At 70.0% G+C, this 55,805-nt stretch carries 52 protein-coding genes (2 of these 52 only partly in view); 21 read left to right on the plus strand and 31 right to left on the minus strand.

Going from position 1 to position 55,805, the window contains the following annotated elements; all coding sequences use genetic code 11:
- On the minus strand, positions 1-1,363 hold the 5' portion of the coding sequence (gene scpA, locus LG388_RS12880) for a methylmalonyl-CoA mutase (RefSeq protein WP_225783129.1). 794 nt of this gene lie to the left of the window's left edge; the window shows 1,363 of its 2,157 coding nt (coding positions 1-1,363); its start codon is at positions 1,361-1,363; the stop codon falls past the left edge of the window.
- 152 nt (positions 1,364-1,515) lie between these two features.
- Here scpA and LG388_RS12885 point away from each other — a divergent pair, with 152 nt between their 5' ends.
- Entirely contained in the window at positions 1,516-2,166 is a 651-nt protein-coding gene (locus LG388_RS12885) for a GntR family transcriptional regulator (protein ID WP_225783130.1), read from the plus strand.
- 195 nt (positions 2,167-2,361) lie between these two features.
- On the opposite strand, the gene dusA is transcribed toward LG388_RS12885, so the two are convergent.
- The 3 genes from dusA to LG388_RS12900 form a co-directional block, all read right to left on the minus strand.
- Positions 2,362-3,369, minus strand: a complete 1,008-nt coding sequence (gene dusA, locus LG388_RS12890) for a tRNA dihydrouridine(20/20a) synthase DusA (RefSeq protein WP_225783131.1) — start codon at positions 3,367-3,369, stop codon at positions 2,362-2,364.
- Between the two features lie 90 nt (positions 3,370-3,459).
- Entirely contained in the window at positions 3,460-4,038 is a 579-nt protein-coding gene (locus LG388_RS12895; protein WP_225783132.1) for a hypothetical protein, read from the minus strand.
- A gap of 64 nt (positions 4,039-4,102) precedes the next feature.
- Complete coding sequence (locus LG388_RS12900) at positions 4,103-4,342, minus strand: hypothetical protein (RefSeq protein WP_225783133.1); 240 nt, start codon at positions 4,340-4,342, stop codon at positions 4,103-4,105.
- A gap of 274 nt (positions 4,343-4,616) precedes the next feature.
- Here LG388_RS12900 and LG388_RS12905 point away from each other — a divergent pair, with 274 nt between their 5' ends.
- On the plus strand, positions 4,617-5,024 hold the full coding sequence (locus LG388_RS12905; protein WP_225783134.1) for a hypothetical protein: 408 nt from the start codon (positions 4,617-4,619) through the stop codon (positions 5,022-5,024).
- A gap of 18 nt (positions 5,025-5,042) precedes the next feature.
- Here LG388_RS12905 and ybaL read toward each other — a convergent pair whose 3' ends face one another.
- Both ybaL and phbB read right to left on the minus strand, forming a co-directional pair.
- Positions 5,043-6,752, minus strand: coding sequence for a YbaL family putative K(+) efflux transporter (ybaL, locus tag LG388_RS12910; protein WP_225783135.1), 1,710 nt, complete (start codon positions 6,750-6,752; stop codon positions 5,043-5,045).
- Between the two features lie 142 nt (positions 6,753-6,894).
- On the minus strand, positions 6,895-7,632 hold the full coding sequence (gene phbB / locus LG388_RS12915; protein WP_225783136.1) for an acetoacetyl-CoA reductase: 738 nt from the start codon (positions 7,630-7,632) through the stop codon (positions 6,895-6,897).
- A 312-nt stretch (positions 7,633-7,944) separates the two neighbouring features.
- Between phbB and LG388_RS12920 the strand changes: the two genes are divergently transcribed.
- From LG388_RS12920 to LG388_RS12930, 3 genes are all read left to right on the plus strand, one after another.
- Positions 7,945-8,511 (plus strand): nucleoside 2-deoxyribosyltransferase, encoded by a 567-nt coding sequence (locus LG388_RS12920; protein WP_225783137.1) that lies wholly within the window; start codon positions 7,945-7,947, stop codon positions 8,509-8,511.
- A 213-nt stretch (positions 8,512-8,724) separates the two neighbouring features.
- Complete coding sequence (locus LG388_RS12925) at positions 8,725-9,993, plus strand: alpha/beta fold hydrolase (protein ID WP_225783138.1); 1,269 nt, start codon at positions 8,725-8,727, stop codon at positions 9,991-9,993.
- 36 nt (positions 9,994-10,029) lie between these two features.
- Positions 10,030-10,266 carry a hypothetical protein gene (locus tag LG388_RS12930; RefSeq protein WP_225783139.1) on the plus strand — a complete coding sequence of 79 codons (237 nt, stop codon included), beginning with the start codon at positions 10,030-10,032 and terminating at the stop codon, positions 10,264-10,266.
- Between the two features lie 54 nt (positions 10,267-10,320).
- Here the strand turns inward: LG388_RS12930 and LG388_RS12935 are convergent, their stop codons facing one another.
- Together LG388_RS12935 and phaC are read right to left on the minus strand one after the other, a co-directional pair.
- Entirely contained in the window at positions 10,321-11,499 is a 1,179-nt protein-coding gene (locus LG388_RS12935) for an acetyl-CoA C-acetyltransferase (protein ID WP_225783140.1), read from the minus strand.
- Positions 11,500-11,569: 70 nt separating this feature from the next.
- Positions 11,570-13,303, minus strand: coding sequence for a class I poly(R)-hydroxyalkanoic acid synthase (gene phaC / locus LG388_RS12940; protein WP_225783141.1), 1,734 nt, complete (start codon positions 13,301-13,303; stop codon positions 11,570-11,572).
- 114 nt (positions 13,304-13,417) lie between these two features.
- Between phaC and LG388_RS12945 the strand changes: the two genes are divergently transcribed.
- On the plus strand, positions 13,418-13,771 hold the full coding sequence (locus tag LG388_RS12945) for a hypothetical protein (protein WP_225783595.1): 354 nt from the start codon (positions 13,418-13,420) through the stop codon (positions 13,769-13,771).
- Here the strand turns inward: LG388_RS12945 and pgeF are convergent.
- Positions 13,700-14,503 (minus strand): peptidoglycan editing factor PgeF, encoded by an 804-nt coding sequence (gene pgeF, locus LG388_RS12950; protein ID WP_225783142.1) that lies wholly within the window; start codon positions 14,501-14,503, stop codon positions 13,700-13,702. The two genes, LG388_RS12945 and pgeF, sit on opposite strands and share 72 nt — an antisense overlap.
- Positions 14,490-15,131, minus strand: coding sequence for a maleylacetoacetate isomerase (maiA, locus tag LG388_RS12955; protein ID WP_225783143.1), 642 nt, complete (start codon positions 15,129-15,131; stop codon positions 14,490-14,492). The genes pgeF and maiA overlap by 14 nt, the downstream gene beginning before the upstream one ends.
- 138 nt (positions 15,132-15,269) lie before the next feature.
- On the opposite strand from maiA, the gene LG388_RS12960 reads away from it, so the two are divergent.
- From LG388_RS12960 to LG388_RS12980, 5 genes are all read left to right on the plus strand, one after another.
- Positions 15,270-15,971 (plus strand): fumarylacetoacetate hydrolase family protein, encoded by a 702-nt coding sequence (locus LG388_RS12960; protein ID WP_225783144.1) that lies wholly within the window; start codon positions 15,270-15,272, stop codon positions 15,969-15,971.
- 12 nt (positions 15,972-15,983) lie between these two features.
- Positions 15,984-16,532 (plus strand): NUDIX hydrolase, encoded by a 549-nt coding sequence (locus LG388_RS12965; RefSeq protein WP_225783145.1) that lies wholly within the window; start codon positions 15,984-15,986, stop codon positions 16,530-16,532.
- Between the two features lie 16 nt (positions 16,533-16,548).
- A complete protein-coding gene (locus tag LG388_RS12970; RefSeq protein WP_225783146.1) occupies positions 16,549-17,022 on the plus strand; it encodes a CreA family protein in 474 nt (157 codons plus the stop codon).
- 16 nt (positions 17,023-17,038) lie between these two features.
- Positions 17,039-18,802, plus strand: a complete 1,764-nt coding sequence (locus LG388_RS12975) for an ABC transporter ATP-binding protein (RefSeq protein WP_225783147.1) — start codon at positions 17,039-17,041, stop codon at positions 18,800-18,802.
- 212 nt (positions 18,803-19,014) lie between these two features.
- The gene (locus LG388_RS12980) at positions 19,015-19,548 is read left to right on the plus strand and encodes a murein hydrolase activator EnvC (protein WP_370630156.1); all 534 of its coding nucleotides are present in this window, start codon (positions 19,015-19,017) and stop codon (positions 19,546-19,548) included.
- Between the two features lie 82 nt (positions 19,549-19,630).
- Here the strand turns inward: LG388_RS12980 and LG388_RS12985 are convergent, their stop codons facing one another.
- Both LG388_RS12985 and purL read right to left on the minus strand, forming a co-directional pair.
- Positions 19,631-20,068, minus strand: coding sequence for a GreA/GreB family elongation factor (locus LG388_RS12985; protein WP_225783148.1), 438 nt, complete (start codon positions 20,066-20,068; stop codon positions 19,631-19,633).
- A gap of 469 nt (positions 20,069-20,537) precedes the next feature.
- Positions 20,538-24,596, minus strand: coding sequence for a phosphoribosylformylglycinamidine synthase (gene purL / locus LG388_RS12990; RefSeq protein WP_225783149.1), 4,059 nt, complete (start codon positions 24,594-24,596; stop codon positions 20,538-20,540).
- 169 nt (positions 24,597-24,765) lie between these two features.
- On the opposite strand from purL, the gene map reads away from it, so the two are divergent.
- The 3 genes from map to LG388_RS13005 all read left to right on the plus strand — a co-directional run bounded on the left by map (position 24,766) and on the right by LG388_RS13005 (position 28,740).
- On the plus strand, positions 24,766-25,590 hold the full coding sequence (map, locus tag LG388_RS12995) for a type I methionyl aminopeptidase (protein WP_225783150.1): 825 nt from the start codon (positions 24,766-24,768) through the stop codon (positions 25,588-25,590).
- 31 nt (positions 25,591-25,621) lie between these two features.
- Positions 25,622-28,237, plus strand: coding sequence for a [protein-PII] uridylyltransferase (locus LG388_RS13000; RefSeq protein WP_225783151.1), 2,616 nt, complete (start codon positions 25,622-25,624; stop codon positions 28,235-28,237).
- 107 nt (positions 28,238-28,344) lie between these two features.
- Positions 28,345-28,740 carry a DoxX family protein gene (locus LG388_RS13005; protein WP_225783152.1) on the plus strand — a complete coding sequence of 132 codons (396 nt, stop codon included), beginning with the start codon at positions 28,345-28,347 and terminating at the stop codon, positions 28,738-28,740.
- A 51-nt stretch (positions 28,741-28,791) separates the two neighbouring features.
- On the opposite strand, the gene def is transcribed toward LG388_RS13005, so the two are convergent.
- The 5 genes from def to smc form a co-directional block, all read right to left on the minus strand.
- Positions 28,792-29,334: a peptide deformylase gene (def, locus tag LG388_RS13010; RefSeq protein WP_225783153.1), complete on the minus strand. Its 543-nt coding sequence runs from the start codon at positions 29,332-29,334 to the stop codon at positions 28,792-28,794.
- Positions 29,335-29,405: 71 nt separating this feature from the next.
- Entirely contained in the window at positions 29,406-29,870 is a 465-nt protein-coding gene (locus tag LG388_RS13015) for a hypothetical protein (protein WP_225783617.1), read from the minus strand.
- Between the two features lie 197 nt (positions 29,871-30,067).
- A complete protein-coding gene (ligA, locus tag LG388_RS13020) occupies positions 30,068-32,221 on the minus strand; it encodes an NAD-dependent DNA ligase LigA (RefSeq protein ID WP_225783154.1) in 2,154 nt (717 codons plus the stop codon).
- Between the two features lie 66 nt (positions 32,222-32,287).
- The gene (locus LG388_RS13025; RefSeq protein ID WP_225783155.1) at positions 32,288-33,394 is read right to left on the minus strand and encodes a cell division protein ZipA C-terminal FtsZ-binding domain-containing protein; all 1,107 of its coding nucleotides are present in this window, start codon (positions 33,392-33,394) and stop codon (positions 32,288-32,290) included.
- 8 nt (positions 33,395-33,402) lie between these two features.
- On the minus strand, positions 33,403-36,924 hold the full coding sequence (smc, locus tag LG388_RS13030) for a chromosome segregation protein SMC (protein WP_225783156.1): 3,522 nt from the start codon (positions 36,922-36,924) through the stop codon (positions 33,403-33,405).
- A gap of 96 nt (positions 36,925-37,020) precedes the next feature.
- Here smc and LG388_RS13035 point away from each other — a divergent pair, with 96 nt between their 5' ends.
- From LG388_RS13035 to LG388_RS13045, 3 genes are all read left to right on the plus strand, one after another.
- Complete coding sequence (locus tag LG388_RS13035; protein ID WP_225783157.1) at positions 37,021-37,791, plus strand: hypothetical protein; 771 nt, start codon at positions 37,021-37,023, stop codon at positions 37,789-37,791.
- Positions 37,792-38,200: 409 nt separating this feature from the next.
- Entirely contained in the window at positions 38,201-39,529 is a 1,329-nt protein-coding gene (locus LG388_RS13040; protein WP_225783158.1) for a type II toxin-antitoxin system HipA family toxin, read from the plus strand.
- A gap of 95 nt (positions 39,530-39,624) precedes the next feature.
- Positions 39,625-40,317 carry a mobilization protein gene (locus LG388_RS13045; RefSeq protein ID WP_225783159.1) on the plus strand — a complete coding sequence of 231 codons (693 nt, stop codon included), beginning with the start codon at positions 39,625-39,627 and terminating at the stop codon, positions 40,315-40,317.
- A 151-nt stretch (positions 40,318-40,468) separates the two neighbouring features.
- Here LG388_RS13045 and LG388_RS13050 read toward each other — a convergent pair whose 3' ends face one another.
- From LG388_RS13050 to LG388_RS13090, 9 genes are all read right to left on the minus strand, one after another.
- Positions 40,469-41,701, minus strand: coding sequence for an MFS transporter (locus LG388_RS13050; protein WP_225783160.1), 1,233 nt, complete (start codon positions 41,699-41,701; stop codon positions 40,469-40,471).
- Positions 41,702-41,842: 141 nt separating this feature from the next.
- Positions 41,843-42,364, minus strand: a complete 522-nt coding sequence (locus LG388_RS13055) for a disulfide bond formation protein B (RefSeq protein WP_225783161.1) — start codon at positions 42,362-42,364, stop codon at positions 41,843-41,845.
- On the minus strand, positions 42,361-43,464 hold the full coding sequence (locus tag LG388_RS13060; protein ID WP_225783162.1) for a sulfate/molybdate ABC transporter ATP-binding protein: 1,104 nt from the start codon (positions 43,462-43,464) through the stop codon (positions 42,361-42,363). The genes LG388_RS13055 and LG388_RS13060 overlap by 4 nt, the downstream gene beginning before the upstream one ends.
- Before the next feature lie 24 nt (positions 43,465-43,488).
- Entirely contained in the window at positions 43,489-44,409 is a 921-nt protein-coding gene (gene cysW, locus LG388_RS13065) for a sulfate ABC transporter permease subunit CysW (RefSeq protein WP_225783163.1), read from the minus strand.
- Positions 44,406-45,293 carry a sulfate ABC transporter permease subunit CysT gene (cysT, locus tag LG388_RS13070; protein ID WP_225783164.1) on the minus strand — a complete coding sequence of 296 codons (888 nt, stop codon included), beginning with the start codon at positions 45,291-45,293 and terminating at the stop codon, positions 44,406-44,408. The genes cysW and cysT overlap by 4 nt, the downstream gene beginning before the upstream one ends.
- 99 nt (positions 45,294-45,392) lie before the next feature.
- A complete protein-coding gene (locus LG388_RS13075; protein WP_225783165.1) occupies positions 45,393-46,394 on the minus strand; it encodes a sulfate ABC transporter substrate-binding protein in 1,002 nt (333 codons plus the stop codon).
- Positions 46,391-46,972 (minus strand): alpha/beta hydrolase, encoded by a 582-nt coding sequence (locus LG388_RS13080; protein ID WP_225783166.1) that lies wholly within the window; start codon positions 46,970-46,972, stop codon positions 46,391-46,393. The genes LG388_RS13075 and LG388_RS13080 overlap by 4 nt, the downstream gene beginning before the upstream one ends.
- Before the next feature lie 11 nt (positions 46,973-46,983).
- On the minus strand, positions 46,984-47,625 hold the full coding sequence (locus LG388_RS13085) for a peroxiredoxin (RefSeq protein ID WP_225783167.1): 642 nt from the start codon (positions 47,623-47,625) through the stop codon (positions 46,984-46,986).
- A 152-nt stretch (positions 47,626-47,777) separates the two neighbouring features.
- Positions 47,778-48,698: a LysR family transcriptional regulator gene (locus LG388_RS13090; protein ID WP_225783168.1), complete on the minus strand. Its 921-nt coding sequence runs from the start codon at positions 48,696-48,698 to the stop codon at positions 47,778-47,780.
- Between the two features lie 142 nt (positions 48,699-48,840).
- Here LG388_RS13090 and LG388_RS13095 point away from each other — a divergent pair, with 142 nt between their 5' ends.
- Positions 48,841-49,488, plus strand: coding sequence for an FMN-dependent NADH-azoreductase (locus tag LG388_RS13095; protein WP_225783169.1), 648 nt, complete (start codon positions 48,841-48,843; stop codon positions 49,486-49,488).
- Between the two features lie 122 nt (positions 49,489-49,610).
- Here LG388_RS13095 and LG388_RS13100 read toward each other — a convergent pair whose 3' ends face one another.
- On the minus strand, positions 49,611-50,933 hold the full coding sequence (locus LG388_RS13100; protein WP_225783170.1) for an NAD(P)/FAD-dependent oxidoreductase: 1,323 nt from the start codon (positions 50,931-50,933) through the stop codon (positions 49,611-49,613).
- A gap of 185 nt (positions 50,934-51,118) precedes the next feature.
- On the minus strand, positions 51,119-51,679 hold the full coding sequence (locus LG388_RS13105) for an NADPH-dependent FMN reductase (RefSeq protein WP_225783171.1): 561 nt from the start codon (positions 51,677-51,679) through the stop codon (positions 51,119-51,121).
- Positions 51,680-51,941: 262 nt separating this feature from the next.
- On the opposite strand from LG388_RS13105, the gene LG388_RS13110 reads away from it, so the two are divergent.
- Genes LG388_RS13110 through LG388_RS13120 form a run of 3 tightly spaced genes read left to right on the plus strand, consistent with a single transcriptional unit; the run spans position 51,942 to position 53,955 of the window.
- Entirely contained in the window at positions 51,942-52,559 is a 618-nt protein-coding gene (locus LG388_RS13110) for a flavodoxin family protein (RefSeq protein WP_225783172.1), read from the plus strand.
- Positions 52,560-52,619: 60 nt separating this feature from the next.
- Positions 52,620-53,240, plus strand: a complete 621-nt coding sequence (locus tag LG388_RS13115) for a UdgX family uracil-DNA binding protein (protein ID WP_225783173.1) — start codon at positions 52,620-52,622, stop codon at positions 53,238-53,240.
- Positions 53,241-53,289: 49 nt separating this feature from the next.
- Positions 53,290-53,955 (plus strand): DUF938 domain-containing protein, encoded by a 666-nt coding sequence (locus LG388_RS13120; RefSeq protein WP_225783174.1) that lies wholly within the window; start codon positions 53,290-53,292, stop codon positions 53,953-53,955.
- Here the strand turns inward: LG388_RS13120 and LG388_RS13125 are convergent.
- The 3 genes from LG388_RS13125 to LG388_RS13135 all read right to left on the minus strand — a co-directional run.
- Positions 53,947-54,150, minus strand: coding sequence for a hypothetical protein (locus LG388_RS13125; RefSeq protein WP_225783175.1), 204 nt, complete (start codon positions 54,148-54,150; stop codon positions 53,947-53,949). The genes LG388_RS13120 and LG388_RS13125 overlap by 9 nt on opposite strands.
- Before the next feature lie 38 nt (positions 54,151-54,188).
- Entirely contained in the window at positions 54,189-55,115 is a 927-nt protein-coding gene (gene epsC, locus LG388_RS13130) for a serine O-acetyltransferase EpsC (RefSeq protein WP_225783176.1), read from the minus strand.
- Positions 55,116-55,217: 102 nt separating this feature from the next.
- On the minus strand, positions 55,218-55,805 hold the final stretch of the coding sequence (locus LG388_RS13135; RefSeq protein WP_225783177.1) for a YeeE/YedE family protein. The gene runs 612 nt beyond the window's last position; the window shows 588 of its 1,200 coding nt (coding positions 613-1,200); the start codon falls outside the window, past its right edge — the gene reads right to left on this strand; its stop codon occupies positions 55,218-55,220.

A 55,805-nucleotide genomic window follows, 5' to 3' on the forward strand; every position in this document is an offset into this window, starting at 1 on the left:
AATCGATGCGCGCCTGCTTCTCGGCGGCGGCCGCCTCGATCTTGAGCTTGGCCCAGCCCGAGTCCACGGCCGCCGTCATGCCGCCCATGGCCTCGACCTCCTCGATGATCTTCCAGGCCGCGTCGGCCATGTCCTGGGTCAGCTTCTCCATCATGTAGCTGCCGGCCCAGGGGTCGATCACGTTTGTGATGTGTGTCTCTTCCTGGATGATGAGCTGCGTGTTGCGCGCGATGCGCGCGCTGAACTCGGTGGGCAGCGCGATGGCTTCGTCCAGCGCGTTGGTGTGCAGCGACTGCGTGCCGCCGAACACCGCCGCCATGGCCTCGATGGTGGTGCGCACCACGTTGTTGTACGGGTCCTGCTCCGTGAGGCTCCAGCCGCTGGTCTGGCAGTGCGTGCGCAGCATCAGGCTCTTGGGGTTCTTGGCGTCGAAGCCCTTCATGATGCGGCACCACAGCAGCCGCGCGGCGCGCATCTTGGCCACTTCCAGGTAGAAGTTCATGCCGATGGCCCAGAAGAAGGACAGGCGGCCCGCGAAGGCGTCCACGTCCAGGCCCGAGGCGATGGCGGTCTTCACGTACTCCTTGCCGTCGGCCAGCGTGAAGGCCAGCTCCAGCGCCTGGTTGGCGCCCGCCTCCTGCATGTGGTAGCCGGAGATCGAGATGGAGTTGAACTTCGGCATGTGCCGCGCCGTGTAGCCGATGATGTCGCCGATGATGCGCATCGAGGGCTTGGGCGGGTAGATGTAGGTGTTGCGGACCATGAACTCCTTGAGGATGTCGTTCTGGATGGTTCCGCTCAGCTGGTCCTGGCGCACGCCCTGCTCTTCGGCCGCCACCACGTAGCCCGCCAGCACGGGCAGCACGGCGCCGTTCATGGTCATGGAGACGCTGACCTTGTCCAGCGGAATCTGGTCGAACAGGATCTTCATGTCCTCCACGCTGTCGATGGCCACGCCGGCCTTGCCCACGTCGCCGGTCACGCGCGGGTGGTCGCTGTCGTAGCCGCGGTGGGTGGCCAGGTCGAAGGCCACCGACACGCCCTGCCCGCCCGCGGCCAGCGCCTTGCGGTAGAAGGCATTGGATTCCTCGGCGGTGGAGAAGCCCGCGTACTGGCGGATGGTCCAAGGGCGCACCGCGTACATGGTGGCCTGCGGGCCGCGCAGGTAGGGCTCGAAGCCGGGCAGCGTGTCGGCGTACGGAAGGCCGGCCGTGTCGGCCGCCGTGTAGAGCGGCTTGACGGCGATGCCGTCGGGCGTGATCCAGTTCAGCGCGTTCACGTCGCCGCCCGGGGCGGACTTGGCGGCGGCCTTGTGCCAGTCGTCGAGGGTGGCTTTCTGGAAGCCGGGATCGGATGCGCTCATGGAAGGGGTGGCCCTCAAGGTAATGCCAGCCGCGCCGGCCGGCGCGGCGGGTCGATCTGCGAGGCCCTGCGGTGGGAGCCTCGCGGCTGCATGGGAGTCTACGCGATCCGTAATTATTAATTCAAACAACTTTCTGCAGTACAGTCGCGTCCATGTCCGCCCTCCCCCTGACGCCCCGCGCCCTCTACGAAGAAGTGGCCGAACTGCTGCGCCAGCGCATCTTCCGGCGCGAGCTGGAGCCGGGCAGCTGGATCGACGAGCTCAAGATCGCCGAGGAATTCGGCATCAGCCGCACGCCGCTGCGCGAGGCGCTGAAGGTGCTGGCCGCCGAGGGGCTGGTCACGATGAAGCTGCGCCGCGGCGCCTACGTGACCGAGGTGTCGGAGCGCGACCTGGCCGACGTGTACCACCTGCTGGCGCTGCTGGAAAGCGACGCAGTGGCCGTGGTGGCCGCGCGGGCGAGCGACGCGCAGATCGCCGAGCTGAAGGCGCTGCATGCCGAACTGGAAGCCGCCGCGCAGCCGGGCCAGGTGGACCGCGAACACTTCTTCGCCGTCAACGAGCGCTTCCACATGCGCGTGCTGGCCATCGCCGACAACCGCTGGCGCGACCAGATGGTGGCCGACCTGCGCAAGGTCATGAAGCTCAACCGCCACAACTCGCTGCTCAAGGCCGGGCGCATCGAGGAATCGCTGGCCGAGCATCGCGCCGTGATGGCCGCCATCGAGGCGCGCGACCCGCAGGCGGCGATGGCGCAGATGCAGGCGCATTTCAGCCACGGGCTGGAGGCGGCCGGCGGCTGAACGCCGGCGCCGCGTCAAGCGCCAGGCGCACATCGCTGCCGCCGGAGAGGGCTCAGGCAGCGCCAAGGCGCGCCGGGCACCGGACGACGCCCGCCCCCACGGGCCTGCCGGCACAACTGCGGTCGACGAGCACCGGGGCGTGCGCGCCCACGAAAACCCGCGGCCGGCGCGCCCGGGCAGGCCGGCGGCGCGGGATCAGTCCACCGGCGAAGGCGCGGGCTGGCTCGCCAGCCGCATCACTTCATGCGGCGGCCGCGCCTTCAGCCGGTGGTCGCTCCACACCTGCCGCCAGCGCCGCGCGCCGGGCAGGCCGTGGCGCAGGCCCAGCATGTGGCGCGCGATGTTCCACCAGGGCGTGCCATGCTCGGCCGCCTCGCGCGCCATGTACTCGCACATCTGCAGCTCAACCTCTTCGCGCGTCAGCGCACGCGGCGCCTCGCCGAAGAACGCGCTGTCCCAGCGCGCGAGCCACCAGGGGTTGTGGTAGGCCTCGCGGCCGATCATCACGCCGTCGAGCAGGCGCAGGTGCTCGTGCACCTGGGCGTCCTGCCGGATGCCGCCGTTGAGCGAGAAGCGCAGCGCCGGAAAGTCGTGCTTGAGCCGGTGCACGAGCGCGTAGCGCAGCGGCGGGATCTCGCGGTTTTCCTTGGGCGACAGGCCCTTGAGCCAGGCGTTGCGCGCATGCACGATGAAGGTGCGGCAGCCGGCCTCGCTCACGGTGCCCACGAAATCGCGCACGAAGTCGTAGCTCTCGACCTTGTCGATGCCGATGCGGTGCTTGACGGTGACGGGCACGCGCACCGCATCGACCATGGCCTTCACGCAGTCGGCGACCAGCCGCGGTTCGGCCATCAGGCAGGCGCCGAAGGCGCCGCGCTGCACGCGCTCGCTCGGGCAGCCGCAGTTGAGGTTGATCTCGTCGTAGCCCCAGGCTTCGCCCAGTTGCGCGCAGCGCGCCAGGTCCGCCGGCTCGCTGCCGCCCAGCTGCAGGGCCACCGGATGCTCTTCGGCATGGAAGCGCAGATGCCGCGACACGTCGCCATGCAGCAAGGCGCCCGTGGTCACCATCTCGGTGTAGAGCAGCGCGCGGCGCGTCAGCAGGCGGTGGAAGAAGCGGCAATGGGTGTCCGACCAGTCCAGCATGGGCGCCACGGACAGGCGGTCGGCGGCAAAGGCCGGAAGGGGGGAGGAATTCAGAACCATGGTCGTCGCGAGCCGCCGAGGCGCGGCCCGCCCGCGATTGTCGGCCACTCGCCGCAGTGCGGCGCCGGCACACAGCCGGCCGGTGGCTCGTCAGGGGTGCAGCCGGTCCAGCGGCCCCATCGAAGTGCGCAGCCCGTGGTAGTCGGTCGGGCCGCTGTGCTCGGGCGGATGGCCGGCCGTGGCCAGCCAGGCGGCGATGCTGGGGAGCCGTCGCTCGAAATGCGCCTGCAGCGCTGGCCAGTCCGCCTCGGGCCCGGCCGCGGCCATGACTTCCAGCGCTTCCACGGCCAGCGTGCGCAGGCTGGTCACCATGGCCAGGCCGCGGCCGTCCAGCTGCTGCAGGCTGGCTTCGCGGCCCTGCGCCAGGATTTCCTCGAGGATGCGCCGATGCACGCCGACATCGGCCCGGTTGCCATGTGCGCAGGCATCGGCCAGCTCACGGAACACCCAATGCATGTTGGACGCGAACAGTGCCGCGATGTGATCGGCCTGCCGGCCGCTGCGCAACGCCGCTTCGCGCTGCAGCTGGGCCCCCCACATCAGCGCCATCAGCACGCCGATGGCCTGGATCCAGGCCGCCCACTCGAAGGAGGTCTGCGGCTGCGCCACCCAGAGCACGGCGCCAAGACCCAGCAGGGCCGCACCCACCACGAGCGCCAGGCGGTTCATCGGGCACGGCTCCCGCGCGGGCGGCCCGCCATCCCCGCGTGCGCCGTGCATCGGCCGGGGCGCCTCATTCCAGGCGGGGCCCCACGCCCGCCACGGGACCCCGCGCGCCGAACAGCCGGCGCATGGCCGCCACGCCCATCACCAGAGCGTCGGCATAGCTGCCGAAGCCTTCGCAGGAGCTTTCCAGCAACTGGTACGGCAGGATGTCGTCCTTCAGGCCTTCCACGGCTTCCAGGAGCACCCAATGAAACTCCCCGGGCTCCAGTTCCTGAACGGTGAGGGCAATGTTCCGCAGTTGAGGCATGAAGCGACGCGTCGTGCGCGCAGCAAAAGTCGGGCACCCATGGTAGGGCGCGTGCTGGCTGAGGAGGGAGCAAGAAATTCACGTTCAGAAACATTATTTTCCAATTCGGACTCATTTGACACAAATTTCCCGGCTCCGGATGCGTGGCCTACAGGGGCCGACGGGCGTCCGGGCAAGCACGGCGGCGCCCTTCCTACGCGGCGGCGGCGGCGCAAGGCCTAGGCTGGCGGCAAAACCAGCACCGCGGCCGTGCCCGCCGAACAAGGAGCCTTCCATGAGAAATTTCGCGATCAGTTCCGACATGCTGGCGACCCTCGGCGGCGCCTTCTATCCCACGGGCCACGCCGTGCTGATGTTCGAAAGCCCCGAGCAGGCGCGCCGGGCGGCCGACCAGCTCGTGGACCGTGGGGCGCTCCAGGCCGACGCCATCCAGTACATTGCGCCCGAGACGCTGCTGAGCCAGATCGCGCCCACGGTGTCGGACGCCGACAATCCGCTGCCCTCCCCCGGCACGGATGCCGCCACGGTGCGCGCGTTCACGGCGCTCGCGCGCGAGGGGCACGCCGCCCTGCTGGTGCCCACGCCCGACGACGCGGCGCGCGACGCCGTCATGGCGGCGCTGGAGGGCCTCAAGCCCAGCATGGCCCAGCGCTACCGCGCGCTGGTGATCGAGGATCTCTGACCCCGCGGCCAGCGCCGGTCAGGCGGGCGCCGTGGGGGTTGCGCGCTGGAGCACATCGCGCACCATGGCCTGTGCCAGTTCGTGCTCGCCCAGGAACACCGTCGCCTGGCTTTCCTGCGCCAGCAGTTCCGCCTCGGCCTCGTTGTGGCTGCGCACGACGATCTGGATCTGCGGATTGAGGGTGCGCGCGGTCTCGATCATCTGCCGCACATTCATCGCGTCGGCGATGGCCACCACCAGCACGTGGGCGCGCGCGATGTGCGCCTGGATCAGCACCGCCGGCTCCGCTGCGTCGCCCCAGACTGCGGCGGCCCCCTTGTCGCGCAGCCGCTCGATCAGCTCGCGGTTCTGGTCGGCGATCACGAAGGGGATGTCGCGCGCCCGCAGTTCGCGCGCGATGCGCCGGCCCACGCGTCCGTAGCCCACCAGCACCACCTGCTTGGACAGGTACCTGGCCTCGGTGCTCATGGGCAGTTCGGCCAGCGGGTCCTCGCGCGCCTCCATGCGCCGGGCAAAGGCGGAGTGCTTCTGCAGCCAGGCCTGGATGGGCTGGATGCCGCGAAAACACAGCGGGTTGATGGCGATGGAGATCAGCGCGCCGGCCAGCACCAGGCTCTGCGCCTCGGGCGGCATCATCTGGTACTTGAGCCCCAGCGCGATCAGGATGAACGAGAACTCGCCGATCTGCGCCAGGCTGGCGCTTACCGTGAGCGCCGTCGCCAGCGGGTAGCGGAAGGCCAGCACCAGCGCGCAGGCCGCGAAGGACTTGCCCACCACGATCACGAGCACCACGGCCAGCACCTGCAGCGGGCGCTCCAGCAGCACGCTGGGGTTGAACAGCATGCCGACCGACACGAAGAACAACACGGCGAAGGCATCGCGCAGCGGCAGCGACTCCTCGGCCGCGCGATGGCTGAATTCCGATTCGCGCATCACCATGCCGGCGAAGAAGGCCCCGAGCGCGAAGGACACGCCGAACAGCGCCGAGGAGGCATAGGCGATGCTCACCGCCGCGGCCACCACGCACAGCGTGAACAGCTCGCGCGAGCCCGTGCGCGTGACCTGCCACAGCAGCCACGGAAAGACGCGCCGCCCCACCACGAGCATCAGCAGCACGAAGCCGCCCACCTGCAACAGCGTGATGCCCAGCGTGCGCCAGATGTCGGCCGCGTCCACCGCGTCACCGGCCTGCGCCTGGCCGCCCAGCAGCCCGGCCAGCGGCGGCAGCAGCACCAGCACCAGCACCATCGCCAGGTCTTCCACCACCAGCCAGCCGACGGCGATGCGGCCGGTGTGCGTGTCGAGGATGCCCAGGTTCTCCAGCGCCCGCAACAGCACCACCGTGCTCGCCACGGACAATGCGAGGCCGAAGACCAGCGCCGCACCCAGCGACCAGCCCCACCACATCGACAGGCCCACGCCCATCAGGGTGGCCGTGGCGATCTGCACGATGGCGCCGGGCAGCGCAATCTTGCGCACCGCCAGCAGGTCGTCCAGGGAGAAATGCAGCCCGACGCCGAACATCAGCAGCATGACGCCGATCTCGGCCAGCTGCGCGGCGATGTCGGGGTCGGCCACGAAACCCGGCGTATAGGGTCCGATGATCACGCCCGCCAGCAGGTAGCCGACCAGCGCCGGCAGCCGCAGGCGGGCGGCGAAGAAACCCAGCACCAGGGCCATGCCCAGGGCGGCTGCGATGGTGTAGATCAGTGAGGCGCCGTGGTGCATGCGAGGCATTGTGCAAGAAGCCCGCCCGCCGCGCGTTCGCAGGCTTTCCTGTGCGCGGCCCGCTGAAATGGAAACAGCCCGCGCGAGGCGGGCTGTCCGTCGGAACGATCGCGGCGCGCCCGGCAGCGGGCCGCGCCCGGCTTCAGTGCATGTGCAGGCCGCCGTTCACCGAGAAATCGGCGCCCGTCGAATAGCTGCCTTCGTCCGAGGCCAGCCAGGAGATGATGGACGCGATCTCGCTGGGCTCGCCCAGGCGCTTGACCGGAATGGTGCCCACGATCTTGTCCAGCACCTCCTGACGGATGGCCTTCACCATGTCGGTGCCGATGTAGCCCGGGCTCACGGTGTTGACCGTCACGCCCTTGCTCGCCAGCTCCTGCGCCAACGCCATCGTGAAGCCGTGCATGCCGGCCTTGGCCGCCGAGTAGTTGGTCTGGCCGGCCTGGCCCTTGGCGCCGTTGACCGAGCTGATGTTGATGATGCGGCCCCAGCCCTTTTCCACCATGTCGCCCACCACCTGCTTGGTGACGTTGAACATGCTGTTGAGGTTGGTCTCGATGACGGCTGTCCAGTCCTCGGGCGTCATCTTCACGAACATGCGGTCGCGCGTGATGCCTGCGTTGTTCACCAGCACGTCGATGCTGCCATGTTCGGCCTTGGCCTTGCCGAAGGCCTCGACGGTGGAATCCCAGTTGCCCACGTTGCCGACCGACGCATGAAAGATGAACCCCAGCTCCTTCTGCTCGGCCAGCCACTTCGCGTAGTCCCGCGTCGGACCGCAGCCCGCCACGACCGTGAAGCCGTCCTTGAACAGGCGCTGGCAGATAGCGGTACCAATGCCTCCCATGCCACCGGTGACGTATGCGACTTTCTTGCTCATCTGAAATTTCCTTGGTATTGCATGCCCCGATTAATGTGCCGGAGCGAAGCCACTTTAGCCACGTTTGTCCTTGCTCCTCGCTCAGGAAAACACTAGGCCTTGTCACGCCGTGCAACCAGCTTGCGAAGCCCATCCTGCGTCAACTTTGTGCCAGCGCCTTTCCGGCCCGAGAAGCCCTGGAAGGGTGCGTTTGGAAAAGCAGATCTAGCCGCGTTCGCTCTTTTGATCGCGCTCAAAACTTCACGCACTCACGCGCAACTTTTTGGCTGGCTGCACACACGACACACGGGCGTCACACGGACAATGGGGACGATGCCCAGCCCTTCCCTGCGTCCCCGCATCTACCTGGCCGGTCCCGACATTTTTCTGGCGGCCAGCGCCCAGCGCTTTCAGGCGCTCAAGGCTGCCTGCGCGCGCCATGGCCTGGAAGGCCTGGAACCGTCGGATGGCGGCATTCCCGCCGACTTTGCAGGCAGCGACGACGAGCGCGCGCAACGCATCTATCAAGCCAACCTCCTGCGCATCCAGCAGGCCGATGCGGTCCTCGCCCATCTGTGCGACTTCCGTGGCCTGGAGCCCGACTCGGGCACGGTGTTCGAGGTGGGCTATGCCGCGGCTCTGGGCAAACCCATCGCCGCTTACGGTGTGGCGGCGCAAAGTTATGCCACCCGCGTGGCAGCCGTGCGGCGCTGCGCGACCGACGCGGACGGCACGCTGCGGGAGTGCGACAGCGGCACCATCGTCGAAGGCCTGGGGCAGCGGCTGAACCTCATGCTGACCGGCGCCGCCACGCTCCACGCCAGCCCTGCCGAGGCACTGGCATGGCTGGCGCAGGCCCTGCGAGTCGGCGCCAGCGGCCCTGGCGGCAGAAACGGCTGATCCCGCCGCCCCTCAAAAAAATTGACGTCGACCCGCGAGGCCGGCCGCGCCAGCGGGTCCGTTCGACCTTTTGACGATTGATAACCGAATTCCCAGTTCTGTTACCTTCCATGCGGTGGGCGCCCGGCGCCTTATCCCCACAAGGTCTGCGATGCAGTGTGTCTTGCGCTTCGTCACTATGCCAACCCGGCCCGGGGCGACCTGGCCATCCGCGTGCTGCGTGTGGCGGCGACGGATGCAGCCCACCGCCAGGGGGCGCTGTTCTTCAACCCGGGAGGACCCGGCCAGGATGGCCTGGCGACCCCGGTAGAGTTTTTTCAGATCTTTGCCGGCAGCGATCCAGCGCACTCGCAAGGCGCCCTGCAACTTCGCCTGCTTGCCGAGTTCGACCTGATCGGATTTTCGCCGCGAGGCACGGGCGACAGCACAGCGCTGACCTGCGTGACGCCGCTGCGAGAACGCGCTGTGGACTACAGCCCGGCCGGCCTGGCCGCCCAGAATCTGGAGAGTGCTTTCTTCAACCTGGCCACGATCGCCGAAGCGTGCCACCGCAACCCCCTCACGCCCTTCATCAGTTCCGACACCACGGCGCGGGACATGGACCTGCTGCGGGCCGTGCTGGGCGAACAACGGGTGAACTATTTCGGCGTGCCCTATGGCACCTGGCTGGGCGCCTGGTACGCCAGCCTTTTCCCGGATCGGGTCGGCCGCATGCTTCTCGACAGCAGTTGGGACTTCGGCAGCACCATGGAGCACAACTTCAACCAACATCCGAAGAGCTTCCACCGGGTGCTGGATGAGGTTCTGCTCCCGTATGCCACGCGGCATCCCGAAGCCTTCGGGCTGGGCACCTCCACCGCCTCGCTTCGAACCGCGCTGTTGGGGCTTCCGGACCCCCTGTTGGACGTGCTGAGCCTTCCTCTGTTCGAGCTGAGCTATTACGCCTGGGACGCCGAACGGCATCTGGATCACATCAAGGCGGCCCTGGTGCTGCAGCGGCTGATGGAGCCAGGAGAGCCCTCGGACGAAGGCCGCGTCCGGCAGGGCATCGAGGACAGCGTGTTCGTCGCCGGTGACGTACAGCGGGACCAGGCGATTCGAGAGGTTGCGCATGCGGTCTTCGACAGCTATGTCCAGCGATGGCTGGCGCCGCCACCTCCCAAGAGTCTGACGCAGGACCCGATGGCCTCCACCTACTGGGCCGTGCGCTGCAACGACACGCCGAGCACGCGGGACCGCGCGTACTGGGTCGACCTGCTGCACACGCTCGCGCCCGACTATCCCTTGTTCTACTCGGTCCTGCTGGACAACCCCTGCCCCTTCTGGACGACCGGCGGGGTGCAAAAGCCGCCCATCACGCCGATGCAGAAGCTGGACATCCTGCTTGTGCAGTCGCAGTTCGATGCGCCCACCCCCAAGGAAGGCGCCGATGCGCTGTTTGCGGCGCTGCCGGCTGCACACCGCGTCTATGTACCGGGCTAGCACCAACATGGCGTCTATCCCTATCTGGACGCCTGCGTGGACCTGCACGTCACGCGCTACCTGCTGGGGGAGAGCCCCACCGACCGCGAGACGACCTGCCCGGCCCAGCTCCTGTATCTCGACTGGCTCGCGCAGCAAGCAGTGCAACGCGGATCCGCGCGCGCCATGGCTGCGCCGGTGAAATCGGCCTACACGGATCCGTCGCATGCGCTCGACCTCATCGAGCGCTTCAAGAAACACCACCAGCCGCACCGGTCACCGCGGAAGCCGTGACCGGCCGGCCGGGCCGGACCCCTGTCCCAGACGGCCGGCCGCCGGCCGCAGGGATCAGCGCTCGAGGGCGAGCGCCACCCCCATGCCGCCGCCGATGCACAGGCCTGCCAGGCCCTTCCTGGCGCCGCTGCGCTTCATCTCGTGCAGCAGCGTCACCAGGATGCGGCAGCCCGAGGCGCCGATGGGATGGCCGATGGCGATGGCGCCGCCATTGACGTTGACCTTGGCCGGGTCCACGCCCAGCAGCTTGTTGACCGCGCAGGCCTGGGCCGCGAAGGCTTCGTTCAGCTCGAAGAGGTCGACGTCGCCCACCTTCCAGCCCGCGCGCTGCAGCGCCTTCTGCGAGGCCGACACCGGACCCAGGCCCATGGTGGCCGGATCGAGCCCGGTGGTCGCGTAGCTGGCGATGCGCGCCAGCGGCGTCAGCCCCAGCGCCGCGGCCTTCTTGGCCGTCATGACCACCACGGCGGCCGCGCCATCGTTGATGCCCGAGGCATTGCCGGCCGTGACCGAGCCCGCCTTGTCGAAGGCCGGGCGCAGGCCCGCAAGCGCCTCGGCACTGGTCTTCTTGTTGATGAATTCGTCGGTGTCGAACACCACCGGGTCGCCCTTGCGCTGCGGGATGCTGACGGGCGTGATCTCTTCCTTGAACTTGCCGGCTTCCTGCGCGGCGGCGGCCTTCTTCTGGCTGTTCAGGGCCAGCGCGTCCTGCTGCTCGCGCGTGATGCCTTCCTGTTTGGCCACGTTCTCGGCCGTGATGCCCATGTGGTACTGGTTGTACACGTCCCACAGGCCGTCGACGATCATCGAATCGATCATCTTCCAGTCGCCCATGCGCTGGCCGTCGCGGCTGTTCAACAGCACGTGCGGGCTGGCGCTCATGTTTTCCTGGCCCCCGGCGACCACGATCTCGCTGTCGCCCGTGGCCACCGCCTGGTGGGCCAGCATCACGGCCTTCAGGCCCGAGCCGCACACGGCGTTGATGGTCAGGCCCGGCACTGCCTTGGGCAGCCCGGCCTTGAGCAGCGCCTGGCGCGCCGGGTTCTGGCCGGCGCCGGCGGCCAGCACCTGGCCCATGATGACTTCACCGACCTGCTCGGCGCCGAGCTGGGCGCGCTCCAGCGCAGCCTGGATGGCAATGCTGCCCAGTTCGGTGGCCGGCACCTTCGCCAGCGAGCCGCCGAACTTGCCCACGGCGGTGCGCGCGGCCGAAACGATGACGATGTCTTCCATGTGTTCTCTCCGTTGGATGATCTAGGGTTGGATGTTGCGAAGGCGCGCGCGGTGCCGCGGGTGCTGCTTCTCAGGCTTTGGCCTTCACGTAGCGGCCGGGCGCGGGCTCGATGGCCCGGTACTGGCTGCCCTTGCCATAGGCCCTGGGCGCTGGAATCTGCTTGCCGGCATGGCGCTTGAGCCAGGCGTCCCAATCGGTCCACCAGCTGCCGGGAAACTCCGTGGCGCCCTGCAGCCAGTCGGCATGCGAGGCCGGAAAGCGGCCGTCTTCGCGCAGCCAGTGGCTGCGCTTCTTCTTCTCGGGCGGGTTGATCACACCCGCGATGTGGCCCGAGGCGCCCATCACGAAACGCTTGGGGCCGGTGAGCACCTGCGTGGACGCATAGGCCCCGCCGATCGGCACGATGTGGTCTTCGCGCGAACCGTAGATGTAGACCGGCGCCTCGATGTCGCGCAGATCGATGCGGTGGCCGCAGACGGTGACGGCCTTCGGATCGGCCAGCTTGTCTTCCAGGTAGGTGTTGCGCAGGTACCAGCAGTACATGGGCCCCGGCAGGTTGGTGGCGTCGCTGTTCCAGTACAGCAGGTCGAAGGGCGGCGGCGTCTCGCCCTTGAGGTAGTTGCCCACCACGTAGTTCCAGACCAGGTCGTTGGGGCGCAGGAAGCTGAAGGTGGAAGCCAAGTCGCCGCCGGGCATCAGTCCGCCCTGGCCCATCTGCATCTCGCGGAACTTCACCAGGTTCTCGTCGATGAAGATGTCCAGGATGCCGGTGTCGTCGAAGCGCAGCAGCGTGGTCAGCAGCGTGACCGAAGCGGCCGGCTGCTCGCCGCGCGCGGCCAGCACGGCCAGCGCCGTCGACAGGATGGTGCCGCCCACGCAAAAGCCCAGCGTGTTGATCTGCCCGCCCTTCTTGTCCTGGCCGGTGATCTCGCGCACCACGCGGATGGCCTCGATGGCCGCCTTCTCGATGTAGTCGTCCCAGGTCGCGTGGCTCAGCGAGGCGTCCGGGTTGCGCCAGCTCACCACGAAGGTGCGGTGGCCCTGCGCCACGGCATGCCGGATCAGGGAGTTCTCGGGCTGCAGGTCCAGGATGTAGAACTTGTTGATGCACGGCGGCACCAGCAGCAAGGGCCGCTCGTGCACCTTGGCGGTCAGCGGCTTGTATTCGATGAGCTGGAACAGCTCGTTCTCGAACACCACCGCACCTTCGGTGGTGGCCACGTTGCGGCCCACCTCGAAGGCGCTTTCGTCCGTCATGCTCACATGGCCCTGGCGCAGGTCGTGCACCAGGTTCTGGATGCCCCTGGCAATGCTTTCGCCCTTGGTCTGCAGCGCCCTTTGCTGCGCCTCGGCGTTGAACGCCAGGTAATTGCTGGGGGCCGACGCAGCCATCCATTGCTCGACCGCGAAGCGCAGCCGCGCCTGGGTCTTCGGATCGGCATCGACCGCTTCGGCCATGGACAGCAGCGTGCGGGCATTGAGCAGGTAGACCGCCGCCGAGAAGGCCGCCACCGGGTTGCGCGCCCAGGCATCGCCGGCAAAGCGCTTGTCGCCCGCGGGCTGGGCGGCGAAGCCCTGGCGCCAGAGCTCGGTGGCCTGCTCCGCGTATTCGCGCTGCAGCTTCTGCAGCTTGTCGGCGTGGAAGGAGAACTGCGGCACGTTCCACGGTCCGGCCGCGGCCCCGCCGAAGGCCCCGCCCTGGCCCAGCTCACCGAAGGCGGCCAGGGCCTTCTGCCAGCTCTGGCCCAGCGCCTGCTGGAACGCGTCGAACATCGGGGTCGTCGCCGTTGAATCCGGGGTCATCTCGTCTGCCTCCTGTTCCTCGCCTGTGGGCACGGGCTCTGAGTATGCTGCAATTCAAAGTCCGGCCGCCGATGTCCGAGCGCGCCGCCCTCTCTTTGCGGACCCGCCGTGTTCATCCATATCATCGTGATCGCCTGGCTGTACGTGGCCCTGATGATGGCCGTGGCCGAAGGCATGAGCACGCAGGGCTCGGTGCTGGGTGCGGTCTTCACCTTCCTGCTCTACGGGGCGCTGCCCATCGCGCTGGTGGTGTACCTGCTGGCCACACCGGCGCGCAAGCGCGCGCGCCGTGCGCGCGAGGCGGCCGAGGCAGCGGCAGCGCGCCAGGCCACCGCCGCGGCGGCCCATGCGGCCCCGCCTGCAGTCGCGCCAGGCGGCGCCTCCAGCCCGGGCGCCTCAGACGCGCCAGACCAGGGCCGCGAAGCGGCCGCTGGCGATGCCGTCGCGCCGGAACGAAAAGAACCGTGAGGGGTTGGCGACGGTGCACCACTCGGTGCCGCCGTCGTTGCCGTGCACCTGCGTCACGCCCAGCGCCCGCAGCCGTTGGCGCGCCAGGGCCGGCAGGTCGGCCAGCCATTTGCCCGGCAGGGCACCGGGCCTGAAGCAGGCCGCTGCGTCGGCCGCATGCGCCTCGAAGGCCTGTTTCACCTCCTCGCCCACCTCGAAGGCCTGCGGGCCGATGCAGGGCCCGAGCCAGGCCATGAGTTCGATCGGCCCCTGCGATCGCGTGGACGGCGCGGGCGGCCCGAAGGATTCGCACAGCCGCTCCAGCACGCCGCCGGCCAGGCCGCGCCAGCCGCAGTGGGCGGCGCCCACGCGCGTGCCGTCCGTGTCGCAGACCAGCACCGGCAGGCAGTCCGCCACCATCACCGTGCAGGCGATGCCCGGCGTCTCGCTCGCGCAGGCATCCGCCTCCAGGCCATCGGGGCTTTGCGCATCCAGGGTGCGCAGCTCGATGCCGTGCACCTGCCGCAGGAACACCGGCCGCGCGCCGGCGGTCATGGCCAATCGGTGCCGGTTGCCGACCACGTGCTCGGCCAGGTCGCCCACGTGGTCGCCCAGGTTCAGGCTGCCGTAGGGCCCCTGCGAGATGCCGCCCGCGCGCGTGGTGCACAGCGCCCGCACGCTGGGCGGCGCGGGCCAGTCGGGCACGATCCAGTCGGCCGCCGCGCCGGGCAGGCCGTCCTCAGGCCTGAGCATCCGGGCACTGCGACGGATGCGCGCGCTGGAAGGCATCCAGCTTCATGCAGGCCTCGAAGGCGGCCATGGTGCGCGTCAGCCCGCTGAAGTCGCAATCGAAGCGCTGCCCGTTGAAGATCTGCGGCACCAGGCAGCAGTCGGCCAGCGTGGGCGTGCTGCCCCAGCAGTAGGTGCTGCCCGCGGGCGACTGCGCGAGCTGGCGTTCGAACGCTTCGAGGCCTTCGCGCACCCAGTGGCGGTACCAGCGGTTCTTGGCCTCTTCGTCGAGCTTGAGCTCCTTGACCAGGTACTTGAGCACGCGCAGGTTGTTGATGGGGTGGATCTCGCAGGCGATGGACTGGGCCAGCGCCCGCACATGGGCGCGCGCCACCGGGTCGCGCGGCAGCAGGGCCGGCTGGGGCTGGATCTCGTCCAGGTATTCGATGATGGCCATCGATTGCGAGAAGCGCTCGCCCTCGTCTTCCAGCAGCGGCACCAGGCGGTCGGCCGACAGTTGCGCGAAGGGGCCGGTGTGATGGTCGCCGCGCGCGATGTGCACTGGGATGTAGTCGAAGGCCAGGCCCTTCAGGTGCAAGGCGATGCGCACGCGAAAGGACGCCGAGGAACGGAAATAATTGTGCAGCTTCATCATGCCCGCGAGCATACGCCGCCCTGCCCCGCAGGCCGCCCACGGGCAGGCGGATGCCACGGGAATGCGCCCTCGCGCGCCCGCGCCCGCCCTCTGGCACACTGCCGGGCTTCTGTCCACTTCCGTTCAGAGCATCCCATGGCTTCGGATTTCGTCTTTGCCCCGCCCCCCGTGGTGTCCGTGCCGGTCGTCGGCCGCAGCGCCCGCTTTCCCGTGCACCGCATCTACTGCGTGGGCCGCAATTACGAGGAGCATGCGAAGGAAATGGGCTTCACCGGCCGCGAGCCGCCCTTCTTCTTCATGAAGCCGGCCGACGCGCTGGTGGTGGTGGATGCGGGCCACACGGGCCAGGTCGCCTACCCCTCCCTGACGAAGAACCTGCACCACGAGATCGAGCTGGTGGTCGCCATCGGCCAGGGTGGCAGGAACATCGCGGCCGCCGACGCGCACCGCCACATCTTCGGCTACGCCGTGGGCCTGGACATGACGCGCCGCGACCTGCAGAACGACATGAAGAAGCAGGGCCGCCCCTGGGACATCGGCAAGGCCTTCGAGCAGAGCGCGCCCATCGGCCCGATCGTGCCGAAGGAAGACGCGGGCGCGGCCGAGCAGGCGGCCATTTCGCTGCAGGTCAACGGCAGCGACCGCCAGCGCAGCACCGTGGGCCAGCTGATCTGGAACGTGGCCGAAACCATCGAGCACCTGTCGGCCGCCTGGGAATTGCAGGCCGGCGACCTGATCTACACCGGCACGCCCGAAGGCGTGGCGGCCGTGGTGGCGGGCGACCTGCTGGTCGGCCAGGTCGAAGGCCTGCCCGCGCTCACCGTGCAGATCGTCTGACCCGGCCCGGCGATGCTCACCCGTTCCCCGATCAAGTACTGCAAGAACTGCGGCACGGCCGTCGTCTACCGCGTGCCCGACGACGGCGACACGCGCGAGCGCGCGGTGTGCCCGGCCTGCCAGACCATCCATTACGAGAACCCGCTGAACGTGGTGGGCACGGTGCCGGTGCTGGGCGACCGGGTGCTGCTGTGCAAGCGCAACATCGAGCCGCGCTGGGGCAAGTGGACGCTGCCGGCCGGCTTCATGGAACTGGGCGAAACCACGGCCGAAGGCGCGGCGCGCGAGACCGACGAGGAAGCCGGCGCCCAGTACGAGATCGGCGAGCTGTTCACCGTCATGAACGTGCCGCGTGTAGGGCAGGTGCACCTGTTCTACCACGCGCGCCTGCTCAGCGACGTCTTCGCACCGGGCCACGAGACCCTCGAGGCGCGGCTCTTCACCGAGGACGAGATCCCCTGGGACGAGATCGCCTTCCGCACCGTGCGCGAGACGCTGGAGCATTTCTTCGCCGACCGGCGGCGCGGCCATTTCGGCGTGCATGCCGTGAACATCCTCTGACGCGGGCGCACCGGCCATGAAACGACGACTGGCCTTGCTGGCCACCCTGGCCGCCGCGGCCTGCAGCAGCGGATCGGCCGAAACCGTGGGCGAGGTGGACACCGCCTTCAAGTTCATCGGCCCCAACCACAAGATCGTGGTCGAGGCCTATGACGACCCGCATGTGAGCGGCGTGACCTGCTACGTCTCGCGCGCACGCACGGGCGGCCTGTCGGGCGCCTTCGGCGTGGCCGAGGACAAGGCCGAGGCCTCCATCGCCTGCCGCCAGGTGGGCCCCATCAGCTTCACGCAAGCGCTGCCGGCGCGCGAAGAGGTGTATGCCGAACGCCAGTCCATCCTCTTCAAGCGCCTGCGCGTGGTGCGCATGGTGGACGCCAGGCGCAACACGCTGATCTACCTGACCTATTCCGACAAGCTGATCGAGGGTTCGCCGCAGAACTCGGTCACGGCCGTGCCGGTGGACCGCGGCACGCCCATCCCGCTGCGGTAGCCGGCGCCCGCCACGCATGAGCAGCACGTCCCCCGGCGCCGCCGTGCGCGAACTCTATGGCGCCCTGTGGCTGCATGCGCAGGGCATGCGCGGCACGCTGGTGGCGGCGATGAGCCTGCTGGGCGGCTCGCAGCTGCTGCGCCTGGCCATGCCCTGGTTCGCGGGCCAGGCCATCAACGCGCTGCAGCGCGGCGACATCGGCGGCTCGGGCCGCTGGATCGGCGGGCTCATGGGCGTGTACCTCCTGTCGTGGATGCTGCACGGGCCCGGCCGCGTGCTGGAGCGCAACGTGGGCGTGCACGTGCGCGAGCGGCTGGGCGACCTGCTGTACGCACGCATCGCGGCCGCCCCGCTGGCCTGGCACAACGCCCACCATTCGGGCGAGCTGCAGCACCGCGTGCACCAGTCCAGCCGCGCGCTGTCGGACTTCGCGCAGAACCAGTTCGTCTACGTGCAAAGCGCGCTGAGCTTCGTCGGTCCGCTGGTCGCGCTGTCGCTGCTGTCCCTGAGCAGCGGCGCGATCGCGATGGTGGGCTACGTGGTGATCGCCTTCATCATCCTGCGCTTCGACCAGGCCCTGATGCGCCTGGCGCGGCAGGAAAACGACGCCGACCGCCGCTACGTGGCCGCCCTGCTCGACTTCGTGGGCAATGCCTCCACAGTGATCGGCCTGCGCCTGCAGGCCGCCTCGCGCACGCTGCTGGGGCGGCGCATGCAGGCCATCTCGGCGCCGCTCAAGCGCGCGGTGGTGGTCAACGAAGGCAAGTGGTTCACGGTCGACCTGCTGGGCCTGGGGCTGAGTTGGGTGCTGGTGGTGCTCTATGTGTGGCAGCAGCTGCGCAGCACCGGTGGCGACGCCCAGGCCGTGCTGCTGGGCACGGTGTTCATGATCTACCAGTACGCGCAGCAGGCGGCCTCGGTGGTGGGCTCGATGGCCGCCAACTTCCAGAGCTTCGCGCGCATGCACACCGACTACGGCAGCGCCGCACCCCTGTGGGCCGCCCCTGGCGACCCGGCCGCGCCCGTGCCCGCCATCGACCGCGGCGCCAACTGGCACACGCTGGAACTGCGCGACGTGCAATGGGGCCATGGCGACGGCAGCCGCGGCGGCCTGCAGGACCTGGCGCTCACGCTGCGGCGCGGTGCGCGGGTGGCGCTGATCGGCCCCAGCGGCGGCGGCAAGAGCACGCTGCTGCGCGCGCTCGCTGGCCTGTACACGCCGCAGCAGGGCACACTGAGCCTGGACGGCCGGGTGCAGGACTGGTCGGCCCTGCGCCGGCTCGCCACGCTGATCCCGCAGGAGGCCGAGGTGTTCGAAGCCAGCGTGCGCGAGAACCTGGGCTTCGGCGAGCCGCACGACGACGCGGCCCTGCAGGCCGCCGCGCAGGTCAGCGCCTTCGACGAGGTGCTGGCCCGCCTGCCGCAGGGCCTGGACACGCCGCTGACCGAGCGCGGCCTGAACCTGTCGGGCGGGCAGCGCCAGCGCCTGGCGCTGGCGCGCGGCGCGCTGGCGGCGCAGGGCAGCTCGCTGCTGCTGCTGGACGAGCCCACGAGCGCGCTGGACCCGGCCACCGAAGCGCGCGTGCTGGCGCGCCTGGATTCGGCCTTCCCCGATGCCTGCCTGGTCGCCTCCATCCACCGCCTGAGCCTGTTGCCCAGCTTCGACACCGTGGTGATCCTGGACGCCGGCCGCATCGTCGATGCCGGGCCGCGCGATGCCGTGATGGCGCGCCAGGTGCCCACGCAGGCCGGCGGCGCGCAAACGGCCGTCCCGCACTGATCGGCGCAGCACGGGCGGCTGGCGCGCCGGCCCGCGCGGCCGCAGCGGCAACAATGCGCGACAGATGCTGCAACCGCGCACAGAACCTTTGCGAGGCCCCGGCCTCCAACGCCCCCATGCCTTCCCTGTTCCCCTTCCCGCTTTCCGCCGCACCCTTCCCCTCTTCCGAGGACTCGACCTCTTCCCCTTCCCGCAGAACATGGATGGCCCGCATGGCCGGTCTGGGCAGCGCCTTGCTGCTGGGCGCCTGCGGCACGACGGATCCCTCACCCGGTCCGGCGGCTCCACCTTCTCCCCGCACTGCGTCCACGCCGCCGCAGGCCTCGTCCAAGCGCCCCGTCCCGCCCGCGCCGGCCCCGGCGCCCGCGCCCGTGGACGCGCGCTTCGGCTGGCCCGCGAAGGGGCCAGTCGTGGGGCGCTTCGACGGCAACCGCAACAAGGGCATCGACATCGGCGGCCAGACGGGCGACCCGATCCTCGCCAGCGCGGACGGCCGCGTGGTCTTCGTGGGCAGCCAGTTGCGCGGCTACGGGCAGATGGTCATCGTCAAGCATGACGACACCTTCATCACGGCCTATGCGCACACCAGCCGCATCCTGGTCAAGGAGAAGGACGACGTGCGCAAGGGCCAGAAGATCGCCGAGATGGGCAGCAGCGGCACTGACCGCGTGAAGCTGCATTTCGAGATCCGCCGCCAGGGCGTGGCGGTGAACCCGCAGCCGTACCTGGACGGGCGCCAGCGCTGACGGCCTCGGGCCGGGGCGGCAGGGGCGTGCTTCTTTGCGCGCGGCGGCTCACACCCCGCATGCGCGCCGCGCCGTCCTTGTCTCAGCGCAGGTAGTCGCCCGCCGCTTCGGGCTGGTACAGCAGGGCCTGCACCACGGCCTGGCGCGGCGCGCCGCCGGGCAGCGTCCATTGCACGGTGCGGCCCACCTGCGCGCCCAGCAGGCTGGCACCCACCGGCGACAGCACCGACACCCGCCCAGCCGAAGGCTGCGCCTGCTCGGGGTAGCACAGCGTCAGCTCCTGCGGCTGCGCACGGCCGGCCTCGGCCAGCAGCACGCGCGAATTCATGGTCACGATGTCGGGGGCGATCTCGCGCGGGTCCACGAGTTCGCTGAGATCCAGCGTGTCGGCCAGCACGTCGCCGGGGTCGGATTGCGTGTCCAGCAGGCGCGTCAGGCGCGCGTGGTCGAGCCGGGTCAGGGTGCGTTCACGCACGGCGGCGGACTGCGGCGTCGCCGCCAGGGCGGGCGAAGGGGTCATGGGGTGTCTCCTGAAAGGAAGCGGCATGCCAGCGGGCGGCTCTGGCGGCGACAGGCCCTGCGGTGCGAATCCGGGCAGGAACCTGTGCGCACTCCCGCGGCGGCCCTGGGGGCCCGGCGATCAGGGAATGCGCTATGAGAAAGGAAGAGGAAGGACCGCCGGGCTCAGAAGGTGCGAACCGCATCCTGGCCGCGGAGCCCGGGGGTTCGCAGGATCACCCACGCACGCGCAACCCGGTGCAGCGCGCACAGGGGCAAGGCGATGGGACGGGCGGGGACCGCGAACATGGCCCTGAGTCTATAGGCAGCGGCGGCCCCTGCCGCGATGGCCTTACGGCGCCTGCCAGATTGCCGGGCCCTTCGCACGCCCGCGTGCGAAAGGGTGTGGGCGTGGGATGGGCGGCCGCAGCGGCAGCGCCGCCGATGCGCGCTGCCCCGCCCGCCCCGGGGAAAGAAGGTCCTCGCGCCCGTCAGCCGACCCAGCGGCGCGCATTGCGCCACAGGCGCATCCACGGGCTCAGCGCGCTCTTGTCGCCCGAGGTCCAGCTCATCTGCACGTTGCGGAACACGCGCTCCGGATGCGGCATCATCGCCGTGAAGCGGCCGTCGGCCGTGGTCACGGCCGTCAGGCCGCCCGCGCTGCCGTTCGGGTTGAAGGGGTAGCGCTCGGTGGGCTGGCCCGCGTGGTCCACGAAACGCAGGGCGGCGATCGCCTTCGCCGCATCGCCGCGGTGGCGGAAGTTGGCATAGCCCTCGCCGTGCGCCACGGCGATGGGCAGGCGGCTGCCCGCCATGCCCTGGAAGAACAGGCTGGGCGATTCGAGCACCTCGACCTGCGACAGCCGCGCCTCGAAGCGTTCGCTCTGGTTGGTGGTGAAGCGCGGCCAGTCCTGCGCGCCGGGGATGATGTCGGCCAGCTCGGCGAACATCTGGCAGCCGTTGCACACGCCCAGGCCAAAGGTGTCGGTGCGCGCGAAGAAGGCCTGGAACTGCGCCGACAACACCGGGTTGAAGGTGATGCTGCGCGCCCAGCCGATGCCCGCGCCCAGCGTGTCGCCATAGCTGAAGCCGCCACAGGCCACCACGCCCTTGAACTGCGCGAGATCGGCGCGGCCGGCCTGCAGGTCGGTCATGTGCACGTCATAGGCCTCGAAGCCGGCCTCGGCGAAGGCGTAGGCCATCTCGATGTGCGAGTTGACGCCCTGCTCGCGCAGAATCGCGACCTTCGGGCGCGCGAGGTTCAGGAAGGGCGCGGCCACGTCCTCTTCGGCGCCCGGCGCCAGATGCACGTGCAGGCCGGTGTCGGCCGGGTCGCCGGCGGCGGCATGCTCGCTGTCGGCGCAGTCGGGGTTGTCGCGCTCGCGGCAGATCTTCCAGCTCACGCTGTCCCAGACCTGGTGCAGGTCCGACAGGCTGGCGCTGAACACCGCCTTGGTGTCGCGCCACACTTCCAGCTTGCCCTTGCCCACGTCGATGGCGGAGCTCTGCGGGCGCGTCTTGCCCACGAAGTGGCTGAAGGCCGAAAGGCCGTGCGCGCGCAGGGTCTGCATCACGTCATTGCGCTCGGCGGTGCGCACCTGCAGCAGCAGGCCCAGCTCTTCGCTGAACAGCGCCTTGAGCGTGAGCTCCTCGCGGCGGCCGCTGACCTGCTGCGCCCAGTTCTTGGCGTCGCCGGTTTCCATCCGGCTGTCGGAGATGCCGTCGCCTTCGGTCACCAGCAGGTCGACGTTGAGCGACACGCCCACATGGCCCGCGAAGGCCATTTCGGCCGCCGTCACGAACAGGCCGCCGTCGCTGCGGTCGTGCAGCGCCAGGATCCGGCCGTCGGCACGCAGCTGGTTCACGGCATCGACCAGCTTCACGAGCAGTTGCGGATCGTCCAGGTCGGGCACGGTGTCCCCGGTCTGGCCCAGCGTCTGCGCCAGGATGCTGCCGCCCATCCGGTGCTGGCCGCGGCCCAGATCGATGAGCACCAGCGTCGTGTCTTCTTCCTGCGCGTCCAGCTGCGGCGTGAGCGTGCCCCGCACGTCGTCCAGGGTGGCGAAGGCGCTCACGATCAGGCTCACGGGCGAGCTGACCTTCTTCGTCTCGTCGCCTTCCTTCCATTGCGTGCGCATGGACAGCGAATCCTTGCCCACCGGGATGGACACGCCCAGCGCCGGGCACAGTTCCATGCCCACGGCCTTCACGGTTTCGTACAGGGCCGCATCCTCGCCCGGCTCGCCGCAGGCCGCCATCCAGTTGGCCGACAGTTTCACGCGCTTCAGGTCGATGGGCGCGGCCAGCAGGTTGGTGATGGCTTCGGCCACCGCCATGCGGCCCGAGGCCGGCGCGTCCATGGCGGCCAGCGGCGTGCGCTCGCCCATGCTCATGGCCTCGCCGGCGAAGCCCTTGAAGTCGGCCAGCGTCACGGCGCAGTCGGCCACCGGCACCTGCCAGGGGCCGACCATCTGGTCGCGGTGGCTCAGGCCGCCCACGGTGCGGTCGCCGATGGTGACCAGGAAGCGTTTGGAGGCCACCGTGGGATGCGAAAGCACGTCGATGGCGGCCTTCTGCAGCTCAACGCCCGTGAGCTCCAGCGGTTTGAACTGGCGCGCGACGGACTTCACGTCGCGGTGCATCTTGGGCGGCTTGCCCAGCAGCACGTCCATGGGCATGTCCACGGGCTGGTTGGCCGCGTCGGCGGTGGCGTCGACCACCTGGAGCTGGCGCTCCTCGGTCGCCACGCCCACCACCGCGAAGGGGCAGCGCTCGCGCTCGCAGAAGGCGCGAAAGCGCTCCAGCGATTCGGGCGCGATGGCCAGCACGTAGCGTTCCTGGCTTTCGTTGCTCCAGATTTCCTTGGGCGCCAGGCCCGACTCTTCGAGCGGCACGGCGCGCAGGTCGAAGCGCGCGCCGCGGCCGGCGTCGTTGGTCAGTTCGGGGAAGGCGTTCGACAGGCCGCCCGCGCCCACGTCGTGGATGGCCAGGATCGGGTTGGCCGCGCCCTGCTGCCAGCAGTGGTTGATGACCTCCTGCGCCCGGCGTTCGATCTCGGGGTTGCCGCGCTGCACCGAATCGAAGTCCAGTTCGGCCGCATTGGCGCCGGTGGCCATGGAGCTGGCCGCGCCGCCGCCCATGCCGATGCGCATGCCCGGGCCGCCCAGCTGGATCAGCAGCGTGCCGGCGGGGAACGGGATCTTCTTCGTCTGGATGGCGTCGATCTGCCCCAGGCCGCCCGCGATCATGATGGGCTTGTGGTAGCCGCGCTGCAGCACGTCCACGTCGCTTTCGACGCGCTGCTCGTACTCGCGGAAGTAGCCCAGGAGGTTCGGCCGGCCGAACTCGTTGTTGAAGGCCGCGCCGCCCAGCGGGCCCTCGGTCATGATCTGCAGCGGGCTGGCGATGTGCGCCGGCTTGCCGTAGGTGCCCTGGCCGGTGGCCGCATCGGGCCACAGCTTGGACACGGTGAAGCCCGTGAGGCCCGCCTTGGGCCGGGAGCCGCGGCCGGTCGCGCCTTCGTCGCGGATCTCGCCGCCCGCACCCGTGGACGCGCCCGGGAAAGGCGAGATCGCCGTCGGGTGGTTGTGCGTCTCGACCTTCATCAGCACGTGGTGCAGGGCCTCGTCCTTGGCGTAGGCGGGCGACGCGGCGGCGTCGCCGGCGCGCGCCACGAAGCGCTCGATGCGCGAGCCTTCCATCACCGAGGCGTTGTCCGCATAGGCGATCACCGTGTGCTGCGGGTTCGCCTGGTGCGTGTGGCGGATCATGCCGAACAGGCTCTTGTCCTGGCGCACGCCATCGATGCTGAAGTCCGCGTTGAAGATCTTGTGGCGGCAGTGCTCGCTGTTGGCCTGCGCGAACATCATCAGTTCCACGTCGGTCGGGTTGCGGCCCAGCTTGGTGAAAGCGTCGACCAGGTAGTCGATCTCGTCGTCGGCCAGCGCCAGGCCGAAGCCGGTGTTGGCGGCTTCCAGCGCCGCGCGGCCACCGCCCAGCACGTCCACATGCGCCATGGGCTGCGGCGCGAGTTCGGAGAACAGCGCGGCCGCGCCGTCCAGGCCCGGCAGCACGGACTCGGTCATTCGGTCGTGCAGCAGCGCGGCGATGGCGGCCAACTGGTCGGCGTCCAGCGTGTCGGCCTTGCCCCGCACCTTGTCGAGCAGCGCCGGCCTGGCCTGGATGAAGAACTGCGTCACGCGCTCCACGCGGCGCAGCGCGATGCCGCAGTTGCGGGCGATGTCCGTCGCTTTGGAAGCCCAGGGCGACACGGTGCCCAGGCGCGGCGTGACCACCAGCGTGCCAGCCGCCGCAGCCGGCGCGGTGAAGGGCTCGCCATAGCTCAGCAGCGCTGCCAGGCGCTCGCGCGCGGCGGCATCGGGCTGGCCCTCGGTCAGCACCAGGTGCACATGGCGCGCGCTCAGGCCCTCGATCCTCGGCGCGATGGCCTGCAGGCGCGGCAGCAACTGGCGGGCGCGGAAATCGCTGAGCGCCGAGGCACCCTCGAACAAGGTCACGACAGGGGCGGCGGAGGAGGCAGACTGCGTCACGGTGGTGGGGCCTGGGGCCGGCAGCAAGGGTGGGAAAGGCGGGAGGGAAGGCGCCAGGGCCGCCGCTGACTGGGGCGGTCCGGGGAAACCCGCAATTCTAGTGCCGGGCCTGTGGGCGCAGGCGGCGCGCGCAGCGCCGCCCGGGGGGCCGATGGGATAATCCGGCGCCATGAGCATCACCTACCACGATCCCGCAAGCCTCGACGACATGCGCCAGGCCTGCCGGTTCGCCTCCGAGGTTCTGGACTACCTGACGCCCTTCATCCAGCCCGGCATCACCACGAACGAAATCGATCGCCTGGCCGCCGAATACATGGTCAAGCAGGGCACCACCTCGGCCACCGTGGGCTACCAGGGATCGGGCAGCGTGCCCTTCCCCAAGTCGCTGTGCACCTCGGTCAACCACGTGGTCTGCCACGGCATCCCCGACGACAAGCCCCTGAAGAAGGGCGACATCATGAACATCGATGTCACCGTGGTCTACAAGGGCTGGTTCGGCGACAACAGCCGCATGTTCATCGTCGGCGACGCGTCCATCGCCGCCAAGCGCCTGTGCCAGATCACCTTCGAAGCCATGTGGCTGGGCATCCAGCAGGTCAAGCCCGGTGCGCACCTGGGCGACGTGGGCCATGCGATCCAGAAGTTCGCCGAGGGCAACGGCTATTCGGTCGTGCGCGAGTTCTGCGGGCATGGCGTGGGCCGCCGCTTCCACGAAGAGCCGCAGGTGCTGCACTACGGGCGCCCGGGCACGCTGGAGGAGCTCAGGCCCGGCATGATCTTCACCATCGAGCCCATGATCAACGCCGGCAAGCGCGACATCAAGGAAGACCACCGCGGCGGCAAGTACGACGGCTGGACCATCGTCACGCGCGACCGCTCGCTGTCAGCGCAGTGGGAGCACACGGTGCTGGTGACCGAGACGGGCTACGAGGTGCTGACGCTGTCCGACGGCAGCCCGCCGCTGCCCTCCTTCGTGACGGCCACCCGGACCTGAAGGCGCGCATCGCCCGCCGCCGCGCGCCTGCATGGCCTTCTCCGTCGTGATCGACCTGCCTGCCACCCTGCGCGAGGGGATGCGCGCCCGCAAGAGCGCCATCTTCGAGCGCCTTCGCGCGCCCGGGGCCGTGCGCAACGTGCGCAGTGTGCTGCGCGAGCTGGCCGGGCTGGCCGACGACGCGCTGCGCCGCCTGTGGCAGGCCGCTGATTTCGGCAGTGAGCTGGCCCTCGTGGCCGTGGGCGGCTACGGCCGCGGCGAGCTCTTTCCGTATTCCGACGTGGACGTGCTGCTGCTCTTGCCCACGCCGGCACACGGGCAGGAGGGCATGGCCGCCGCGCGGCTGGAAGCCTTCATCGGCCAGTGCTGGGACGCCGGGCTGGAGATTGGCTCCAGCGTGCGCACCATCGACGAATGCCTGGCCGAAGCGGCCAAGGACGTGACGGTGCAGACCGCGCTGCTGGAGGCGCGCTGGCTGTGCGGCGACAAGCGCCTGTTCGCGCGGTTCCGCGAGCGTTTCACCGGGTCGCTGGATCCGCGCGCCTTCTTCGCCGCCAAATCGCAGGAGATGCGCCACCGGCACCAGAAGCACGACGACACGCCCTACGCGCTGGAGCCCAACTGCAAGGAATCTCCCGGCGGCCTGCGCGACCTGCACACGGTGCGCTGGATGGCGCAGGCCGCCGGCTTCGGCCACCGCTGGGAAGACTATGCGCGCAACGGCTTGGCCACGCCTTTCGAGGTGCAGCAGCTCAAGCGCAACGAGGCCACGCTCTCGCTGATCCGCGCCCGCCTGCACGTGCTGGCGAACCGGCGCGAGGACCGGCTGGTCTTCGATCTGCAGACCGCCGTGGCCGCCAGCTTCGGCTATGTCGGCATGTCGCAGCGCAAGGCCAGCGAAACGCTGATGCGCCGCTACTACTGGGCCGCCAAGGCGGTGTCGCAGCTCACCGAGATCCTGCTGCTCAACATCTCCGAACGCCTGCACCCGCAGGCCGCCGAGCGCACGCCCATCAACGAACGCTTCTTCGAGAAGGGCGGCACCATCGAGGTCGCGAGCGACGACCTCTACGAGCGCGAGCCGCACGCGATCCTCGAGACCTTCCTGCTCTACCAGAAGACCATCGGCGTCAACGGCCTGTCGGTGCGCACGCTGCGCGCGCTCTACAACGCGCGGCACGCGATGGACGTGCGCTTCTCGAAGGACCCGGCCAACCACGCGACCTTCATGCGCATGCTCAAGGAGCCGCGCGGCATCACGCACGCGATGCGGCTGATGAACCGCACCTCGGTGCTGGGCCGCTACCTGCGCGTGTTCCGCCGCATCGTCGGCCAGATGCAGCACGACCTGTTCCACGTCTACACGGTGGACCAGCACATCCTGATGGTGCTGCGCAACGTGCGCCGCTTCTTCATCGCCGAGCACGCGCACGAATACCCCTTCTGCTCGCAGCTGGCGGCCGGCTGGGACAAGCCCTGGCTGCTGTACGTGGCCGCCCTCTTCCACGACATCGCCAAGGGCCGCGGCGGCGACCATTCCGAACTGGGCGCGCGCGAGGTGCGGCGCTTTTGCCAGCAGCACGGCATCGAGCGAGACGATGCGAAGCTGATCGAGTTCCTGGTCGCCGAGCACCTGGTGATGAGCACCGTGGCGCAGAAACAGGACCTGTCGGACCCCGAGGTCATCGCCGCCTTCGCGCGGCGCGTGGGCAACGAACGCTACCTGACGGCGCTGTACCTGCTCACCGTCGCCGACATCCGCGGCACCTCGCCGCGGGTGTGGAACGCCTGGAAGGGCAAGCTGCTGGAAGACCTGTATCGCGCCACCGCGCGCGCGCTGGGCGGACGCATGCCCGACGCCGGCGCCGTGATCGAGGCGCGCAAGCGCGAAGCGCTGATCGAACTCCAGCTCAACGCCCTGCCCTTCGAGGCGCAGAAGGCGCTGTGGGACACGCTGGACGTCAGCTACTTCATGCGCCATGACGCGGGCGAGATCGCCTGGCATGCCAAGAAGCTCTCTCGCTTCGTGCCCGCGGCCGGCGTGCCGGTGGACCCGCACGCAGCGCCCATCGTGCGCGCACGGCTGTCGCCGGTGGGCGAAGGGCTGCAGGTGGTGGTCTACACCCCCGATCAGCCCGACCTGTTCGCGCGCATCTGCGGCTATTTCGACCAGGCCTCCTTCAGCATCCTGGATGCGCGCGTGCACACGGCCAGCAACGGCTATGCGCTGGACACCTTCCAGGTCGTGACCACCTTCCTGGCCGAGCATTACCGCGAGCTGATCGCGATGGTGGAGGCGGACCTCACGCAGACCCTCAGCCACCAGGGCGAGCTGCCAGCGCCGGGGCGCGGCCGCGTGTCGCGCCGCGTGCGCAGCTTCCCCATCGAGCCGCGCGTGAGCCTCACGCCCGACGAGAAGGCGCAGCGATGGCTGCTCAGCATTTCCGCCAGCGACCGCGTGGGCCTGCTCTACAGCGTGGCCCGCGTGCTGGCGCGGCATCACCTCAACCTGCAACTGGCCAAGGTCTCGACCCTGGGCGAGCGCGTGGAAGACAGCTTCCTCATCAGCGGCGCCGAGCTGCAGGGCCAGCGCGCGCAGCTGCAGATCGAGACCGAATTGCGCGAAGCGGTGCGCGCACCCGCCTGAGCCGAGGGCCGCGCCGGCCGGGCGCTTGAACCGCCAGGAAACGATTCGCAATAATTGGCTAACATGCCGGCCTCTCCACCTGGCGCCCGCAAGGGCCTTCGTTCCTCATGACCCGTTCCGACGATCTTGGCAAGCTGGTCCTGCGCGTGGCGCTTGGCGTTCTCATCCTGCTCCACGGCATTGCCAAGCTCGGCAAGGGCGTGGACGGCATCGGCAACATGCTGGCCGGACAGGGTCTGCCGGCCATCCTGGCCTATGGCGTGTACCTGGGCGAGATCGTGGCCCCGGCACTGATCATCATCGGCCTGTTCACCCGGCCGGCGGCCTGGGTCATCGCCATCAACATGGTGGTCGCGATCTGGCTCGTGCACATGAAGCAGCTCGGCGTACTGACGGACAACGGCGGCTGGGCGCTGGAACTGCAGGGCATGTTCCTGTTCGCCGCCGTGGCCGTGGGCTTCCTCGGCGGCGGCCGCATCGGCGTGGGCGGACGCTTCAACTGAACCCGTCCGCCGGCGCGGCGGGCAGCGGCGGCACAGCCCCGCGGTGCGCGTTCAGTCGTCGTCGTCCGTCGCGTCGAGGCCGGGGAACAGCACCTCGGTGAAGCCGAAGCGCGTGAAATCGCGCACGCGCATGGGGTACAGCTTGCCCAGCAGGTGGTCCACCTCGTGCTGCACCACGCGGGCGTGGAAGCCCTCCGCTTCACGCGCGATGGGATCGCCATAGGGATCGAAGCCCGTGTAGCGCACGCGCGCCCAGCGCGGCACCACGCCGCGCAGGCCGGGTACCGACAGGCAGCCCTCCCAGCCCTCTTCCTCGTCGTCGCCCAGCGGCGTGACGACCGGGTTGACCAGCACCGTGCGCGGGACCACGGGCGCATCGGGGTAGCGCGGGTTGGGCATGCCGGTGCCGAAGATCACCACCTGCAGATCGACACCGATCTGCGGCGCGGCGAGGCCCGCACCGTTCACGGCCTGCATGGTTTCGAACATGTCCCGCACCAGCAGGTGCAGCGCATCGCTGTCGAACCCGGTCACCGGCCGGGCCACACGCAGCAGGCGCGGATCGCCCATCTTCAGAATTTCGCGGATCGTCATGGTGCGATTTTGCGCGGCCGCGCCGGCGGCCGCTTCCAGCGCGCAGGAGCGGCAGGTGCGGTAGCAGCGACTCAGGGCCTGTCGCCCAGCGGCACCGGCGTGGTTTCGAGCACGCTGCCCGAAGGCAGGCCCGGAATGCGCTGGCCCTGCCGGATGCGCGGCTGGCCCGGCTGCGGCGGCTGGGCGCCGGGGCGGTGCCAGCCGCCGGGCGGGCGGCCGTCATATCCCGGTCCGGCGGGTACCGGGACGGGCACAGGCACCGGCACCACGGCGCGCGGCGGCGGGCGGCGGTAGCCGCCGTCCCAGCGCCGGTCATAGCCAGGCCGGCCGTAGTAGTAGCCCGGCGGGTAGCTGCGATAGCCCGGGCCCGAATAGACGTCGATGTCGACCTGCGCCGGGACGCCGTAGCCATAGCCGCCATAGTCGTACGGATAGTCGTCGTAGCCGACCGGGCCGGTCGCCACGCAACCGCCCAGCAGGGCGAGCGCGCCCAGCGCCCCGGCGAAACCGGTGAGGCGGCGATGCGATGCGTTCATGGCGACTCCTTGTATGTCCTGAACCTTCAACGGCATTGGAATGCACGCGTTGACCCTGAGATCCCGGTGGAAGGTAAAGCCGGGTAAAGCTGGCGTGAAAGCTGTACGCGGCCCCAGCGCGACCCGTCCTGCCGAACCTGGGCAGCCGGCGGGCGCAGGAGGACCCCGGTCGGGCCGGGGCACCGCGGGCCGCGGCTTCAGCGCAGGCCCAGCAGGGCCAGCAGCGCGGCTTCGTCGATCACGGGAATGCCCAGCTCGCGCGCCTTGTCCAGCTTGCTGCCGGCCTCTTCGCCCGCCACCACGCAGTGCGTTTTCTTGCTGACGGAGCCCGCCACCTTGGCGCCGGCCGCCTCCAGACGCTCCTTCGCCTCGTCGCGCGACAGGGTCGGCAGGGTGCCCGTCAGCACGAAGGTCTGCCCCGCCAGCGGCAGGCTGGCGCGTTCGGCCGGCGCGCCCTCTTCCCAGTGCACGCCGGCCGCGCGCAACTGCGCCACCGCCTCGCGGTTGTGCGGCTGCGCGAAGAAGGTGTGCAGGCTCTGCGCGACCACGGGGCCGACGTCGTTCACCTCCAGCAGTTGGCCCTCGGTCGCATCCATGATGCGGTCGAGCTGGCCGAAATGGCGCGCCAGGTCCTTGGCAGTGCTCTCGCCCACATGGCGGATGCCCAGGCCGAACAGGAAGCGCGGCAGGGTGGTCTTCTTCGAGTCCTCCAGCGCTTTGAGCAGGTTGGCGGCGGATTTCTCGGCCATGCGATCCAGCGCGGCCAGGGCCGTCAGACCGAGGCGGTACAGGTCGGGCAGCGAGCGCACGATGCCGCCGTCCACCAGCTGGTCCACCAGTTTGTCGCCCAGGCCCTCGATGTCCATCGCGCGGCGCTGCGCATAGTGCAGGATGGCCTGCTTGCGCTGTGCCGCGCACACGATGCCGCCGCTGCAGCGGTGGTTGACTTCGCCCTTCTCGCGCACCACGGCACTGCCGCAGATGGGGCACTGGCGCGGCATGCGGAAGTTGGGCACGTAGGGCACGCGCGGCGCGATGGCCGTGGGCCCGGCCTGGGCGGCGGCGTCGACCACGGCCTCTTCGTCGCCCGTGCGTGCGGCCCGTTCGGCCAGCGGCGCCAGCACTGTCGGTACCACGCCCACGACCTCGGGAATCACGTCGCCCGCGCGGCGCACGATCACCTGGTCGCCCACGCGGGCGCGCTTGCGGCGCAGCTCGAAGAGGTTGTGCAGCGTGGCGTTCGACACCGTGGTGCCGCCCACGAACACGGGCTCGAGCTTGGCCACGGGCGTGAGCTTGCCGGTGCGGCCCACCTGGATCTCGATGCCGTTCAGGCGCGTCACCTGCTCCTGCGCCGGGTACTTGTGGGCCACGGCCCAGCGCGGTTCGCGCGACTTGAACCCTAGCTGGCGCTGCAGCGCCAGGCTGTTGACCTTGTAGACCACGCCGTCGATGTCGAAGGGCAGCTCGTCGCGCCGGGCGGCCACGTGCTGGTGGAAGGCCACGAGCGCCTGCGCCCCCGCGCCCACAATGCGCTCGGCCGACACCGGCAGGCCGAAGGCCTGCAGCGCGTCGAGCATCGCCCCATGCGTGTCCGGCAGCGCCCAGCCCTGCACCTCGCCCAGGCCGTAGGCGAAGAAGCTCAGCTTGCGCGCGGCGACCAGCGCCGGATCGAGCTGGCGGATGGCGCCTGCGGCCGTGTTGCGCGGGTTGATGAAGGTCTTCTCGCCCGCCTCGCGCTGGCGTTCGTTGAGACGCTCGAAATCGTCGCGGCGCATGTAGACCTCGCCGCGCACCTCCAGCACCGGCGGCGCCTCGCCCTGGAGCTTCAGCGGGATCTGGCCGATGGTGCGCAGGTTCTGCGTCACGTCCTCGCCGGTCTCGCCGTCGCCGCGCGTGCTGCCCAGCACCAGCAGGCCGTCTTCGTAGCGCAGGCTGATCGCCAGGCCGTCGAACTTCAGCTCGGCCGCGTATTCGACCGGCGGCGCGTCGGCCGCCAGGCCCAGTTCGCGCCGCACGCGGGCATCGAAGGCACGCGCGCCGGCCTCGGTGGTGTCGGTCTCGGTCTGGATCGAGAGCATGGGCACGCGATGCCGCACCGCCCGCAGGCTGTCGAGCACGCGCCCGCCCACACGCTGCGTGGGCGAATCCGGCGTCAGCAGCTCGGGATGGGCCTGCTCCAGGGCCTGCAGGCGCTGGAACAGCCGGTCGTATTCGGCGTCGGGCACCTCGGGCGCGTCGAGCACGTAGTACAGGTGCGCATGGCGGTTGAGCAGCGCGCGCAGGGCCGCGGCTTCCTGGGCCGGTTCGGGGTTCTGGCTGTTCGCCGCGAAAAGATCTGTCTGGCTCATGATGGCGTCCTGCCCTCTCTCCCTGCCTGCCGGTCTGGTGCCCGGGCTGCCGTGGCGCGAAGCGCGTCAGCTGAACAGCCGGCGCGCCAGCACGGAGCCGGCCGCGAGTTCGCGCGCATCCAGCGTGTCGTACAGCTCACCCAGGTCGGCGCCGATCGCGTCCAGCGTTTCCTCGCGCAGCGGCTGGCCGTCGCCGTCGGTCACCACGCCGTCCATCTCGGCGGCCAGGGCGGCCGCCACCTCGCGCATGCGCGTGAAGGGCTCGAGGTGGCGGTCCACCTGCGGCACGTCCAGGCTCAGGGCCAGTTCGCGGATCGCGGACTGCGCCGGGTCATCGGCCAGGGCGGCCTGGGTGTCGAAAGCCAGGCCCAGCATGGGCGGCGCGCCGTTCTCGGCATTGGGCAGCACCATGCGCCCCGGGATCATGCCCGCCACGAAGCCCAGCCGCGCGGCGCATTGCTGCACGTAGGCCGGGCTCCAGGCCGCATGCCGCGCGCGCAGCACGAAGGCCAGCTGCGCATCGTGGCCGCTGGCGAACTGGTCCAGCTCGCGCGCACGCGCCACCTCGTCCAGCATTTCCGGAAACTCGGGCATGCCGTTCACGGCATCCGCGAAGGCCTGCGCCTTCATCACGAATTCCGAATACTCGATCTCGTTGAGCGCACCCGTGCGGTTGGCCAGTTGCACGCCGATCTGCATGGCGCGGTAGCGCTGCCCGGCGGCCGGCGCTTCCCACTGGCCGGTGGCCTCGTTCAGGCCTTCGACAGCGATGGGCTTGCTGCCCGCGCGGCGCGTGGCCGGCAGCGCCGCCACGGCAGCGGCACCGTGCAGCGGCGCTTCCAGCGTGATGGGCGTGATGACGTCGATCAGCGGATCCAGCGTGCCGCGGCGCTCGGCCAGCATGCCGGCCTGGGCCGAAGGCGGCGGCAGGTCGGGGTCGAACAGCGGCTCGTGCCGATCCACGGCATTCACCTCGCCGGGGTCGGTGTGCAGCACGGGCTCGACGTCACGCGCGGTCAGTTCCACGCCGCCCTGGCCGTGGGCCGGATGGTCGGGCGGCAGCGCCTCGGGCTGTCGGGGCGCCTGCTTGTGCGAGATCCAGGTGTTGTAGCCAATGATGGCGGCCAGCACGAGGCCACCAAGGATCGCGAGGGCAACGGTGAGACTGCTCATGTCGAAAATTACAGATGGGCCATGGAGACTGCGGACTCCATGTCCACGGCCACGATGCGCGAGACGCCCTGCTCCTGCATGGTCACGCCGATCAGTTGCTCGGCCATCTCCATCGCGATCTTGTTGTGGCTGATGAAGAGGAACTGCGTGCCCTGGCGGCTCATGGTCGACACCAGCTTGGCATAGCGCTCGGTGTTGGCGTCGTCCAGCGGCGCGTCCACCTCGTCCAGCAGGCAAAAGGGCGCCGGGTTGAGCTGGAAGATGGCGAACACCAGCGCAATGGCCGTGAGCGCCTTCTCGCCGCCCGAGAGCAGGTGGATGGTCTGGTTCTTCTTGCCCGGCGGCTGCGCCATCACCTGCACGCCCGAATCCAGGATCTCGTCGCCCGTCATGATGAGCCGGGCATTGCCGCCGCCGAACAGCTCCGGGAACATGCGGCTGAAATGCTCGTTGACGACGTTGAAGGTGCCGCCCAGCAACTCGCGCGTCTCGCCGTCGATCTTGCGGATGGCGTCCTCCAGCGTGTGGATCGCCTCGTTGAGGTCAGCGGACTGCGAGTCGAGGAAGGTCTTGCGCTCGCGCGCGCTGGTCAGCTCCTCCAGCGCGGCCAGGTTCACCGGCCCCAGCGCGGCGGCCTCGCGGTGCAGGCGGTCGATCTCGCCCTGCAGGCCGGTGAGGCGCACGTTGTTCTCCTGGATCGACTGCGCCACGGTGGCCAGATCCGCCTGCGCATCGGCCAGCAGCTGCGTGTACTGCTCCAGGCCCAGGCGCGCGGCCTGTTCCTTGAGCTGCATTTCGGTGATGCGCTGGCGCAGCGGGTCCAGCTCGCGCTCCAGCTTCAGGCGCCGCTCGTCGCTGGCGCGCAGTTGCTGCGTCAGCTCGTCGTAGCGGCTGCGCGTGGCGCCCAGGGCGGCTTCGCGCTCCATCTTGAGGTTCAGCGCGTCCTGCAGGCCCGCCTGCGCGGCGGCGGCCGAGAGGCGGCCCAGCTCGGCCTGCGCACGCTCGCGCTCGTCGGCCAGCGCCACGGCCTGCTGCTCGGCGGTCTGGATCGCGCGGCCCAGTTCGCCGCGGCGCGCCTCCAGGGTGCGCTGCGAGAAGGTCGATTCCTGCACCTGCCGCTCCAGGCTGCGCAACTGCTCGCGCGCAGCGCCGAGCTTGCGGCCCGATTCGATCACGCGCTCTTCCAGCTCGGCATGGCGCTCCTGGCTGTCGGCCAGCTGCAGGTCCAGCTCCTCGAAACGCGCCTCGGCCGCCACGCGGCGCTCCTGCAGCTCTTCCAGCTGGGCATCGACCTCGCCCAGGTCGGCCTCCAGCTGCTGGCTGCGCGCGCGCGCCTGCTCTGCCGCCTGGGCCAGGCGCAGGGCTTCGACCTGCAGTTCGTGCGCGCGCGACTGGGTTTCGCTGGCCTCGCGCCGCGCGCCCACCAGGCGCGCGGCCGCGTCGGCATACGCGGCCTCGGCACGCACCAGGGCGGTGCGGGCCTCGTCGTGGATCAGGGCCTGGGCGCGCAGCTGGCGCTCCAGGTTTTCCATTTCCTGCTGCCGCGCGAGCAGGCCGGACTGCTCGGAATCCTGGGCATGGAAGCTCACGCTGTGCGCCGTCACGGCATGGCCGCTGGGCACGTAGATCGTGGCGCCCGGCGGCAGTTGCGCGCGCTGGGCCAGCGCTTCCTCCAGGCTGGGCGCCGTGAAGCAGCCCTGCAGCCAGTCGCGCAGCAGCGCCTGCAGGCCGGCGTCATGCAGGCGCAGCAGATCGGACAGGCGCGGCAGCGAACCCGTGTTGTCGGCGGCCCCGCCACCGTCGGCCGGCACGCTGTAGAAAGCCAGCTTGGCGGGCGGCGCGTCCGACGCGAAGGCGCGCGCCATGTCCAGGCGCGAGATCTCGAGCGCGCCCATGCGTTCGCGCAGCGCGGCTTCGAGCGCGTTTTCCCAGCCCGGCTCCACGTGCAGGCGGCTCCACAGGCCCTGCAGGCTGTCCAGGCCATGCTTGGCCAGCCAGGGCGCGAGCTTGCCGTCGGTCTTGAGCTTCTCCTGCAGCGCCTTGAGGGCCTCCAGCCGCGCCGAGTATTCGGCCAGCTTGGCGCCTTCGGCGTTCACGGCCTGCTGCTTGGCGCGGCGGTCTTCGTCCAGCTGCGGCACCTGGTCCTGCAGCTCCTGCAGGCGCGCGTCGGCTTCGGCGGCGGCCTCGCTCGCGGCGGCGGATTGCTCCTGCAGATCCGCCACGCGCGCCTCGTCGGGCGCGGCCAGCGCGTTGCGGTCGGCACGCAGGCGCTCGCTGCGCTGCATCAGCTGGCGCGACTGTTCCTCGATGTTGCGCTGGTCGGCGGCCAGCACCTGGATCTGCTGCTGGACCTGCGTGACGGCGCTGCGCTGGTGGTTGGCCTCGTCCTGGGCCCGCTGCTGCGCCTCTTCGAGCTCGGGCAGGCGCACCTCCTGTTCTTCCAGCTGGGCGGCCAGCACCAGGCCCTGCTCCTCGGCGTCCACGCCCTGCCCGGCCAGGGTCTCGACTTCGGCCTCGGCCTCGGTGCGGCGGTTCTCCCACTGCGCGAGCTGCTCGGCCAGCTGCACCAGGCGCTGTTCCACGCGCTGGCGGCCCTCGACCACGAAGCGGATCTCGCCTTCGAGCCGGCCCACCTCGGCGCTGGCCTCGTAGAGCCGGCCCTGCGCCTGGTTGACCTCGTCGCCGGCGCCATAGTGCGCCTGGCGGATGGTTTCGAGTTCGGCCTCCACATGGCGCAGGTCGGCCATGCGCGATTCGAGCTCGTTGACGGCGCGGTCGGCCTCGGCCTTCACGCGCGCCTGGTCGGCCTCGGCCTCGCTGCGCTTCAGGAACCACAGCTGGTGCTGCTTGCGCGTGGCATCGGCCTGCAGCGCCTTGTAGCGCGCCGCCACCTCGGCCTGGCGCTCCAGGCGCTCCAGGTTGCTGCCCAGCTCGCGCAGGATGTCTTCCACGCGCGTGAGGTTCTCGCGCGTGTCCGACAGGCGGTTCTCGGTCTCGCGCCGGCGCTCCTTGTACTTGGACACGCCGGCCGCCTCCTCGAGGAACAGGCGCAGCTCCTCGGGCTTGGACTCGATGATCCGGCTGATCGTGCCCTGGCCGATGATGGCGTAGGCGCGCGGTCCCAGGCCGGTGCCCAGGAACACGTCCTGCACGTCGCGCCGGCGCACCGGCTGGTTGTTGATGTAGTAGCTGCTGGTGCCGTCGCGCGTGAGCACGCGCTTGACGGCGATCTCGGTGAACTGGCTCCACTGGCCGCCGGCGCGGTGGTCGCTGTTGTCGAACACCAGCTCCACGCTGGCGCGGCTGGCCTGCTTGCGGTTGGTGGTGCCGTTGAAGATCACGTCCTGCATGGACTCGCCGCGCAGCTCGCTGGCCTTGCTTTCGCCCAGCACCCAGCGCACCGCATCCATGATGTTGGATTTGCCGCAGCCGTTGGGGCCTACCACGCCCACCAGTTGGCCCGGCAGCATGAAGTTGGTGGGCTCCGCGAAGGACTTGAAGCCCGAGAGCTTGATGGAGTTGAGGCGCACGGCGGATCGGCTTTACGGGCCAAGGTGTTGATATGCAAGGAAAATTTCACGCGCCGTCGCGCGTTGATCCCGCCTGCTGATGATAACGTGCGCCCCATGTCGGCTCCGCCTGCTTCTCCTTGCGCTTCCCTGCATTTGTGCACGGGCCGGCGCCGCCTGTTCGCGGGCCTCGCCCTGCTGCCCGTGGCCGCGCTCGCCGGCTGCGGCGCCTTCACCGACACCCAGCGCGCGCAGCCCTACGAATCGCGCGAATGGCTGCAGTCGGGCACCAACCGCATTGCCAACCTTGCGCTGCGCGACAACCTGCAGTCGGTGCAGCGCGTGCAGCTGTCGCTGTACCGCCGCAACCCGCGCGAATGGCGCAAGTGGGCCGCCAGTGCCGACGAAGCCACGCAGCGCACCTGGGACGCGGTGATGAACGACCGCCCGCTGGCCGAGTTGCGCGGTGCCACCAGCATCGATGCCGTGCGCCAGGCCTTCGAGCTGGCCTACGAAGGCGACCGCGTGGCCGCGCTGGTGGTCGGCTGGGCCGCCATGCTCAAGCAGGCCAATGGCGACACCTGGCAACAGACCCTAATCGACGGCGTGAGCGCCGAGAATGCCTACCGCGCGGCGCGCAATTTCGAGATCTCGCTGTGGCTGCTCAGCGCGCGCATGGGCAGCGACGGCAAGCCGCTGCTGCTGTCCACCGAGATTAGCGAACGCGGGCGCAACCTGCTGGTGGACCGGGAACTGTCGAAGGTCGTCGGGCGGCTGGACCTGCTGGCCGCGCAGGCCGACGAGAAGTACCGCCGCGCGGCCCTGGACTTCAGCCAGAACTGGCTCATGGGCAGCCTCGGGCCCTTCCTGCAGATGGTCCAGCGCTGAGGGCGCGTGCCGGCCCTGGCAGCCGGATGGAAATATATTTCCCTTTTCGTTGAAAACGGTAATATGTTTCCATGGACCGCCGAGAACTGATCGAGCAGCTGGCGCAGCGCCGGCAGGCCGTGGGCCTCAACGGCCTGCAGCTGGCCGAACGCGCCGGCCTCACCGAGCGCACCATCCGCAACGCGCTGGGCCCGCAGGGCAATCCCCAGCTCAGCTCCCTGCTGGCGCTGGTCGATGCGCTGGGCCTGGAGCTGCAGCTGGTGCCCAAAGGCTTCGGCGCGGCGCCGGGCACGGACGATGGCAGCTACCGCCCCGTGGCCACGCGCGTGAGCGAAGCCACGCGCCTGCCGCCCCCTGCGCCCCCCCCCCGCCGGCGCCAAGCGCTGAGCCACGCCAGCCCGCACGCCCCATGCAAGTCAAGATCCTGGACATCGCCCTCGGCGGCCGGCTGTGGGGCAAGCTCTTCCAGTACGGCGACCTGTGCCGCTTCGTGGCCGAGCCCGCGCTCGTGGCGCAGCCGCCGGCGCAGGTGCTGTCGCTGTCCATGCTCGCCCAGGACCAGGCCGCCCAGAGCGCCCTCTGGGCCGACGTGCGCAACCCGCTGTTCAACGCCCAGGGCGGGCGCCTGCCCGCCTGGTTCCAGAACCTGCTGCCCGAAGGCGTGCTGCGCAGCCACATCGCCCAGCTGCGCGGCTGCGCCGAAGACGACCATTTCGAACTGCTGGCCGCCTGCGGCGGCGACCTGCCCGGCGCCGTGAGCGCGCGGCCCGTGGAGGTGGAGCGCGCCACCTTGCAGCGCCTGGTGACGCAGGACCAGGACGCGCTGGAAATGTCGGTGGTGGCCGATCCGCTGCCACAGGGCATTTCCGTCTCGGGCGTGCAGCCCAAGCTGGGGCTGGCGCGCCAGGGCGCGCGCTACACGGCGCGCACGCGCACCCGCTCGGGCACGCAGGCCGGCCAGCGCGTGATCGCCAAGCTGCCCGTGGTGGGGCGCCCGCACATGCCGCAGCTGGAGATGTTCTCGCTGCAGCTCGCCGCCGCCGCCGGCGTGACCGTGTGCGCCGCCGAGCTCGCGCCGCTGGATGCCATCGACGCCCAGCACAGCTACGCCCTGCCCGACGAGCCCGCGTTCCTGGCGGTCACGCGCTTCGATCGCGCGGGCGCGCGGCGCATCCATTTCGAGGATTTCGCGCAGATCCTCTCGCGCGACCCGCAGCACAAGTACGGCGGCAGCTACACCGCGATGGCCCTGGCCATGCGCGCCTTCGACTCGCTGGGCGAGGCGGCGCAGGTCGAGCTGCTGCGGCGCCTGGTGGTCAACGAGCTGCTGGGCAACCCCGACGCGCATCTGAAGAACTTCGGCGTGCTCTACCCCAACGGCCGCACGCCACAGCTGGCGCCGGCCTACGACATCGTGGCCTATGCGGCGATGCAGGGGGTGGACGGCCACGCGCTGCCTTTGCTCAGCCCCGAGGCGCGACGCGGCCCGGCCCCGGCGCGAACCCGCTTCTTCACGCCCACGGCCGTGCGCGCCTTCTGCTGGGCCACGGGCCTGCACGAGCCGCTGGCGCGGCGCGCCATCGCCGACACGGCACGCCGCGCGCGCGAACACTGGCCGGCGCTGCTCGATGCGGCACCGCTGCCCACGGTGTGGAAGGAACGGCTGCAGGCGCGCTGGACCGCGCACGCGCTGTGGCGCCCGCGCGGGCGCGACCGGGCGGCCGCCGCCGGCGAATGAGCGCCAAGCCCGGCTCCTAGAATGAACCCCAGCTCCCGCCCGGCACGGCTTGCGCGTCGTCGGACCTTGCAACTCCTTCCTGGTCTTTCCTTCCCATGAGCTCTCTCAACTTCATCGGCGGCGAAAAAGGCGGCGTCGGCAAATCGGTCACCTCGCGGCTGCTGGCGCAGTACTTCATCGACCACAGCCGGCCCTTCATGGGCTACGACACGGACCGTTCGCACAACTCCTTCACGCGCTTCTACGAAGGCTTCGCCTCGCCCATCGCCGTGGACAGCTTCGAGGGCCTGGACCAGGTGGTCAACGGCTTCGAGCGCAACCCCCAGCAGAGCGTGATCGTGGACATGGCGGCCCAGACCCTGGCGCCGCTGGCCCGCTGGATCGAGGAATCGCAGCTGTTCGAAGTCTTCGCCGAACTCGAGGTGGCCGTGAACTTCTGGCATGTGATGGACGACGGCCGCGACTCCAGCGACCTGCTGGGCAAGCTGGTCGACACCTTCGGCAACCGCGCCAACTACATCGTGGTGCAGAACTACGGCCGCGGCAGCGACTTCGCGCTGATGCTGGGATCCCAGTCGCTGGCCAAGGCCCAGGCGCAGGGCGCGCGCGTCATCTCCCTGCCGCGCCTGCAGGAAGCCAGCATGCGCAAGATCGACAACCGCAACACCAGCTTCTGGAAGGCCGTGAACGACAAGGACGGCCCCGACGCGCTGGGCCTGCTGGAGCGCCAGCGCGTCAAGAGCTGGCTGGCCACCGCGTACGCCGCCTTCGACACGCTGCCGCTCTGATCGGCTGATTCCCGGCGGGCCCCGCTCGCCACGGCTGGCCACGGCAGGGGCGGCTTGAAGCGACGGCCGCCCGGCCCCCTGCGCCCTCCAACTGCGCGCCTGCGGCCCGCTTCGCCTCAACCGCGGCGGCACGCAGGCCGCCGGGCGGCGCTCAGCGAAGCGCGGACGCCGGGCCCGCGGCGCGCATGCGTTCGCGCCAGGCATGGCCGCCCAGCATCAGCAGCGTGGCACCGACCACCGGCAGCATGAAGGCGTTGATGGCGTCCCAGCCCGAGACACCGAGCAGGTGGCCGGAGCCGAAGGAAGCCACCGCCACGGTGCCGAAGATCAGGAAGTCGTTGAGCGCCTGCACCTTGGCGCGCTCCGAAGCGCTGTAGGTCTCGGTGACCATCGCCGTGGCGCCGATGAAGCCGAAGTTCCAGCCCACGCCCAGCAGCACCAGCGAGCCCCAGAAGTGCTGAAGTTCGAGCCCGGCCAACGCCATGAGGCCGGACGCGCCGATCAGCGCCAGCCCCAGCGCCGTGACCGTGGCCTTGCCCCAGCGCGCGATCAGCCGCCCCGTGAAGAAGCTGGGCGCGAACATGGCCAGCACATGCCACTGGATGCCCAGCGCCGCCTCGCCCACGGTGAAGCCGCAGCCCACCATGGCCATGGGCGCGGCGGTCATCAGGAAGGACATCAGCCCATAGGAGACCACCCCCGCCGTCGCGGCGACGATGAAGCGCGGCGTGCGCGCGATGGCGGCCAGCGGCCGTGCCGGTCCGCTGCTGGGCCCGGCCTGCGGCGCCGGCATGCGCAGCAGCGCGAGCAGCGGCAGGGCCAGCAGCGCCAGCCCGGCCTGGCCGATGAAGCTGCCGGCGAAAGGCGCGGCCGGCCAGGCGTCGCGGGTCCAGATCACCAGTTGCGGGCCGATCACCGCCGCGATCAGGCCGCCGACCATGATGCGCGAGATGGCCTGGGGCCGCTGCGCCGGCGCCACCGCATCGGAGGCAGCAAAGCGGTAGTTCTGGACGCAGGCGCCGTAGAAGCCGGCCAGGGCCGTGCCCAGGCAGAACGCGGCGAAGCTGCCCTGCACCACGGCCAGCGCCGCGATCAGCCCCGAGGCCATGCCCAGCAACGCGCCCAGCCCGTAGGCCGGACGGCGGCCCAGGCGGCGCATCAGCAGCGCGGCGGGAATCGTCGACAGCGCCAGCCCCAGGTGGTAGAGGCTCACCGGCAGCGTGGCCAGCGCCGCGCTGCCCGAGAGCATCTGGCCGACCAGGCCGCCCAGCGAAATGAGGATCGGTGGCGCGGCGGCGCCCAGGGACTGGGCGGCGACCAGCAGCCACACGTTGCGCTGGGCGCTGGCATCGGGGAGCGGGGGCAAAGGGTGTGAATCGGTCATGGCATGAAAGCTGAGGCGGCTTTCATGCGGGCGAGCCTTGCGAACCCGGGAGTCGCCGAATGAAAGCCGCCCGCATCATGCCAGCGCCCCCGAACCCGCCCGGCCGCGGGCGATGACGCGGGCAGGGTCTTTGCCGGAAGCTCAGGCGTGCGCGTACAGGCCGCGCGCGGGCGCGGCCGGGCGCAGCAGCAGCGCCACGAACACCACGCCGAAGACCATGAACCAGACGAAGCCCCAGTTGGCGATCGTCAGGCCCAGGAAGGTCCAGTCCACGGCCGAGCAGTCGCCGCTGCCCTGGAAGATCATGGGAATGGCGCGGCGCAGCGGAAAGGATTCGATCATCCCGTAGATGTCGCGGCCGCAGCTGCCCAGCTCGGGCGGGTACCACTGCAGCCAGCTCTGGCGGGCCGCGGTGAAGGCGCCGCCCGCCGTCGCCACCAGGCCCAGCACGGCCCAGAATTTCTGCAGGCCCGTGCGCGGCGTGAACGCGGCCAGCGCCGCGAACGCGCCCACGAGCACCAGCGCATAGCGCTGCACGATGCACATGGGACAGGGCTCCAGCCCCTGGACGTGCTGGAGGTACATGCCGAAGGCGAGCATCGCGGCGCAGATCGCCGCGACGAGTGCGTACGTGCGGCGCGGGGCGCCAGTGAGCCAGTTCAAATGCCTTGTCCTTGATCGACGAACACCCGGGCGCGCCGCGGGCTGGCGACCACCGTGTCGCCCTCGCGCAGTCCGAGTTCGCGGAATTGCTGCGCGGGGATCTGCGCCTCGATGATGGCGCCAGAACCAGGATTGTCTGGATTCGTTTCCAGCGGTTCGAGTTCCATGCGCGCGATCGGGCCGACCACGATGGCGCGGCCGATGGTAGCGGCAATGCCTGCGGCACGCTCGCCACCGGCCACGTAGCGGCTGATGTCGAAGTCGTGCGGACGCACATAGGCCAGCGCCTTGGCGTCTTCGGCGCCGCCCGCTTCGGCGGAGGCGATGCGCACGCCCTGCACCTCCACCTCGCCCTGGTGCGCGCGGCCGTGGAACAGGTTCACGTCGCCCAGGAAACCGTAGACGAAGGGGCTGGCCGGGTGGTCCCACACCTCCTGCGGCGAGCCGACCTGCTCGATCTTGCCGCTGTTCATCAGCACCACGCGGTCGGCCACCTCCAGCGCCTCTTCCTGGTCGTGCGTGACGAAGATGGAGGTGACGTGCAGTTCGTCGTGCAGGCGGCGCAGCCAGCGGCGCAGCTCCTTGCGCACCTTGGCGTCCAGCGCGCCGAAGGGCTCGTCGAGCAGCAGAACCTTGGGTTCCACGGCCAGCGCGCGGGCCAGGGCGATGCGCTGGCGCTGGCCGCCGGACAGCTGCGCCGGGTAGCGGTCGGCCAGCCAGTCCAGCTGCACCAGCTTGAGCAGATCGGTGACCTTGGCCTTGATCTGCGCGTCGCTCGGGCGCTGGCTGCGCGGGCGCACGCGTAGGCCGAAGGCCACGTTCTCGAACACGGTCATGTGGCGGAACAGCGCGTAGTGCTGGAACACGAAGCCGACCTGGCGCTCGCGCACGTGCACGTCGGTCGTGTCCTTGCCGCTGAAGAGGATGCTGCCGCTGTCTGCCGTCTCCAGGCCCGCGATGATGCGCAGCAGCGTGGTCTTGCCGCAGCCCGACGGGCCCAGCAGCGCGAACAGCTCGCCCGAATCCACGCTCAGGCTCACGTCCTTGAGCGCATGGAAGTTGCCGAAATGCTTGCTGACGTTGCGGATCTCGATGCTCATGATGGTCGCTCTTGCGTGGGGGTGTCAGGCCGCCGTGCCACTCGGGGCCGTGGGGCGTTCGGGCGGCAGTTCGGCCAGGGCCTTCATCTCGCGCTCGTGGCGCCACTCGATCACGGTCTTGATGACCAGCGTGACCAGCGCCAGGATGGCCAGCAGCGAAGCCACCGCGAAGGCGGCCACCGACTGGTATTCGTTGTAGAGCACTTCCACGTGCAGCGGCATGGTGTTGGTCTGGCCGCGGATGTGGCCCGAGACCACCGAGACCGCGCCAAACTCGCCCATGGCCCGTGCATTGCACAGGATCACGCCGTACAGCAGGCCCCACTTGATGTTGGGCAGCGTGACCTTCCAGAAGGTCTGCCAGCCGCTGGCGCCCAGCACGATGGCGGCCTGCTCTTCCTCGGTGCCCTGGGCCTGCATCAGCGGGATCAGTTCGCGCGCGATGAAGGGAAAGGTCACGAAGATGGTGGCCAGCACGATGCCCGGCACGGCGAACATGATCTTGATGTCATGCGCGGCCAGCCACGGACCGAACCAGCCCTGCGCGCCGAAGACCAGCATGTAGATCAGGCCGGCCACCACGGGCGACACGGCGAAGGGCAGGTCGATCAGGGTGGTGAGGAAGGCCTTGCCCTTGAACTCGTACTTGGCGATGGCCCAGGCCGCGGCGACGCCGAACACCAGGTTCAGCGGCACCGTGATGGCGGCCGTGATCAGCGTCAGGCGGATGGACGCCCAGGCGTCCGGCTCCTTGAGCGCTTCCCAGTAGGCCTGCCAGCCCTTGCGCAGGGCCTCGGTGGCCACGGCGGCCAGCGGCAGCACCAGGAACAGGAAGATGAAGGCCAGGGCCAGGCCGATCAGCAGCCGGCGCACCCAGGGCGATTCGGTGGTGCCGGCCTGCGCGCGGCGCGCACCGGTGCGCAAGGAAGTCGCAGCACCGCTCATGCCGACACCCCCCGCTTGCGCTGCCAGGCTTGCAGCCCGTTGATGACCAGCAGCATGATGAAAGAGAACACCAGCATGACCAGGGCCACGGCCGTGGCGCCTGCGTAGTCGTACTGCTCAAGCTTGCCGATGATGATCAGCGGCGTGATCTCGGAAATCATGGGCATGTTGCCGGCGATGAAGATCACCGAGCCGTATTCACCGATGGCGCGCGCGAAGGCCATCGCAAAGCCGGTGAGCAGCGCCGGCATCAGGGCCGGCAGCAGCACCAGGCGGAAGGTCTGCCAGCGCGTGGCGCCCAGCGAGGTGGCCGCCTCTTCCAGCTCTTTCTCGGTGTCTTCCAGCACCGGCTGCACCGTGCGCACCACGAAAGGCAGGCCGATGAAGATCAGCGCGATCACCACCCCGTTGGGGTTGAAGGCCAGCTGGATGCCCAGCGGCTCCAGGTATTGCCCAATCCAGCCGTTGCCGGCCAGCAGCGCCGTGAGCGAGATGCCGGCCACCGCCGTGGGCAGCGCGAAAGGCAGGTCGACCAGCGCATCGACGATGCGCTTGCCCGGGAACTTGTAGCGCACCAGCACCCAGGCCACCAGCAGCCCGGCGAACAGGTTCACCAGCGCCGCAAGGAAAGAGGCGCCGAAGGTCAGGCGATAGGACGCCAGCACGCGCGGCGCCGTCACCGCCACCCAGAACTGCTCCCAGCTCAGGGTGAAGGTCTTGAGCACCAGCGTAGTGAGCGGGATCAGCACGATCAGGCACAGGTACAGCAGCGTGTAGCCCAGCGTGAGGTGGAAACCCGGGATCACGCGCTTGGCGCCGCGCGCGCGTCCACGGGAAAGCGGCGCGGCCCCGGCGGGCAGCGCCGATGAAGCGGCACCAGTCATAAAGGAATCGGTTCTCGAACGCGTGAAAGGGATGCGTGGCCGGCGGGCGGCGCGGCGCCGCAGGGCCGGCCGCCAGCGGCCGCTCCCCGGCGCGGCGGCTTACCTGCCGGGCGTGTAGATCTTGTCGAACTGGCCGCCGTCGTTGAAGTGCACCTTCTGCGCTTCGCCCAGGCTGCCGAACAGTTCCTGCACCGTGAACAGCTGCAGCGGCTTGAACTGGGCGGCATGCTTCTTCAGCACGGCCTGCGAGCGCGGGCGCAGCGCATGCTTGGCCGCGATTTCCTGCGCCTCGTCGGTGTAGAGGAAATCGAGGTAGGCCTTGGCGACCTCGGCCGTGCCCTTCTTGGCCACGGTGCGTTCCACGACAGCCACCGGGTTCTCGGCAATGATGCTGATCGAGGGGTACACGGCATCGACCTTGCCGGCGCCGAATTCACGGTCCACCGACAGCGACTCGGATTCGAAGGTCACCAGCACGTCGCCGATGTTGCGCTGCAGGAAGATGGTGGTCGCGTCGCGGCCGCCCTTGCCCAGCACGGGCACGTTCTTGAACAGCTTGCCCACGAACTCCGCGGCCTGCGCGTCGGTGCCGCCCTTCTTCTTGATGTAGCCCCAGGCGGCCAGGTAGGTGTAGCGGCCGTTGCCGCCGGTCTTGGGGTTCACGACCACGACCTTGACGTCGGGGCGGATCAGGTCGTCCCAGTCCTTGATGGCCTTGGGGTTGCCCTTGCGCACCAGGAAGATCGAGGTGGAGATGGTGGGCGCCGCGTTGTCGGGGAAGCGCTTGGCCCAATCCTTGGCCACCACGCCGTTGCCCGCCAGGAAGTCGATGTCGGTGGTGGTGTTGAAGGTCACCACGTCGGCGTCCAGGCCGTCGTTGACGGCACGCGCCTGCGCGCTGGAGCCTCCATGGGCCTGGTCGATCCTGACGTCCTTGCCGGTGGTCTTCTTGTAGTGGGCGGCGAAGGCGGGGTTGATGTCCTTGTAGAACTCGCGCGCCACGTCGTAGGAGGCGTTCAGCAGCGTGGTCTGCGCCAGCGCGCCCGCGGCCGACAGGGTCAGGGCCGCGCCCAGGAGGATGTTCTTGATCTTGAAATTCATGGCGTGGCCAAGGTTGAGAAATTGTCGTGATTGTCCGCATCCAGCAGCCGGCTGGGCGTGAGGGTCAGGGATTCCAGCAGCGCGAGCCCCAGCGGCCAGTCCCCGTGGCCGGATTCCACGTTGATGTGGCCGGCCTTGGGCACGCGCACGAACTCGCTGCCCCAGGCCCGCGCATAGGCGCCGGCCAGGCGCACCGGGCAGTACGGATCATCGGTGCTGGCCACCACGATGCTGCGGTAGGGCAAGGGCGCATGCGGCACCGGGGCGAAGTCCGACAGCGCGGCGCGGCGCTCCGGATCGGCGGGCGCCACCAGCAGCGCACCGGCGATGCGGGCCGCGGCCTCGGCGCCCAGGTGGGCGGTGGCGATGCAGCCCAGGCTGTGGGCGGCGATCACCACCGGCGCGGGCTGCGCAAGGATCAGCTTCTCCAGCGCGGCGATCCAGGCCGCGCGCCGCGGCGACACCCAGTCGTCCTGCACCACGCGCACGGCCGACTGCATGCGCTCCGCCCACAGGCTCTGCCAGTGGCCGGGGCCGGAGTCGCGCCAGCCGGGAGCGATGACGATGGGTGTGCGCACGGCGCTCGGGCTTACTTGTTGGGCTGCGGCGTCACGCGCAGGTAGGGGCGCACGGCGTTCCAGCCCTTGGGGAAGCGCTCCTTGAGCTCGGCCGGATCCTGCAGGCTGGGCACGATCACCACGTCGTCGCCGTCCTTCCAGTCGGCCGGCGTCGCCACCTTGTGGCTGTCGGTCAGCTGCAGCGAATCGACCACGCGCAGCAACTCGTCGAAGTTGCGGCCCGTGCTGGCCGGGTAGGTCAGCGTGGCGCGGATGGTCTTCTTCGGGTCGATGAAGAACACGCTGCGCACGGTGGCCGTGGCCGAGGCGTTGGGGTGGATCAGGTCGTACAGCTCGGACACCTTGCGGTCCGCGTCGGCCAGGATCGGGAAGTTCACCGTGGTGTTCTGCGTCTCGTTGATGTCGCCGATCCACTGCTGGTGCTTGTCCACCGGGTCCACGCTGATGGCGATGGGCTTGACGCCGCGCTTGGCGAATTCGCCGCCCAGGGCGGCCGTGCGGCCCAGCTCCGTCGTGCACACGGGCGTGAAATCCGCCGGATGCGAGAACAAGATCACCCAGGAATCACCGGCCCATTCATGGAAACGGATCGGGCCTTCGGACGACTCCTGCGTGAAGTCGGGGGCGATGTCGCCCAGACGCAAAGTGGCCACGGCAGCACTCCTTCATGTGTAACAGGCAGGCATTGTCCGGAGGCCACCATCGATCTCAAACGAATATCTCTTTGTTTGAATATGCACCAGAATGCATATGAACACCGCCGGCGCGGCATGTGGCGGCGGTCCGGCAGTTCGCAGCGCCCCGCTCAGCCGGCCAGCAGGTGCGGCTCGTCGGCTTCCAGGTGCTCGGCGAGGAAATCCAGCAGCCGGCGCACGGCCGGCACCAGCGCGCGGCGCGGCGGGTACATGGCATGCACGATGCCGCCGGGCGGCTGCCAGCCGGGCAGCGCCTCCACCAGGCGGCCGGTGCGCAGGTCCTCGCGGCACAGGTAGTCGGGCAGCAGGCCGGCCCCGACCCCGCCGAGGATCGCGAAGCGCAGCGTCGCCAGGTCGTCCGCGAGGTAGCGCGGCGGCGCAGGCAGGTACTGGAAGGTGCGCCCGCCGGGGCCGTGCAGCAGCACGCCGGCCTTGGCGTCGACGGCCGACATGCTCACGCTTTCCAGCTTGCCCAGATCCTCGGGACCGCGCAGCGCCTGCCGGCGCGCCAGCACCCCGGGCGTGGCCACCAGCATGCTGCGGCTGATGCCGAAGGTGCGCGCCGCGAGCGTGGCACTGTCCTCGATGGCCATGCGCACGCGCAGCGCGATGTCCATGCCTTCCTCCACCGGGTCCACGGGGCGGTTCAGCACGCGCATCTCGATCTGCACGCCCGGGTGGCGGCACAGGAACTGGGGCAGCAGCGGCCCCACGCTGCTTTGCGCCAGCGTGACCGGGCAACTGATGCGCACCACGCCGCGCGGCTCCTTCTGCACCTGGGCCACGGCCTCGGCGCCGGCCTCGGCCGTGTCGCGCACGCCCACGCAATGGCGCAGGTAGATCTCGCCCGCCTGGGTGAGCGACAGCCGGCGCGTGCTGCGCTGGAGCAGTTGCACGCCCAGCTGCGATTCCAGCTCCGCCACACGCCGCGACAGCCGCGACTTGGGAATGCCCAGCGAGCGGCTGGCCGCCGTGAAGCCGCCGCGCTCGGCCACTTCGGCAAAGAAGAGCATGTCGTTGAGGTCGATCATGGGCCGGATTGTCCTGCCAAGAGAACGCGCCGTCTTCGTTTTGGCGGCTTCTCGCACATTGGTCGCGTCCATAGACTTCTTTTCATCGGCCGGCACGGTGCGCGGCCTTCCTCACAGCCCCCCATCCCACAAGGAAAGCATCATGAAACTGCTTCACGTCGACTCGAGCGTCCTGGGCGCGAACTCCGTCTCCCGCCTGCTCACGGCCGAAACCGTGGCCCAGTGGCAGGCCAGCCATCCGGGCACCACGGTCGAGTACCTCGACCTGGCCGTGGACGCGCCCAGCCATTTCGACGCGAATGCCCTGGGCATCAAGATCGGCCAGCCGGCCCAGCCCACCGAGGCGCAGCTGCGCGAGAACGCCGTGTCCGAACGCCTGGTGAGCCAGTTCCTGGCGGCCGACGTGGTCGTGGTGGGCGCCCCGCTCTACAACTTCAGCATTCCCAGCCAGCTCAAGGCCTGGATCGACCGGCTGGCCCAGGCCGGCCGCACCTTCAAATACACGGACCAGGGCGCCGTGGGCCTGGCCGGCGGCAAGACGGTGATCGTGGCCTCCAGCCGCGGCGGCGTGTACTCCACCTCCGAAGGCGGCCAGGCCGCCGAGCACCAGGAAAGCTACCTGAAGGTGGTGTTCGGCTTCTTCGGCATCACCGACGTGCGCTTCGTGCGCGCCGAGGGCCTGGCGCTGGGCGAGGCGCCCAAGGCCGCGGCCCTGGAATCGGCCCGCGCCGACATCCGCGCCGTGACGGCCGAGGCGGCCAACCAGGCGCAGGCGCAGCAGGCCGCCTGATCGCGCCGACGGGGCCCGGCGCGGCGCCGGCCGCGGGTGGGCCGCTCCCTGCGAGAACGCCGGGCTTGCCCGGCGTTTCGCTGTCTGCACGGAAGCGGCTCCGGGGCCGGGGCTCAGGTCCCTCAGGTCTTGTGCACCGTTTCGCCGCGCAGCGGGCCGTGGTCCTGGATGTTGAAGGCGCGGCGCTTCCAGCCCGCGTAGGTGCGGCGCCAGTTGGTCACCGAGATGAAGTAATAGACCACCTTGAACATCAGCACCGAGCGCCGGAAGCCGCGCTTGGGCGCGAGGTCGGCCGCCAGCAGCGACAGCAAGCCGCGCTTGATGTTGAAGATGTTGCGCGGGTGCATGAACATGTCGCGGATCGTCGGGTTGGTCACCCGGTAGATAAACCACGAGTACTTCTTGGGCACTTCGCGCATCAGCCGCTCGTAGCGTGCCCGCGCGGCCGGCAGCTCGCCCGGCCGGTCCAGCGCCGTGGCCACCACGTCGGCGCCTTTCTGCGCGCTCAGCATCGCCAAGTACACGCCGGTGGAGAACATCGGATCGATGAAGGTGAAGGCATCGCCCACCATCAGGTAGCGCTCGCCCGTCGCATGCGTGCTGGCGTAGGAGAAATTGCCCGTCGCATGCACCTCGTCGCCGATCAGTTCGGCGTCCTTGAGCCGGTCCTGGAGTTCCGGCGCCATGGCGATGGTGTCGAAGAAGAAATCCTTCATCGGCTTGTCGCGCGACTTCAGGTAGTAGGACCAGCACACCGCCCCCACGCTGGTGGCGCCGTCGGCCAGCGGAATGAACCAGAACCAGCCATGCTCGAACCAGCAGATGGTGATGTGGCCTTCGTCGCGCCCTTCGAGCCGGCGCGCGTTGCGAAAGTGGCCGAAGATCGCCGTGCTGTTGTGCCGCGGGTTCTTCTGCTTGCTCTTGAGCTTGTTGGCCAGCAGCGTGTCGCGGCCGCTGGCGTCCACCACGAAGCGGGTGCGCCAGGCGCTGCGGCTGCCGTCCTTCATCACGGCGCGCACGGTGGCGCCTTCGGCGTCGAACTCCACCTCGCGCACCTGGGCGCCTTCGATGGCGAGCGCGCCCTCCTTTTGCGCATGGCGGAACAGCAGCTCGTCCAGATCGGAGCGGCGCACCTGCCAGGCCAGGCCCTTGTCCGGATCCAACCCGTCGCCGAATTCGACCTTGCTGGTGTAGGGCAGGTCCGGCGGCACGAACTCGATGCCGTACTTGGGCATGCCGATGCGATCCACCTGCTCGCGCACGCCCAGCAGGTCGAACAGCTCGCCATTGCCCGGCAGCAGCGATTCGCCGATGTGGAAGCGCGGGTGCTGGTCCTTTTCCAGCATGACCACCCGGCGCCCCTGGCGCGCCAGCAAGGTGGACATGGTGGCGCCACCCGGCCCGCCGCCGATCACCAGCACATCGCACTGCTGCAACTCGTCCATAGCCCGCACTCCGCAAAAGGAAATTGACAGAACGCCGCATTCTGCCCGCTCGGCAGGGCGATCCGGTGCCGCTGCGGCCCTCTCGCGGCGCCGGCCTGGCGCCCGACTTCCCGTTCCAGGTGGGCGCGCACGGCCCTCCCTGAGGGGCCCGGCCAGGGCCCCGTGCCGGGCCGTGCCGCCTGCGGTCAGGCCGAAGCGTGCGCCTTGACCCAGGCCACGTAGCGGTCCATCCAGCCCTGCAGGAACTGGCGGCTGCCTTCGTTGCCGATGTGGCCCTTGTCGTCGAACAGGTCGTCCTTGGCCTGCAGGAAGACCTCGGGCTGGCCCAGCGTGGGCACGTCCAGGTAGGCCAGGATGTTGCGCAGATGCTGCTGCGCGAGCGCGGTGCCGATGGTGCCCACCGAAACCCCCACCACGCCCGCCGGCTTGCCGCCCCACACGCTCTGGCCATAGGGACGCGAGCCCTGGTCCAGCGCGTTCTTGAGCACGCCGGGAATCGAGCGGTTGTACTCGGGCGTGACGAACAGCAGGCCCTGCGCCGCCGCGATGCGGCTCTTGAAGGTCTGCACCTCGGCCGGCTGCTTGCCGTCCAGGTCCTGGTTGTACAGCGGCAGCGTGTCGATGCGCACGTGCTCGAAGCTGAACTCGGGCGGCGCCAGGTGCGCGAGCGCGAGCGCGAGCTTGCGGTTGAGCGAATCGGCGCGGATGCTGCCCACGATGACGGCGATCTGGTATGGCTGGCTCATTCGGACTCCTTTGGATTCGGTCGGGTGAACACGGCGCGCCGGTCGGGTCGGATCCGCCGGAGCAGCGGACACTATGGCACAGAGCCCTGGCCGGCACACGGCCGGGGCCGCAGCGCCCTGCCTGGCGCACGCCGCTCTCTCGCCGTCCGACAACGGCTGTGGGCCCGGTCCCTCTCGCGCAAGCCGTGCCGCGCGTGCTTTGCTTGGCCCATCGCACCTGCCGCCGATACGGCGGTGCGATGGAACCCGACCGGAGAACGCCATGCTTCGCGCCCTGACCCTCAACTGCACGCTCAAGCCCACCGCCAGGGAGCCGCGCTCCTCCACCGCCCGGCTGCTCGGCGAGCTCGAGGCGCAATGGCGCCCGCTGGACGTTGAAGTGCAGACCCTGCGCATCGCCGACCTCCACATCCTGCCCGGCGTGACGTCGGACGAAGGCCCCGGCGACGACTGGCCCGAGGTGCGCCGCCGCATCATGGCGGCGGACATCCTCGTGATCGGCACGCCCATCTGGCTGGGCCAGCCGTCCAGCCTGTGCAAGCGCGTGCTGGAACGCATGGATGCCTTCCTCAGCGAGACGGACGAGCGAACCGGCCACATGCCCACCTACGGGAAGGTGGCCGGCGTGGCCGTGGTCGGCAACGAGGACGGCGCGCACCACGTCTGCGCCGAACTGTTCCAGGCCCTGGCCGACGTGGGCTTCACCGTGCCCGCCAGCGCCTCGACCTACTGGGTGGGCGAAGCCATGGGCCGCCAGGACTACATCGCGCTGGACCGGACGCCCGAGAAGACGGCGGGCACCACGCGCACGCTCGCGCGGCTCACCGCGCACCTCGCGCGCCTGCTCCAGGCCTCGCCCTACCCATCCCTCAAGCAATGATCCGGAGGACCGCACCCCGTGCCCATGGTGCGCCGCAACGCCCTCCCCGCCTCTGACCGCATGCCTGCCACCATCTCCAGCCTGCAGGAGCTGAGCGCGGCCACCCACGCCTGCCGCGAATGCCCCCTGGGCGCTCCCGCGACGCAGTCGGTGATCGGTGAGGGGCCGCTGCATGCGCGGCTCATGGTGGTGGGCGAGCAGCCGGGCGACAAGGAAGACCTCGCGGGCCGGCCCTTCGTCGGCCCCGCCGGCCGGCTGTTCGACCGCGCTGTGGCGCAGCTGGGCTGGTCGCGCGAGCAGCTGTACGTGACCAACGCGCTGAAGCATTTCAAGTACGAACTGCGCGGCAAGCGGCGCATCCACAAATCGCCCGCCCAGCGTGAGGCCGAAGCCTGCCACCACTGGCTCGAAAGCGAGATCGCGCTGGTCGGGCCGGAGGCTTTCATTGCGCTGGGCGCCGTGGCGGCCCGCTCGCTGCTGCGGCGGCCGGTGGCGGTGACGCGCGAGCGCGGCCACTGGCTGGAGGACCCGGCCGGCCGGCGCGTGCTGGTGACGCTGCATCCGTCCGCGCTGCTGCGCGGCGATCCGGCGCAGAAAGCGGCGGCCTGGCAGGCGTGGCTCGCCGACCTGTCGCTGGCGTCGCAGGTCTTCGAGGCGCGCGCGAGGGCCGCGCGGAGGTGACGGCGCTGGAGCGCCCAGGCCGCCCCGGCCCTGCTGCTACCGTCGCGCCATGAATGCCGCACCTCCATGTCCATCCCCGCCCCGGCAGCCCTTGCCGAGCAGCCCCGCCGCCGAGCGCAACAAGCAGCCGATCCTCGACGCGCTGCGCCTGGTTCTCGGCGCTCGCGGGACGGCGCTGGAAATCGCCTCGGGCACCGGCCAGCACGTGCTGTGGTTCGCGCAGGGACTGGGCGGGTGGACCTGGCAGCCCACTGAAGCCGACGCCGACCTGCTGCCCGTGATCGCGCAGCGCGTGGCCGGCAGCGGGCTGGCCAACGTGCGTGCGCCCGTGCGGCTCGACGTGCGGGACGCGCCCTGGCCCTCGGCCGGCGCGCCCTTCGCCGATGCCAGCTTCGACGCCATCTTCTGCGCCAACATGCTGCACATCTCGCCCTGGCCCAGCTGCGCCGCGCTGATGCAGGGCGCGGCCCGCCACCTGCGGCCGGGCGGCCGGCTGATCACTTACGGACCCTATTTCGACGAGGGCCCGGCGGCGCCGAGCAACCAAGCCTTCGACGCCGACCTGCGCGCGCGCAACCCGGCCTGGGGCATCCGCCGGCTGGACGATGTGGCGCAGGAAGCGGCGCGCGCGGGGCTGCGCCTGCAAGGCCGCCAGCCGATGCCGGCAAACAACCAGCTGCTGGTCTTCAGCGCGGCCGCGCCGGACTCAGCTTGATTCGAGCAGCGGGGGCCGCGTGAGGTCCTCGTCGATGCCCATGACCTCGCTCGCGCGTTCCACGGCCTGCCACAGTTGCGCGGGCATCTTCAGGATCTCTTCGGGCGTTTCGGCCTGCGCGATCCAGGCGCCGATCTGGCGATGCTGGTCGGCCGTGAGCAGGTCCAGGTGCAGCATCTCGTCGATGGTCTTCATGGGCTTGCGGCCACCCCTTGCCGGTTCATCCGTGCGCGTCAGCACTCGCCCGGACGCTGGCCCTTGGCCTTCTGCAGGCTGGCCTGCGTCATGCTGGCGCCGGCCGGCACGTCGTCGGTGATCCACACGTTGCCGCCGATGGTGGCGCCCTTGCCCAGCGTCACGCGGCCCAGGATGGTGGCGCCCGCGTAGATCACCACGTCGTCCTCCACCACCGGATGGCGCGGCAGGCCCTTTTGCAGGTTGCCTTCGGCGTCGGTGGGGAAGCGCTTGGCACCCAGCGTCACCTGCTGGTACAGGCGCACGCGCTGGCCGATGACGGCGGTCTCGCCGATCACGATGCCCGTGCCGTGGTCCATGAAGAAGCCCGGGCCGATGGTGGCGCCCGGGTGGATGTCGATGCCGGTCTGGCTGTGCGCGCGCTCGGTCACCATGCGCGCCAGCAGGGTCAGGCCCAGCTGGTACAGCGGGTGCGCGATGCGGTGGTGGATCATGGCGTGCACGCCGGGGTAGCACAGCAGCACCTCGTCCACGCTGCGCGCCGCCGGGTCGCCCTGGTAGGCGGCCATCACGTCGCTGTCGAGCAGGCGCCGGATGGCGGGCAGCTGGGTGGCGAAATCGCGCACCTTGGAGGCGGCCAGCGCCGACAGCTCGGCCGGGCTCTCGCTGCCGCCCGTGTGGCGCTGGGCGTGGCGCAGCTCCAGCGTGGCCTGGCCGTGCAGCTGGCGCAGCGCGGTGTCCAGCGTGTGGGCCACGTACAGGTCCTCGCTGTCCTGCAGCAGGTCTTCGGGCCCCAGGCGCAGCGGGAACAGCGCGCCGGTCAGCGATTCCACCACTTCGGCCATGATCTGGCGCGAGGGCAGCTCGCGCTCGCCGCCGGTCTGCGTGCGCTGCTGGGCATCGCGCCATTCGTGCCGCGCCGCCCGCAGGCCGCGCACGATGTCATCGATGGGGAAGGGATTCATGGGGAGGGATCCTGCGTTCTTCTGGGGCAAAGGCGCAGGATCGTACCGTCTCGTCGCCGGCCCGGCGCCGAGGGTCGCGGGATGGCCGCAATGGCAGTGGGTTCAGCGCGCCTTCCAGACCCCCTGGATGCGCAGCCCCGCCCACACGGCGAAGAACATGGACAGCGCGAACACCCAGCCCGACAGCGCGCCGGCCGAAATGCCCGAGAGCAGCGTGCCCACGGTGCAGCCCAGGCCGGTCATCGCGCCCCAGCCCAGCAGCAGGCCGCCGCCCAGGCCGCGCGCCACGTCGCGGCCGCTCGGACGGATCCAGCGGAACTGCCGGCTGGCCAGCGCGCCGATGAAGGCGCCCGAGACGATGCCCGCCAACAGCAGCGCATGGGGCGTGAGCCAGTTGGCGCCCGGCAGCGTGGCGCAGCCGGCAAAGCCGTCCAGGCCGTTGAGGCGCTCGGGCACCCAGCCCTGCGCCTGCGCGCCGGCGCGTGCCGCGCTGCCCAAGGTGGTGGTCACGCCCAGCGGGCGCATGCGCACGATGGATGCGGCCACGATCAGACCCACGCCCAGGCCGCCGATCCAGTACGGCCAGCGGCCCTGCCACAGGCGCCGCCAGGCTTCGGCAAGCGAAGGCACGCGGGGCGATCGCAGCGCAGCGCCCGCTTCCGGCGGCGGCGCCTTCTCATCCGCGAAGCC

Source organism: Xenophilus sp. Marseille-Q4582 (genome assembly GCF_916700565.1).
Classification (GTDB): Bacteria; Pseudomonadota; Gammaproteobacteria; order Burkholderiales; family Burkholderiaceae_C; genus Xenophilus.

Coding starts and splice junctions, on each gene's coding strand:
- cysW (WP_225783163.1), bottom strand. CDS start 44,409: ATGAGCGGTGCTGCGACTTCCTTGCGCACCGGTGCGCGCCGCGCGCAG.
- LG388_RS13040 (WP_225783158.1), top strand. CDS start 38,201: ATGCAAGTCAAGATCCTGGACATCGCCCTCGGCGGCCGGCTGTGGGGC.
- ybaL (WP_225783135.1), bottom strand. CDS start 6,752: ATGCACCACGGCGCCTCACTGATCTACACCATCGCAGCCGCCCTGGGC.
- maiA (WP_225783143.1), bottom strand. CDS start 15,131: ATGAAGCTGCACAATTATTTCCGTTCCTCGGCGTCCTTTCGCGTGCGC.
- phaC (WP_225783141.1), bottom strand. CDS start 13,303: ATGACCCCGGATTCAACGGCGACGACCCCGATGTTCGACGCGTTCCAG.
- LG388_RS12885 (WP_225783130.1), top strand. CDS start 1,516: ATGTCCGCCCTCCCCCTGACGCCCCGCGCCCTCTACGAAGAAGTGGCC.
- map (WP_225783150.1), top strand. CDS start 24,766: ATGAGCATCACCTACCACGATCCCGCAAGCCTCGACGACATGCGCCAG.
- LG388_RS13060 (WP_225783162.1), bottom strand. CDS start 43,464: ATGAGCATCGAGATCCGCAACGTCAGCAAGCATTTCGGCAACTTCCAT.
- cysT (WP_225783164.1), bottom strand. CDS start 45,293: ATGACTGGTGCCGCTTCATCGGCGCTGCCCGCCGGGGCCGCGCCGCTT.
- LG388_RS12895 (WP_225783132.1), bottom strand. CDS start 4,038: ATGAACCGCCTGGCGCTCGTGGTGGGTGCGGCCCTGCTGGGTCTTGGC.
- LG388_RS13050 (WP_225783160.1), bottom strand. CDS start 41,701: ATGACCGATTCACACCCTTTGCCCCCGCTCCCCGATGCCAGCGCCCAG.
- dusA (WP_225783131.1), bottom strand. CDS start 3,369: ATGGTTCTGAATTCCTCCCCCCTTCCGGCCTTTGCCGCCGACCGCCTG.
- LG388_RS13035 (WP_225783157.1), top strand. CDS start 37,021: ATGTCGGCTCCGCCTGCTTCTCCTTGCGCTTCCCTGCATTTGTGCACG.
- LG388_RS13100 (WP_225783170.1), bottom strand. CDS start 50,933: ATGGACGAGTTGCAGCAGTGCGATGTGCTGGTGATCGGCGGCGGGCCG.
- LG388_RS13025 (WP_225783155.1), bottom strand. CDS start 33,394: ATGAGCAGTCTCACCGTTGCCCTCGCGATCCTTGGTGGCCTCGTGCTG.
- LG388_RS12985 (WP_225783148.1), bottom strand. CDS start 20,068: ATGACCCCTTCGCCCGCCCTGGCGGCGACGCCGCAGTCCGCCGCCGTG.
- LG388_RS13125 (WP_225783175.1), bottom strand. CDS start 54,150: ATGAAGACCATCGACGAGATGCTGCACCTGGACCTGCTCACGGCCGAC.
- LG388_RS12900 (WP_225783133.1), bottom strand. CDS start 4,342: ATGCCTCAACTGCGGAACATTGCCCTCACCGTTCAGGAACTGGAGCCC.
- LG388_RS13110 (WP_225783172.1), top strand. CDS start 51,942: ATGCTTCGCGCCCTGACCCTCAACTGCACGCTCAAGCCCACCGCCAGG.
- LG388_RS13095 (WP_225783169.1), top strand. CDS start 48,841: ATGAAACTGCTTCACGTCGACTCGAGCGTCCTGGGCGCGAACTCCGTC.
- def (WP_225783153.1), bottom strand. CDS start 29,334: ATGACGATCCGCGAAATTCTGAAGATGGGCGATCCGCGCCTGCTGCGT.
- LG388_RS13015 (WP_225783617.1), bottom strand. CDS start 29,870: ATGAACGCATCGCATCGCCGCCTCACCGGTTTCGCCGGGGCGCTGGGC.
- LG388_RS12905 (WP_225783134.1), top strand. CDS start 4,617: ATGAGAAATTTCGCGATCAGTTCCGACATGCTGGCGACCCTCGGCGGC.
- LG388_RS12965 (WP_225783145.1), top strand. CDS start 15,984: ATGCTCACCCGTTCCCCGATCAAGTACTGCAAGAACTGCGGCACGGCC.
- LG388_RS13075 (WP_225783165.1), bottom strand. CDS start 46,394: ATGAATTTCAAGATCAAGAACATCCTCCTGGGCGCGGCCCTGACCCTG.
- pgeF (WP_225783142.1), bottom strand. CDS start 14,503: ATGCTCAGGCCTGAGGACGGCCTGCCCGGCGCGGCGGCCGACTGGATC.
- LG388_RS13005 (WP_225783152.1), top strand. CDS start 28,345: ATGACCCGTTCCGACGATCTTGGCAAGCTGGTCCTGCGCGTGGCGCTT.
- LG388_RS12975 (WP_225783147.1), top strand. CDS start 17,039: ATGAGCAGCACGTCCCCCGGCGCCGCCGTGCGCGAACTCTATGGCGCC.
- LG388_RS12980 (WP_370630156.1), top strand. CDS start 19,015: ATGGCCGGTCTGGGCAGCGCCTTGCTGCTGGGCGCCTGCGGCACGACG.
- LG388_RS13105 (WP_225783171.1), bottom strand. CDS start 51,679: ATGAGCCAGCCATACCAGATCGCCGTCATCGTGGGCAGCATCCGCGCC.
- phbB (WP_225783136.1), bottom strand. CDS start 7,632: ATGAGCAAGAAAGTCGCATACGTCACCGGTGGCATGGGAGGCATTGGT.
- LG388_RS13115 (WP_225783173.1), top strand. CDS start 52,620: ATGCCTGCCACCATCTCCAGCCTGCAGGAGCTGAGCGCGGCCACCCAC.
- LG388_RS13120 (WP_225783174.1), top strand. CDS start 53,290: ATGAATGCCGCACCTCCATGTCCATCCCCGCCCCGGCAGCCCTTGCCG.
- LG388_RS13045 (WP_225783159.1), top strand. CDS start 39,625: ATGAGCTCTCTCAACTTCATCGGCGGCGAAAAAGGCGGCGTCGGCAAA.
- LG388_RS13090 (WP_225783168.1), bottom strand. CDS start 48,698: ATGATCGACCTCAACGACATGCTCTTCTTTGCCGAAGTGGCCGAGCGC.
- LG388_RS13000 (WP_225783151.1), top strand. CDS start 25,622: ATGGCCTTCTCCGTCGTGATCGACCTGCCTGCCACCCTGCGCGAGGGG.
- epsC (WP_225783176.1), bottom strand. CDS start 55,115: ATGAATCCCTTCCCCATCGATGACATCGTGCGCGGCCTGCGGGCGGCG.
- LG388_RS12935 (WP_225783140.1), bottom strand. CDS start 11,499: ATGGAAGACATCGTCATCGTTTCGGCCGCGCGCACCGCCGTGGGCAAG.
- LG388_RS12920 (WP_225783137.1), top strand. CDS start 7,945: ATGCCCAGCCCTTCCCTGCGTCCCCGCATCTACCTGGCCGGTCCCGAC.
- ligA (WP_225783154.1), bottom strand. CDS start 32,221: ATGAGCCAGACAGATCTTTTCGCGGCGAACAGCCAGAACCCCGAACCG.
- LG388_RS12960 (WP_225783144.1), top strand. CDS start 15,270: ATGGCTTCGGATTTCGTCTTTGCCCCGCCCCCCGTGGTGTCCGTGCCG.
- LG388_RS12970 (WP_225783146.1), top strand. CDS start 16,549: ATGAAACGACGACTGGCCTTGCTGGCCACCCTGGCCGCCGCGGCCTGC.